Raw genomic sequence first — 57,671 nt, 5'->3', positions numbered from 1 at the left:
CGAAGAGCAGCTCCCACCTGGCCGGACCCGCGGATGTCATGAGGCTCCTCTCGTCGGGATCGATGCCCACAGGATGCCCGGGTAGACAGACCCGGCACCAGTCCGCTTCAATATCCACCACCAGAACACATCACCCGCTATCAACTGGCATCACCGGGACCGATTCGAGACGATAGCGGAGGGACGAAGGAGACCTCGATGTCCGGCAGCACCCCTCACGACCGGCTCTCACGACCAGGTGGGCTCGGCCGGCTCGCCGTCCTCACGGCCGCGGCCGCGGGCGTGGGCGCCGCCCTGGTGCTGCGCACGGCCGCCGTCGTCCCGCGGACGTCCACCGCCGCCGTCGGCCTCACCGTCGACCGCTGGGTCGAGCTCGCCGTCCTCGTCGCCGGGCTGCTCGCCGCCGCCTGGCTCGCCCTGAGCAGCGCGGTCGCCCTGGCCTGCGTCGCCGCGTCTCTGCTGGGCCGCCGCTGGCGTGCCGGCGAGGCCGCCGTCGAGCGGCTCGCACCCGCGGCCGTCCGCCGCCTCGTCCGGACCGCCGTCGGCGTCGGCGTCGGCGCAGGGCTCACGCTCGCCCCGACCGCGGCCCTCGCCGCCGACGTCCAGCCCACCGGCCCGACCCCCGAGGCCTCGTCGGTCGCCCTCGACCTCGGCTGGCGGTCCACCGCCGCGGAGGGCGAGGCACCGGCCGACGCACCGACCGACGCACCGACCGACGAGGCCGTCGAACGCCCGGCGGAGATGCCGGCGCCGGCGGCGGCTCCTGAGGAGGACGTGCTCGTCGAGGAGGTCGCTGCCGCCCCGGTCGCGCACCATGCCGCCCAGGATGCCGCCCAGGATGCCGACGACCACGCGGACGACGACGAGCCGGTCCGCGTGGTGCTCCGCGGCGACACCCTGTGGGGCATCGCGACCGAGGCGCTGGGCGGCTCCCCCACCGACGCGGAGATCCTCCGCGAGGTGACGCGGTGGCACACCGAGAACCGCGACGTCATCGGCGCCGACCCCGACCACCTCCTGCCCGGCCAGATCCTGCACGCCCCGGCCTGACGACCCGACGTCCCACGACTCCCGCACCATCCACCGGAGGGCACCATGACCGCGACGACGACTGCGCCGACCACGCCGGCGACGGAGGCTTCCCCGGAGCAGGGCACCCCCGCCCCCGGCACGGCGCCGGAGGGCACGACGGCGACGCCCGGCACCGGACCGGGCACCGAGGCGGACCGGCACGATGTCGCCGCGGCGCAGGACGACGGCGCCCCCACCCGGCGGGCGCTGCGGGTGTCGGCCCCGCCGCGACCGGCCGGCCCGGCGGGCTATCCCGAGGCGAGCACCCGGCCGGCGCCGCGGACGCGGCGGGTGCGGGTCGGCGCCCCGGGCGTACGACGCGACCCTGACGACGACCAGGACCTCACGGCGAGGCCGCTGCGGGAGGCCGCGCCCGCGCCGCTGCCCGACCCGACGGCGCAGTGCTGCACGGTCGTGCGCGCCGCGGTCGAGGTCCTGCGCGGGGAGCGGCCGGCGGCGCAGCTCGCCCGTTGGGTCACGCCGCAGGTGCGCGACCAGCTGGCCGAGCGCGCCCGGATCGGCCTGGCCCACGCCCCGCTGCGGGACGCGGCGCACCACCGGCCCGTCCAGGTGCGGCGCGTCCGGCTGGTCCGCCTGGGTGACGACGTGGCCGAGGCGACCGTCGTCCTGGACGACGACGGGCGGGTGCGTGCCGCGGCCGTCCGGCTGGAGGCGCGCCGGGGCGCCTGGCGCGTCGCCGTCCTCGAGATCGGCTGACCGGCGCGGACGGGAGAACGCCGGAGCCCCGGCCCGCGGGTGCGGGTCGGGGCTCCGGCGTCGTGGCGTCGCTCAGGGAGCCGTCGTCACTCCTCGTTGACGCCGTGGCAGACCTTGTACTTCTTCCCGGAGCCGCAGGGGCACTGGGCGTTGCGCGGCGTGCCGGGGAAGGTCCGGCCGTCGCTGGTGGCCGCCGTGGCCTCCCCGTGCAGCTCGCGGCGCGAGCGGCGCGTGGGAGCGCCCGTCGTCGTGGTCGAGCCGTCCTCGCTCGGCGACGAGTAGGACAGGCGCTGCGGCGCCGGGGCGTCGAGCCCCTTGGCCAGGAGCACGGGCTCCTCCGCCGCCGCGGGAGCAGGCTCCGCCGCGGCCGGCTCGGGCTCGGCCGGGGCCGCGGGCTCGGCGACCGGGGCGGCCTCGGCGGCCGGCGCCGTCCCGCCCGCCACGACCTGGCCCGCGTCGGACTGCGCCGCCGCCGCAGCGCTGGCCGCGGAGATCACCGGGGCGCCGGGAGCACCCTGGGCGCCGGGCTGCTGCACCTGCACGTCGAGGTTGAACAGGAACCCGACCGACTCCTCCTTGATGGACTCCGTCATCGCCTGGAACAGCTGGAAGCCCTCGCGCTGGTACTCGATCAGGGGGTCGCGCTGCGCCATCGCGCGCAGGCCGATGCCCTCCTTGAGGTAGTCCATCTCGTAGAGGTGCTCGCGCCACTTGCGGTCGAGCACCGAGAGCACGACGCGGCGCTCGAGCTGGCGCATCGCGGGCCCGCCGAGGGACTCCTCGCGCGCCTCGTACGCCACGCGGGCGTCCGAGAGCAGCTCCTCGAGGATCAGCTCGTGCGTCAGCCGGCCGACGCCGCCCGCCTCCTCGACGACGTCCTCCGGCGTGATCGACACCGGGTACACCGACTTGAGCGCGGTCCACAGCGCGTCCAGGTCCCAGGCCTCGGGGTTGCCCTCGGCGGTCGCGCCGTCCACGTACGCGGTGACGACGTCCGTGAGGAAGTGCTGCACCTGGTCCTCGAGGTCCTCGCCCTCGAGCACCCGCTTGCGCTCCGCGTAGATGACCGAGCGCTGTCGCGACAGGACGTCGTCGTACTTGAGGACGTTCTTGCGGATCTCGAAGTTGCGGGCCTCGACCTGCGACTGCGCGCTCTGGATGCCGCGCGTGACCATCTTCGACTCGAGCGGCATGTCGTCGGGGAAGCCGGCGCGGTCCATCATCGAGGACGCGAGCCCCGAGTTGAACAGGCGCATGAGGTCGTCCTGCATGGACAGGTAGAACCGCGACTCGCCCGGGTCGCCCTGACGGCCGGAACGACCGCGCAGCTGGTTGTCGATGCGGCGCGACTCGTGCCGCTCCGTGCCGAGCACGTAGAGCCCACCGAGCTCGGTGACCTCCTCGTGCTCCGAGGCCACCGCCTGCTTGGCCTTCTCGAGCACGTCCGGCCAGGCCGCCTCGTAGGCCTCCGGGTCCTCCCCGGCGTCGAGACCGCGCTGGGCCATCTCGGAGACGGCGAGGAACTCGGCGTTGCCGCCGAGCATGATGTCGGTGCCGCGGCCGGCCATGTTGGTGGCGACGGTGACGGCGCCCTTGCGACCGGCCTGCGCGACGACGGACGCCTCGCGCTCGTGCTCCTTGGCGTTCAGGACGCTGTGCGGCACGCCCGCCCGCTTGAGCAGGCCCGACAGCAGCTCGGACTTCTCGACGCTCGTGGTGCCGACCAGCACCGGCTGGCCCTTCGCGTGGCGCTCGACGATGTCCTCGACGACGGCGTTGAACTTGCCGTCCTCGTTCTTGTAGACGAGGTCCGCCTGGTCCATGCGGATCATGGGCCGGTTGGTGGGGATCGGCACGACGCCCAGCTTGTAGGTGCCCTGGAACTCGGCGGCCTCGGTCTCGGCCGTACCGGTCATGCCGGACAGCTTGTCGTAGAGGCGGAAGTAGTTCTGCAGCGTGATCGTGGCGAGCGTCTGGTTCTCCGCCTTGATCTGCACGCCCTCCTTGGCCTCGATGGCCTGGTGCATGCCCTCGTTGTAGCGGCGCCCGGCGAGGATGCGGCCGGTGTGCTCGTCGACGATCATGACCTCGCCGTTGAGCACGACGTAGTCCTTGTCGCGCTTGAACAGCTCCTTCGCCTTGATGGCGTTGTTGAGGAAGCCGATCAGCGGGGTGTTCAGCGACTCGTAGAGGTTGTCGATGCCGAGGTAGTCCTCGATCTTCTCGATGCCGGGCTCGAGCACGCCGACGGTCTTCTTCTTCTCGTCGACCTCGTAGTCCTTCTCGACCTCGAGGCGGCGCACGACCTTCGCGAACTCGGTGTACCAGCGGTTCGCGTCCCCGGAGGCGGGGCCGGAGATGATGAGCGGCGTGCGGGCCTCGTCGATGAGGATCGAGTCCACCTCGTCGACGATGGCGAAGTGGTGGCCGCGCTGCACCAGGTCGTCGGGCGACCAGGCCATGTTGTCGCGGAGGTAGTCGAAGCCGAACTCGTTGTTGGTGCCGTAGGTGATGTCGGCCGCGTACTGCCTGCGGCGCTCCTCCGGCGTCTGACCCGAGACGATGACGCCCGTCGTCATGCCGAGGAAGCGGTAGACGCGGCCCATGAGGTCGCCCTGGTACTTCGCGAGGAAGTCGTTGGTCGTGACGACGTGCACGCCCTTGCCCTCGAGGGCGTTGAGGTAGGCGGCGGTCGTGGCGACGAGCGTCTTGCCCTCACCGGTCTTCATCTCGGCGATGTTGCCGAGGTGCAGGGCGGCGCCGCCCATGAGCTGCACGTCGAAGTGCCGCTGGCCGAGGGTGCGGCGCGCGGCCTCGCGCACCGCGGCGAACGCCTCGGGGAGCAGCTCGTCGAGCGTGGTGCCGTGCTCGAGGCGCTCCTTGAAGCGGTCGGTCTCCTCGTGCAGCTCGGCGTCGCTCAGCTCCTCGAAGCTGGGCTCGAGCCGGTTGACCTGCTGGGCCAGGCTGTTGAGCTTCTTGACAATCCGGCCCTCGCCAAGACGGAGGACCTTCTCGAGGATCGCAGGCACGCAGTACTCCAGGGTCGGTGGCGCCCCGGGGATGGCCGGGACCGTGCGGCGCGACGACGGGCGACGAGGGGCGGTCGGGATCGCACGCCCGCGCCGTCGCCTGGGTCACACCCGTGCCATCCTAGGCCGATCGCCTGGGAGTCCGGCACGGGTTCGCGACGGACGAAACCGCTCCGGCGCCGTGAGCGGGCGTTTGGCCCCGACTCGCCGCGTGCACAGGGCCAGGAGCCCGGTCACAGCGTCTCGTGGTCGCGGCCCTGGCCGGGGGCGAGATCGGCGGCGGCGCGGTCGGCGAGCTCGGCGCCCGCCGCGCCGTACAGGTGGAAGACGGCGTCCGCGCCGTGCCGGCGCAGCTCGGCGGCGTCCTCGTCGTAGCGGGCGATCGCCGCCACCCGGCCGGCGAAGCCCACCGCGCGCAGCCGGGCCAGGGCGATGAGGTTCGCCTTGTGGAACGGCATCGCGAGCACGGCGAGACGCACCTGGCCGGCCCGCTTGACCCGGGCCCAGAACTCGGAGTCCGTGGCGTCCGCGGGGACGACGGCGATCCCTTCGTCGCGGAGCGCCGCGACCCGCGTGCGGTCGTGCTCGACCCCCATGACCGACAGGCCGTGCACGTCGCGCAGCCGCCGGTACGTGGCGGAGCCCACCCGCCCCAGGCCGAGGACGACGGCGTCGGCCCGGCCGATGTCGACGGGCCGGTCGTCGGGGTGCAGCTTGTCGACGTCCCGGCGCGGCAGGAGCCCGGTGAGCCGGGCGGCGAGCTCCACCCCGCGCCGGTTGACGATCGCCGAGACGACGAAGCTCGCCGCGACCGCCAGGGACACGATCACCGTCCACTCCTCGTCGAGAAGGCCCGCCGTCGCGCCGAACGCGACGACGATGATGCCGAACTCCGAGAAGTTGCCGAGGGCGAGCCCGGCGAGGAACGAGGTGCGGCGACGCAGCCGCATCAGCCACAGCAGCACGGCGTAGCCGGCCGCCTGGAGGGGCAGGAGCAGGAGCAGGAGGCCGGCGAGCGCCAGGTCGACCGGGGCGGGCATCCCGTGCAGCCCGATCTGCAGGAAGAACGCGACGAGAGCGAGGTCCTTGACCGTGAGCAGGGAGCGGGAGAGCTCGGTGGCCCGCGGGTGCCCGGCGAGCAGCGCACCCATGACGAGCGCTCCCAGGTCGCCCGACAGCCCGACCGCATCGAACAGCCAGAAGCCGGGCACGAGGGCGACGAACGCGCCGAACAGCGCCTGCAGCTCGCCGTGCCCGGCCCGGTCCCAGACCCGGCGCAGCACCCAGGCGCCGGGGATCAGGCCGACGACGGCGAGCGCCCACGGGCTGGGCGGCTCCCCCGTCGAGACGGCGAGGAACGCCACCGCGACGACGTCCTGGACCACGAGCACGCCGACGGCGATGCGCCCGTACAGCGCCGTCGTGTCGGAACGGTCCTCGAGCACCTTGACGACGAAGACCGTCGAGGAGAACGACAGCGCCAGCCCGACGAGCGCCAGGGAGCCGAGCGACTCGTCGGCGAGCAGCCGGATCCCGGCGACGGCGAGCAGGCCGAGGAACCCGACCGCGACGGCGACGCTCAGCACCAGGTGCGCCACGGTCGTGAGCCAGATCTCCGGGCGCAGCAGCGAGCGGACGTCGAGCTTCAGCCCGATCGCGAACAGCAGGAGCGCCACGCCCAGCTCGGCGACGGTCTCCAGGCCGGGCAGCTCCGGGGCTCCGGCCGCCCCGAGCGCGAACCCGGCGGCGAGGAAGCCGACCAGCGGCGGCAGCCGCAGGAGCGTCGCCGCCAGACCGCCCACCAGCGCCGCGGCGAGGTACAGCACGGCCGTGGCCATCTGCGCTCCTGACCTTCTCCGGTCCCGACCGACGCGGGTTCCCCGACGTCGTGGCGCCGATCCTACGAGCGCAGGGTGCCCGGCGCCCTATGCCGCGCGCACGGCCCCGGCCAGCGCGGGTGCGAGCTCGCCCACCGGCGCGACCGCCGTCGTCCCGAGCCCGAGCCAGCCCGCGAGCACGGCCAGCTCGGCGCCCAGCGCCGCCGCGGTGTCGGGGCCGGCGTGAGCGGTGGGGTGCACCGCCTGGACGCGCAGGACGCCCGCCTGCCGGTCGGCCTTGAGGTCGACGAACGCCGTGATCGCGTCGCCCTCGAGGAACGGCAGCACGTAGTACCCGAGCACCCGCTGCGGAGCGGGCACGTAGATCTCGATCCGGTAGAACACGTCGAAGAGCGCCTCGAGCCGCCGCCGCTCCCACACGAGCGGGTCGAACGGGCTGAGCAGGGTGCGCGCCTGTGCCCGGCGAGGCACGCGCGCGTCCCGGTGCCGGTAGGTGGGCTCGTCCCAGCCGCGCACCTCGACCGGCACGAGGACGCCGTCCTCGACCAGCTCGTCCCGGGCCCGGCGCACGGCCGGGCCGCGCAGGCGGAAGTAGTCGGCGAAGCAGCGGACCGTGCCCACGCCGTGAGCCCGCGCGCCGAGCTCCAGCAGCCGCCGCACCGCCTCGTCCGCAGGCACCGGTCCCGCCGCGCGGACCGCGGGCGGCAGCACGCGCTCCGGCAGGTCGTAGCAGCGCTCGAACGCGGTGTTGCGTCGCGCGGCCATCACCTCGCCGGTGAAGAACAGGAACTCGAGGCACCGCTTGGCCATCGTCCAGTTCCAGCCCCACTCCTCGCGGGAGCGCGGGCCGGACCGCCCCGTGGCGACCAGCTCGTCGTGGATCTCGCGGGCTGTCACCGGCCCCCGCTCGGCGACCAGCTGCCGCACCAGGTCCATCTCGGCGGCGTGGGCCAGCGGCGCCCCGGCGATGGTGCCCCAGGCCTCGTCGAGATAGTTGCGCCGCCGCCACTCGAGCAGCGGGTACGTCGTGGCCGGCACGAACGAGGCCACGTGCGCCCACGTCTCCACGATCCTGCGCGGCGCACGCCCCGCCGCCCGGTCCAGCAGCCCGACGTCGTACGGCCCGAGCCGCGAGTACAGCGGCATCAGGTGCGCCCGCGCCAGCACGTTCACGGAGTCGATCTGCAGCAGGTTCAGCTGCTCCACGGTCGCCATCGCCCGGCGCATCGTCACGCCGCCGTCGCCGCCGGGAGCAGCACCGGCCTGCCCGGGCCGGGCGCGGTGCAGCCCCTGGGCCCCGAGGGCGACGCGACGGGCCTGCGCGAGCGAGAGGGAGTCCACCCCACCATCCTGCCGACGGCCACCGACAGGGGCGAGGACGAGCCCTGGGGTTTCGACAGGCTCAACCAGCGAGGAGGGTTCCGACAGGCTCGACCACCGGGGGCCGCGAGCGGACAGACGAGAGCCGGTCGAGGCCTTCGTCGCGGGGACGTATCCCTCCCGAAGTGGAGGGCGCCCTGGCGCCCGTGAACGCGTCCCCGCGACGAAGGCCTCGACCGGCTCGCCCGCACCGTGGTCCCGACAAGCTCGACCGACGGACGGGTTCAGATCACGTCAGCTCGGTCACCGGCTCCACGCCACCGACGGTCGAGTCCAGCTCGATGACGCCGTACGTCCACCCCCGGCGGCGGTACACCGCGGACGGACGGGCCGTCTCCTTCGAGATGAAGAGGAAGAAGTCGTGCCCCACCATCTCCATCTGGTAGACGGCGTCGTCGACGGTCATCGGCTCTGCGTGGTGCAGCTTGCGCCGGATCACCACCGGGGAGTCGCCGAGCTGCTCCTCGACGGCGTCACCGGGCTCGGCGAGCGCGACGGGTGCGGTCGGCTGAGCCGCGGTCTCGGTGGCCGCGACCTCGTCGTAGGGGCGGACGTCCACGGACGGGAGGACGCCGTTGGCACGGCGGCGGTGGTCCTTGCGGCGGTCGCGCGATCGGCGCAACCGTTCGGTGAGCTTGTCCAACGCGATGTCGAGGGCACCGAACCGGTCGTCCGCCGCGGCCTCCGCGCGGATCACGGGCCCCTTGTCGTGCACGGTGAGCTCGACCCGCTCTCGGACCTCGGAGAGCCGCGGGTTGTTCTCGCGCGTCACTTCCACGTCCACCCGGCGAGCGGCCGGTGCGAGCTGGGTGACCTTGCTCAGCTTGTCCTCCACGTGCCGGCGGAACCTGTCCGCCACCTCCGTGTGCCTGCCGACGACGACGATCTCCATCGTGTTGCTCCACTTCGTCGTGAGGCCGCCCACTGCTCGAGCGACCCGAGTTGTCTGTCTGGGCACCCCGTCCGGGGCACCGTGCTCGGCACCACCTCCCGGGTCGCCGGACGTCCGTCCGGACCGCTCGTGGGTCGCACGGGCGAGCGTCCCGGACCGAGGTCTCGGGGGCGGTTCGCCCGCGTGGGACCCTCAGGCTAACCCCCTCCCGTGCGCCAGGTACACCGGGGGCGCGAGGAGGTTCCTCACGTCTTTCGTGACGGCCCCCGGAGGTGGGGTCGCGGCCAGCACGAGGGCCCCGAGGACGTCCGCCCCGACGTCCTCGAGGGCGCGTTCCGCGGCTGCGAGCGTGGAGCCGGTGGTGACCACGTCGTCGACGAGCAGGACGGCGGGACGGGCCCCGCCGGCGCGGGCGAGCGCCCGGTCGCGCGTGGCCACGGACCCGGTGAGGTTGCGCGCGCGGGCGCGAGCGCCGAGCCCTACCTGGTCGCGCCCGCGGCCGCGCCGGGTCAGCGCCGGGACGACCGTCGCGGCGAGCCCGGCGTCGCGCAGCCCGTCCGCGGCGGCACGGGCGAGGACGCGCACGTGGTCGCGTCCGCGGGCGCGCCGGGACGCCGCCGTGGAGGGTGCGCCGACGACGAGCAGGGGCCGCCCGGCGACGGCGCGCGCCGCGGTCGCGGCGACGGCGCGTGCCGCGGTCCGCACCGGGGGTCCGACGAGCCGGTCGAGGTCGGTGCGTCCACGGTCCTTCCAGGCCACGACGACCTCCCGCACCGGCCCGCCGTATGCCGCGAGCGCCCAGACCGGCAGCACGGGGACGCCGTCGAGCCGGTCCAGGCGCGGGGCCGCCGCCTCGACGCGGGCCGGCGGCCCGACGAGCAGCGCCTCGCAGGTGGGGCACCAGGGCACGTCGAGCGCGCCGCAGCCGGGGCACGACACCGGCACGACGAGGCGGCCGAGCTCGCGGAGCCACCGCACGGGCGGCGCGGTCGTCGTCGGGGGCATGTCTGCAGCGTGCCGCGCCTGCGGGACGCGGCGGGCGTGCTCGCCGCGTCCCGGGGACGACGGCGGCCTGGGGGCAGCGTCGGGCCGTCGTCGCCGCGCGGCGGTGTCGGTGTCGGTGTCGGTGTCGGTGTCGGTGTCGGCGTCGTCGGCCGGGCCGTCAGCCCGGGTAGGCGACCAGGTCGACGTCGTCGGACACCATCGACCACAGCGCGGAGCTCTGCCGCGAGTACAGGGTGCCGCCGCTGTCGATGGCGAGCATGGCCCCCGTACCGACGGACGCCGTCACGGAGCGCGGCTCCGGGACGCCGGGCTGCGCCCGGGACAGCCCGCCCTGGCCTGAGAGCCCACCGACGCCGGTGAGGAAGACCGCGTCGTCGCCGTCGGCCTCCTGGCCGATCAGGGCGAGCGCCGCCTCGTCCTGCCACACCGCCTGCGTCACCTGGCGCACGGAGGCGCCGACCTGCACGGGCGCCGAGAGTCCGGTCGGGACGTTCTCGGCGTCGCGGACCACGCCTGCCACGTGCACCAGACGACCGCTGGGGCCGGAGCTGACGATCGCGACGCGGGCGCCCTCCGGCGACACGTGCACCGACCGGATGGTCCGCGACGACAGCCAGTCGACGTCCAGCGTCCGCACCGCGCCCGACGGCATCGCCACGAGGAGGTCCGCGCCCTGCGCGCTCCACACGGCGCTGAACCGGTCGACGGAGGGCGGCGCGAGCTTCGCGCCGGACAGCAGCACGTCGGGCGCGTCGTCGCCGGTGACGCGGACGATGCGCTCCGCGCCGTCGCGCACCACGACCGGCTCGTCGCCGGGGCCGGCGGCGAGGGCCGTCGGGTCGAGGCCGTCGAGCGCGACGGGCTCGTCCGGCTCGCGCAGCTCCCGCCCGACGACACGCACGAGCGTGCCGTCGGAGACGGCGAGCGCCTCCCCCGACGTCCGGGGCGTGGAGATCGAGTCGGCCGCGCGGGTCGTGAGCGGCGTGTTCTGGTCGGAGAGGACGACGGTGCGCCCTTCGCCCTCGGCGAGCGACGCCTGCAGCTGCGCGGTCGCGAGCGCCCGCTGGTCGGCGCTGGCCTGCGAGATCGTGGACGTGAGGCTCACGTCGATGGTGCCGTCGTCGGTCACCGTCACCGCGTCGATGGCGAGCGACGTGCCCTCGGGGATGACCGTCGTCGTCGAGTCCTGCAACCACTCGGGCGGGCCGGCGAGGATCTCGCTGGTCGCGTCGGTGCGCCAGGTCTGGCGCGGGAACCACCGCATGTCGGGCACCCACCAGGCGAGGTCGGGCGTCGGGAAGTAGAGGGTCGTCGGGTGGAACGCCTGGCCGAAGAACGCGGCCGGGAGCATGAGACCGTCCTCGAGCTGGGAGATGCGCCACTCCCCGCCCGCACCGCGCGACAGACCGAAGGACACCACGAACTCGTTGGTCCGCGCCTCTTCGGTGTACATCCCGCGGTCGTCGAGCGTCGCGACCACGCGCACGGTCGCGTCGACGGTCGTCTCCGTCGCGTCCGCGGGGACGTCGGCGAGGTCCAGCTCGGGGTCCTCCTCCAGCACGAGCACGCGCGCGTACCGGTCCCAGCCCTCCCACGCCTCGTCCGTGACGTACTCCTGCGCGACGGCGAACGACGAGCTCGACGTGGGGCCGAGCTGCGCCACGCTGAGGAAGCCCTGCACCACCTGGTCCGGGCTGGCGCCGGCCGCCGGTCCGGACGCGATGTAGCCGATCTCGCTGATGTTCTCCAGCTCGGTGTCGCCGTCGCGCACCGGCCCGTTCGTGGGGATGCGCGCGCACGCGACGGTCACCGCGAGCACGGTCAGGACGGTGACGAGGGCGGCGGGCAGGCCGCCGGCCCGGCGGCGCGGGCGGCGCACCTGCCCGGGGGCGCGGGACGTCGTCATCGGACCTCCTCCTCGGCGTCCGGCCGGCCGGACGGGACGGGTGCGTGGGCGATGTCCACGCCGTCGGCGTCCACGACCCCGAGCTCGGGGATGGCGGTGGGGGTGGGGCCGGTCGGCGGGTTCACGACCGGCAGCTGACCGGTGGGCGGGGCCGTGACCCCGGTCGACGGGCCCTCGAGCGGCAGGGGCGAGCCCTGCAGGCGGATCCCGGCGCGCCGCGGCAGCGTGAGCCGGAAGCTCGCGCCCTCCCCGAGCCGCCCCCACGCCTCGAGGCGGCCCGCGTGCAGGCGCGCGTCCTCGAGGGAGATCGCGAGGCCCAGCCCGGTGCCTCCGGTGGTGCGGGCGCGGGCGGGGTCCGCGCGCCAGAAGCGGTGGAAGACGCGGTCGATGTCCTCGGGCGCGAGCCCCACGCCGTGGTCGCGCACGACGACGGCGACCGCGTCGGCGTCGACCCCGACGGTGACCTCGACCGGCTTGCCCTCGGCGTGCTCGACGGCGTTCACCACGAGGTTGCGCACGATCCGCTCGACGCGCCGCGGGTCGACGTCCGCCGTCGCGGGCTCGTCGGGGAGCGTCACCGAGAGGAAGACGTGCTTGGACTCGGCGAGCGGCATCGAGGTGTCCGCCACGGCCGCGACGACGTCGCGCAGGTCGCGCTGCTCGACGTCGAGCACGGCCGCGCCGGCGTCGAACCGGCTGATCTCGAGCAGGTCGGTGAGCAGGATCTCGAAGCGGTCGAGCTGCGTGTACAGCAGCTCGGCGGAGCGGCGGGCGGCGGGGTCGAGCTCGTCGCGGGAGGCGTGGATGACCTCGCCCGCCATCCGGATCGTCGTCAGCGGCGTGCGCAGCTCGTGCGAGACGTCGGAGACGAAGCGGCGCTGCGCGGCGGAGAGCTCCTCCATGCGCGCGATCTGGTCCTCGAGGTTCCCGGCCATCTCGTTGAACGTGCGGGTGAGGGTGGCCATCTCGTCCTGGCCCTTGGCGTCCGGGAGCCGCTCGTCCAGGTGGCCGTCGGCGAGCCGCGACGCGACCGTAGCGGCGCGGCGCACGGGCGCGACGGTCTGCCGGGTCACGACCCACGTGAGCGCGCCGAGCAGCGCGAGGATCGCGAGCGCGCCGAGCGAGAGGGTGCGCTGCACGAACGACAGCGTCTCCTGCTCGGCCTGCAGGGAGTAGATCGCGTACAGCTCGTACGTGCCGATGGACGGCACCTCGACCGTCGTCCCGACGATCACGCCCGGCTCCGGCACCTCGGTGTCGGTGAACTCGGCGGGGATCTGCACGGACTGCAGCACCTGGCCGTCCGACGCGCGGGTCGCCTCGCGCAGGTCCTCGCCGATGATGGCCTTGAGCTCCGGCTGGGTGCCCGTGTCGGCGAGCCGCTGCGGCTGGTCGGGGGTGCTGAGGAGCAGGAAGTCCTGCGCGCTGGACGCGCCCGCCGCGAGGGTGCGCACCATCTGCGTCAGGAGGAGCTGCACGTCGGAGGCCGACGTCGCGGGCGAGGTGTCGAAGGCGCTGCGGACCTGCTCGGTCATCGAGGCGTTCTCGCGCTCGATGCGGTCCACGCGCTGCTCGTACAGCCCGTCGCGGATCGAGACCGACAGGTAGAGGCCGAGCAGCGCGACCGCGACGACGCCGAGCGCGAGCGCCGAGGTCACGACCCGCAGCTGCAGGGACGACCGCCACCGCCGGACGAGGTACCGGGTCCGCGAGACCGTCCAGGCGCGCCACCGCCGCCACGTCCGGCGGACGCGGCGCGCGGCGGGCTCAGCGCGGGGCACCGGCCTTGTAGCCCACGCCGCGCACGGTCAGCACGACCGTCGGGTTCTCGGGGTCGCGCTCCACCTTGGAGCGCAGGCGCTGCACGTGCACGTTGACCAGGCGGGTGTCGGCGCTGTGCCGGTAGCCCCAGACCTTCTCGAGCAGCACCTCGCGCGTGAACACCTGCCAGGGCTTGCGGGCCAGCGCCACGAGCAGGTCGAACTCCAGCGGGGTGAGGCTGATGCGCTCGCCGTCGCGCACCACGTTGTGGCCGGTGACGTCGATCTCGACGTCGCCGATGCGCAGCCGCTCGGGGCCGGGGTCGTCGTTGCGGCGCAGCCGGGTGCGGATGCGGGCGACGAGCTCCTTGGGCTTGAACGGCTTCGTCACGTAGTCGTCGGCGCCGGACTCGAGGCCGAGCACGACGTCGACCGTGTCGGTCTTGGCGGTGAGCATGATGATCGGGACGCCGGACTCGGCGCGGATCTCGCGGGCGACCTCGATGCCGTCCTTGCCGGGCAGCATGAGGTCGAGCAGGACGAGGTCGGGCTGCTCGTCGCGGAAGGCGACGAGGGCTCCGTCGCCGTCGGCGCAGAACGTCGGCTCGAACCCCTCGGACTTCAGGACGATACCGATCATCTCGGACAGCGCAGTGTCGTCGTCGACCACCAGGACACGGGACTTCATGCACCCATTCTGCCAGGCACGGCGCAAGGTCCGGTGGAAAGCCGCATGAGCGAGCGGGCGCGCCGTACTAGGGTCGGGGCGACCGGCGTCACACCCGGTCCTCCAGCACTCCACCAGCACAGCCCCGACAGTCCCGTCCGCCGACGCCGCGTCGGCACGACCCGACCGCCCTGCAGCCCGGGAGGCCGCGATGAGCACGCCCGACCAGCCCCAGCCGCCCTCCGGCTGGGGCGACGCCCCCGAGCCGCCCCGCTACGGCCAGCGCGCGCCCGAGGGCGCCCCGCAGCCGCCCGCCTACGGGCAGGGCGGGCAGCAGTACGGGCAGGGCCAGTACGGCCAGCAGTACGGGCAGGGCCAGTACGGGCAGCAGTACGGGCAGGCTCAGTACGGGCAGCAGTACGGCCCGCGGCCGCCGAGCGCCCCGGCGGCGACGAAGCCCGGCATCGTGCCGCTGCGCCCGCTGTCGCTCGGCGAGATCTACGACGGCGCGTTCACCGCGATCCGCCACAACCCGAAGGTGATGCTCGGCGCCGCCACGCTCGTGATCCTCGTGGCGACCGTCCTCGGCGTGCTGATCGCGCAGCTCATCGTGCCGACGTTCTCGTCGTCGTTCTCGTCGCTGACCGAGGCCGACCCGGAGCTCGCCGAGCTCGGGTTCGACAACCTCGTCGCGCAGTCCCTCGCGTCGTCCCTCGGCATGAGCGTGACCCTGCTGCTCGCCCAGCCCGTGGTGGAGGGCATCCTCACCGTCTCGGTGAGCCAGTCGGTCATCGGCCGCAAGCTGAGCCTCGGCGAGGTCTGGGAGCGGCTGCGCGGGCGCGTCGGCCGCCTCATCGGCTGGGCCCTGCTGCGCTCGCTCGCCGGCGCCGTCGGGACGTTCGTCTGGTTCTTCGTCCTGGTCCTGCTCGTCGCCCTCGTGAGCGAGCAGTCCACCGGGGCCGCCATCGGCCTCGGGCTCCTGCTCGGCGCCGGGTTCGTCGTCCTCCTCGTGTGGCTGGGGGTGCGGCTCGGGCTCGTCGCGCCCGCGCTGGCGCTGGAGGGTCAGGGCCTGGGGAGCACGATCGCGCGCGCCTGGCGGCTGACGCGCGGGTCCTTCTGGCGCCTGTTCGGCATCTACCTGCTCGCGATGATCATCGTGAGCGCCGCCGCGTACATCATCACGATCCCCCTCAGCTTCGTCGCCGGCATGATCGGCGGCACCGGCGGGAGCACGGAGGCGTTCACCACGGCCACGGTCGTCGCGACCGTGCTGTCGTCGGTCATCTCGGCCGCGATCACCACGATCTTCGTGGCCTCGGTCGTCGCGCTGCTCTACATCGACGTGCGGATGCGCCGCGAGGGCCTGGACGTGCAGCTCGCCGCCGCGGCGCAGGCGTCCGACGGCGGGCGGCCGGGTGGCGAGCCCGGCGCCCGGCCCGGTCCGCCGCCCGGCATGCTCGCGTGAGCGGCGCGTCGGCGGTGGTGCACGGGGTCGTGACGACCCTGGTGGCCCACGTGCCCGCCGGCGTGCCCGTGGACCCCGACCGGGAGACGGCGCACCGCTGGCTCCTGGAGGAGCTGTCGCGACCTGAGTACTCCACGGAGCCGTCGCTCCTGGAGCGCCTGCTCACCTGGCTCGGCGACCTGTTCGACGGCCTGACCCTCGGCGAGGGGCGGTTCCCGCTCGCGTTCGTGGTCGTCGTGGTCCTGGTGCTCGTCGCCGCGCTCGCCTGGTGGGTGGCCGGTCCCGTGCGCCTCGCGCGCCGCCGGCGCCGCTCCGTCGTCGTGCTCGACGGCGACGAGCGCACCGCGGCCGAGCTGCGGGCGTCCGCCGACGCCGCGGCGGCCCGCGGCGACTGGTCCGGGGCCGTGCTGGACCGCTTCCGCGCGCTCGTGCGCTCCCTGGAGGAGCGCGTGGTGCTGGACGACCGCCCGGGCCGGACGGCGCAGGAGGCCGCGCACGACGCCGCCGCCCGGCTGCCCGCCGTCGCCGCCGAGCTGCACGACGCGGCCCGTCTGTTCGACGACGTCTGTTACGGCACGCTCCCCGCCGGACCGGACGACGACCGGCGCCTGCGCGACCTCGACGAGCGGGTGCGCGGGCTGCGGCCCGAGCCCCTCGCGGTCGCCGCGCCCGGCGGGGTGGGGGCGCCGTGACGGCTCCGACGCAGACCACGCCGGGCCCGACCCAGCGCCGGTCCCAGGGCACGGTCCAGGGCACGGTCCAGGCCGCGACGGCGGGTGCCGGCTCGCCGGACGCCGTGCTCTCGCCGGTCGTGACGGGTGACGGCACCACCGGCCGCGGCCGCACCGCCGACCGCTGGCGCCGGGCCCGCTGGACGCTGCTGGTGCTCGGGGTGCTCGCGCTCGTGGTGGCCGTGCTCGCCGTGCAGCGCCCGGTCACCTCCGCCACCCCGTACGCCCCCGACAACGCGCAGCCGAACGGCGCCCGCGCCGTCGCGCAAGTGCTGGGGCGGCAAGGGGTCGAGGTCCGCCACGTCACCCGCGTCGCGGACGCCGTCGCGGCGGCCGGCGCGGGCACCACGCTGCTCGTGACGCCCGGGAGCCTGCTGCTGCCCGAGCAGGTCGATGCCCTGGCGGGCGTCGACGCGGACCTGGTGCTGCTCGGCGCCGACGACGAGCTGGTGCGCGCGGCCACCGACGGCTCCGTGAGCCGCACGCCCGGGGTCGCAGCCCCGGCATTCGCCGTCGAGCCGTCGTGCGACCTGCCGCTCGCCACGCGCGCCGGCGCGCTGGCTCTCGCGCCGGGCCTGCGGGCCGAGCCCGGGTCCACCGACGTGACGCTGTGCTGGCCGGTCGACGGGTCGGCGGCGCTGGCGCGCGTCGAGCTGCCCGGGTCCGCGGGCGGACGGTTCGTGACCGCTGTCGACGACCCGTCCTTCGTCACCAACGGCACCGTGCTGGACGACGGCGACGCGGCACTCGCGCTCGGCCTGCTCGGCGCGCAGGAGACGCTCGTGTGGCTGGTGCCCGACCCGCTCGACACGAGCTCGACCGGCGAGGCCGGCGCGCCGTCCGCCGGCGCCGGGATCCTGCCGCCCTGGGCGGGCGTCGTCGGTCTCTGGGCGCTGCTGGTCGTGCTCGTCGCCGCCGTGTGGCGGGGGCGCCGGCTGGGCCCGCTGGTCGCGGAGGAGCTGCCCGTCGTGGTGCGCGCCGCCGAGACCACCCGCGGCCGCGGCCGCCTCTACCGGCGGGCCAGGTCCCGTGGCCACGCCGCCGCGGGTCTGCGCGCCGCCACCGCCGAGACCGTCGCGCGCCGCCTGGGCGTGCCCCGGTCCGCCGACGCCACGGCGCTCACCGACGCCGTCGCCCGCGCCAGCGGCCGGTCCGACCACGACGTGGCCGACCTCCTGTACGGCCCACCACCCCACGACGACGACGCGCTCACCGAGCTCGCGCGTCGGCTCGACACCCTGGAGAGCGAGGTCCACCGATCGTGACGACCCCCGACGAGAACCCGCAGGGCACACCGCCCGCGGCCCCTGTCGAGACCACTGCGTCGACCACCACGTCGACCACCGCGTCGACCCCCACCCCGGGCGACCCCGCGCCCCCGCAGGCGCCCCCGGCCCCGGAGCCCGCCGCCGGCTCCCCCTCTCGCGAGCTGCGCGGCGCGCTCGCCGGGGTGCGCAGCGAGGTCGGCAAGGCGGTCGTGGGCCAGGACTCCGCGGTGACGAGCCTGCTCATCGCGCTGCTCTGCTCCGGCCACGTGCTGCTCGAGGGCGTGCCCGGGGTCGCGAAGACGCTGCTGGTGCGGGCGCTCGGCGCGTCGCTCGACCTGTCGACGAAGCGCGTGCAGTTCACGCCCGACCTCATGCCCGGCGACGTCACCGGCTCCCTGGTCTACGACGCGCGCACGGCCGAGTTCTCGTTCCGCGAGGGGCCGGTCTTCACGAACCTGCTGCTCGCGGACGAGATCAACCGCACGCCCCCGAAGACGCAGGCGTCCCTGCTCGAGGCGATGGAGGAGCGGCAGGTGTCCGTCGACGGCACGCCGCGCCCCCTGCCGGACCCGTTCGTCGTCATCGCCACGCAGAACCCGGTGGAGCACGAGGGCACGTACCCGCTGCCGGAGGCGCAGCTCGACCGCTTCCTGCTCAAGGTGGTGCTCCCCGTCCCGGAGCGCGAGCAGGAGATCGAGGTCCTGGCCCGGCACGCCGCCGGGTTCGACCCGCGCGACCTGGGCGCCGCGGGCGTCCGGGCGGTCGCGGGCACCGAGCAGCTCGCCGCCGCGCGCGCCGAGGTGCGGCAGGTCCAGGTGGCGCCCGAGGTGCTCGGCTACGCCGTGGACCTGTGCCGCGCCACCCGCCGCTCCCCCTCGCTCTCGCTCGGCGTATCGCCGCGTGGCGCGACCGCGCTGCTCGCGACGTCGCGCGCCTGGGCCTGGCTGTCCGGGCGCTCGTACGTGACGCCCGACGACGTGAAGGCGCTCGCGCACCCGACGCTGCGGCACCGCGTCCAGCTGCGGCCCGAGGCGGAGCTCGAGGGCGTCACGGCCGAGAGCGTGCTGACGACCGTGCTCGCGACCGTCCCCGTCCCGCGCTGACCGGCACCCGGACATGGCGCTGACGTGGCGCGCCGTCGTGCTGGCGGCGCTCGGGGTGATCCCGGTGGTCCTGTTCCCCGTGCCGGGGACGGTCGTGGTGTGGGGGCTGGTCGTGGCGGCCGTGTGCGCCGTCGACGTCGCCCTCGCCGCGTCCCCGCGCGCGGTCGCGCTCCAGCGCCGGACGCCCCGCTCGGTGCGGCTGGGCACCACGGCCCGCTCGGAGCTGGTGGTCACCAACACCGCACGGCGCCGGCTGCGCGCCGTCGTGCGCGACGCCTGGCCGCCGTCGCTCGTGCCGGACGCGAGCGTGCGCACGGACGGCGCGGGGGCCGGCGAGCCGCTGGTGGCCCGCTCCGCACGGCACGACGTCGACCTGCCGCCCGGCGAGTCCGCGCGCGTGCGCACCCCGCTGCGGCCGACCCGGCGCGGCGACCGCGTCGCCGGGCCCGTGACGGTCCGTTCGTACGGGCCACTGCGCGTCGCCGCCCGCCAGGCGTCGATCCCGGTGCCGGCCCGGCTGCGCGTGCTCCCCGAGTTCGCCAGCCGGAGGCACCTGCCGTCGCGGCTCGCGCGGCTGCGCGAGATGGACGGGCGGGCCGCCGTGCAGGTGCGTGGCGAGGGCACCGAGTTCGACTCGCTGCGCGAGTACGTGGTGGGCGACGACGTGCGCTCGATCGACTGGCGCGCCACCGCCCGTCGCGGCGACGTCGTCGTACGCACGTGGCGGCCCGAGCGCGACCGGCGCGTGGTGATCGTGCTCGACACCGGCCGCACGTCCGCCGCGCGGATCGGCACCGCCGCCGCGAGCGACACCGAGCAGGCGCCCGAGGGCGCCGCCGACGCGCCGTCGTCGCTCGGCGGCACCCGGCTGGAGGCCGGCATCGAGGCTGCCCTGCTGCTCGGTGCGCTCGCCGACCGCGCCGGCGACCGCGTCCAGGTGCTGGCGTACGACCGGGCGCTGCGCGCGCGGGTCGCGGGCGCGTCGGGCCCGCGGCTGCTGCCCGCGCTGGCGGAGTCCCTGTCGACCGTCGAGCCCGCCCTGCTGGAGACCGACTGGCCCGGCCTCGTCGGGCAGGTGCGCCAGCGGGTCTCGCAGCGCTCGCTCGTCGTGCTGCTGACGTCGCTCGACCCGGCGGCCGTCGAGACGGGTCTGCTGCCGGTGATCGACCGGCTCTCCGGCACCCACCAGGTGGTCGTCGCCGCCGTCGCCGACGCGGACGCCGCCCGGCTGCGCTCCGACCGGTCGTCCGTAGCCGCGGTCTACGACGCCGCCGCGGCCGCGCGCGCCGACCTCGAGCGTGCCGCCGTCCAGGCCGTGCTGCGCCAGCACGGCGCCGAGGTCGTCGAGGCGCTCCCGGACGACCTCGCGCCCCGGCTCGCCGACACCTACCTCGCGCTCAAGGCCGCCGGCCGGCTCTGACCCGACCGGTGCCGGGCGGGCGGCCGTCAGCCGACCGTGGGCACGACCTCGCCGGCGCGGTCGGCGTCCAGGTCGCCGGTGAGCCCGGCCGCCGTGGCACGGCGGCCCAGCACGACGACGTAGACCCAGAAACCCGCGAGCGCGATCGCGCCGATGACGATCTTGAGCCACCAGGGCAACGTCGAGCCCGTCACGTACCCCTCGATCAGCCCGGACACCGCGAGCGCGCCCGCGAGCCCGATCGCGACGGTGACGAGCGCACGACCCTCCTGCGCCAGCGCGACGGTGCGCGGCCGCGGGCCGGGCGACACGGCCGTCCAGAAGAGCTTGAGGCCCGCGGCGCCGGCGACGAACACCGCGGTGAGCTCGAGCAGCCCGTGCGGCGCGATGAGCTGCAGGAAGACGTCCAGCTCGTCGTAGGCCGCCATCATGCCGCCGGTGGCGCCCACCCCCACCGCGTTCTGGACCAGCACGAAGGCCGGCCAGACCCCGGTGATGCCGAGGCCCACGCACTGCGCGGCGATCCACGCGTTGTTCGTCCAGACCATGGCGGCGAAGGACGCCCCCGGGTCGTAGTACGACGCGAACGCCTCGTTCACGTACGCCTCGCGCTCGGCGGGCGTGCCCATCTGCGCCAGCACGTCCGGGTCCGTGGCGACGCGGTACCCGGCGACCACGGCGAGCGCGAGGCACACCACGACGACGCCGAGCGTCCACCAGCGCACCCGGTACAGCGCCGCGGGCACCGTCACCGCCACGAACCGGACGACGTCGGCCCAGGCCGGCTCGTGCGTGCCCGTGACGCGCACCCGGGCGCGGCTCAGGAGGTCCGAGAGCCGGGTGACGAGCACGGGGTCGGGCGCGGCCGACCGCACCGTGGACAGATGCGTCGCGACCGCCTGGTAGAGCCGCACCAGCTCGTCGGCCTCCGCGCCGTCGAGCCGCCGCTTGCGGGTGAGGACGCGCAGGCGCTCCCACTGCGGGCTGTGCACGGCGGTGAAGGCGTCGAGGTCCACGGCCGCTAGCCTTCCACACGGGAGACGTCGCACGAGCGGGGGATGCACATGTCAGTCGGGATCCACGACGGGATCGTCATCGGCGAGGGCGTGGTGCTCGACGCGCGGCCGGCGTCGTTCGTCAGCCGCGCGCTCGCGGCGCTGCTCGACCTCGCGGCGCTCGCGATCGTCGGGATCGCGCTGCTGATCGTGGTCGCCCTGCAGGACGTGTCGATCGACGAGCAGTGGGCCCGGGTGGCCGGCGTCGTGGTGGCGGTGCTCGTGATGGTCGTGGTGCCGACGACGGTCGAGACGCTGAGCCGTGGCCGCTCGCTGGGCAAGCTGATCACCGGCCTGCGCGTGGTGCGCGACGACGGCGGCCCGGTGCGCTTCCGCCATGCCTTCGTGCGGGCGCTGGTGGGCATCGGCGAGCTGTGGCTGACGGTCGGCAGCGTGGCGCTGGTCGCGTCGCTGTCCAACTCCCGCGGCAAGCGGCTCGGCGACCTGCTGGCCGGCACCTACGTCATCCGCGTGCGGGGCGGGCGCGCCCGCACCGTCCCGCTCGCCATGCCGCCGGAGCTGGCCGCCTGGGCCCGCACGGCCGACATCCGGCGGCTGCCCGACGGGCTCGCCCTCGCGGCCCGGCAGCTCCTCGACCGCGCGCCCCGCCTCGCGCCGGCGTCGCGCGCGGGCCTCGCCGACGACCTCGCCGGGCGCGTCGAGCCGTTCGTCGCCCCCGGTCCGCCGCCCGGTACGCCGCCCGAGGCGTTCCTGCACGCCGTCCTGCACGAGCGCCGCGAGCGGGAGCTGGAGCGCGGGACGGCCGAGCAGGAGCGGGCCGAGGCCCGCGCCGCCACCCTGCACCGCCTGCCCTACGCCGTCCCCGACCCGCCCCGCTGACCCCGCCCGCTCACGGCGTCCCGGCGGCGGTCCTCGAAGCGGCCGAAGACGCGCACCAGGCCGAGCAGCACCAGCAGGTACGCCGCGAACCACACCGGGCGGGACGCCCACCAGTCCGCGCCCCACGCGACCGGCAGCTCCTGCCCGAGCCCGAGGAGCGCGACCCCGACGACGGCGAACATCGCGGTGAGGTGCCACAGGTAGACGGTCATCGACCGGCGGGCCAGCGCGCCGACGGCCCGCGCGCCCGCCCCGGTCGCGGCGCGCCGCACGAGCGCGGCGCGGAACAGGAGCACCAGGCAGACCTGCGCGACGGCGTGCGCGACGACGGGCGCCGTGGGCGGGCCGAGGTTGGAGATCTCGTCCCCTGGCATCCCGACGAGGCTGAGCGGGTACGGCCCCGCCGCCACGAGCACGACCGTCGCGGCGACGGCCGCGAGGGCGCCGGCGGCCAGGGCCAGCCGGACACCGCGACGGGTCAGCGGTCCGGCGGCCGGGTCGGGCACCGGCCGGCGCGGGGCGCTGCGCTCGGCGGCGTAGGCGATCCCGGCCAGGAACGGCGCGGCCCACGCGAGCAGCACGTTGGCCCAGGCCAGCCCACCGGTGAGCTCGCCGGGGAGCCCGAACCGCAGCGCGTCGAGGGTCAGCGGCAGCGCCACGGCGACGACGAGGGCGCCCCACCGCCAGCGCTGCCAGGCCGCGCGGAGCAGAGGGGTGAGCGCCATGAGCACCACCCACACCCCGAGGAACCACAGCAGCTGCGGCGCCATCCGCGCCATCCGCCACACCGCGTCGTCGGGCACCCCGACGGCGAGGAGCGCGGCGACCGCGAGCGCCCACGCGCCGACGAACGCCCCGACGGGCCGGGCCGTCGCCCGCAGCCGGGCGAGGACGGTCCCGCCCCAGCCGCGACCCCCGACGGTCGTGGCGGAGCGCTGGTACCCGGCGGAGGCGCCGGCCGCGAAGAACAGCAGGGCCAAGGGCTGCAGCCAGGTGACGAGCCAGCCGGCGCCGTGGCCGAGCGCGTTGCCGACGAGGAGCGTCCGCCCGTCCCACGTGGCCTCCGCCATCAGCCAGTGCAGCAGCACCACCCCGAGGGTGCCGAGCGCCCGGACGACGTCGACGAACGGGTCCCGCGCCCGCCGCGGCCGTGCCGCCGGGGCGACAGGACGGGGTCGTGCGAGCGGTGCGGTCGGGACCGGTGGTGCGGGGGCGTCGAGGACGGCCACGATGGCTCCTGAGGCTGGGCGACGAGGACCCTTCCAGCCTCGTGACCTGCGACGTCGTCCGACATGGGCCTGGCCCCCTCGCCGCCCGCCGTCTCCCCCGTGCCGGTCCGGGGGACATCCCCCGTCGACCTGTCAGGAGGCGCGCCGGACATACCACGCGCAGGCTCTGACAGGTCGGGGGTCAGGCGTCGACGCCCAGGTAGCGCAGGACGGCGCGCACGCGCCGGTGGTCGGCGGAGTCCTGCGGCAGGTCGAGCTTGGTGAAGATGGCGGCCACGTTCTTCTCCACCGCCCCGTACGACAGGTACAGCTGCTCGGCGATGGCGCCGTTGGAGCGGCCCTGCGCCATGAGCTCCAGGACCTCCTTCTCGCGCGGCGTCAGGCGGCCGACGCCGTCCTCCGGCGAGCGGTGCGCGCCCATGAGCTGCCGCACCACCTCCGGGTCGAGCACCGTCTCCCCCGCCGCGACCCGGCCGAGGGCGGCGACGAAGTCCCCGACGTCGGCGACGCGGTCCTTCAGCAGGTAGCCGACGCCGCGCGGGTCGCCCTCGAGCAGCCGGGACGCGTAGCGCGTCTCGACCCACTGGGAGAACACCAGCACCGGCAGGCCGGGGTGCGCGGCGCGCAGCGCCTCGGCCGCGCGCAGCCCCTCGTCGGTGTGCGACGGCGGCATGCGGATGTCGGCGACGAGCACGTCGGGCAGCGCATCGGCGGCTGCAAGGGTCGTGACCTCGCGGACGAGGGCGTCGCCGTCCGGCACCGCCGCGACGACGTCGTGCCCACGGCGCGACAGGAGGGCGACGAGCCCGTCGCGCAGGATGGCGGAGTCCTCCGCGACCACGACGCGCAGCGGGCTCGGGCCGGTCGGCGCGCCGGGCGTCATCGGCGGGACCCGGGGGCGGGCAGCGGGATCGTCACGGTGATCACCGTAGGCCCTCCCGCCGGGCTGACCACCCGGAGCGTCCCGTCGACCCCCGACAACCGGTCCGTGAGCCCCGCGAGGCCGCTGCCCCTGCCGGAGGCGTCGGGCGCGCGCACCGCCGCGCCGCCCACGCCGTCGTCGTGCACGCGCAGCACGAGCGCACGCACGGCCGCCCCGGTCGCGGCGTCCGCGATCGGCTCCACGCCCGCCACGACGTCGACCCCGGTCGCCCGGGCGTGCTTCGTCGCGTTGGCGACCAGCTCCGCGACCGCGAAGTAGGAGATGGCGGTGACGCTGGGCGGGAGGTCCGCGCCGTCCAGCCCGACGGCGTGCACCCGCACCGGCAGCGCGGCCCGCGCGGCGAGCGTCTCGAGGGCGACGGCGAGGCCGGCGTCCAGCGCGGGCGGACGGATGCCGCGGGCGAGCTCGCGCAGCTCGGCGAGCGTGTCCTTCGTGCTCGAGTGGGCGGTCTCCAGGACGGCGGCGAGCTCCGCCGTGTCGACGCCGTCGGTGCCGTCGCGCAGCAGCTCGCGCGCCTCGCCGATCTGCATGGCGACGGCGACGAGGTGCGCCTGGGTGCCGTCGTGCAGGTCGCGCTCGATGCGGCGCAGGCGCTCGTCGGCGTCCTCGACGGTGACGGCGCGGGCCCGCTCGGCGTACGCCACGCGCAGGCTGGCGCGCGTGGGGCTGAGCAGGCCCTCCGCCAGGAGCCGGAAGAGGCCGACGAACATCGACTGCACCTGCGGCCACAGGTACAGCAGGATCACGCCGACCGCGACGAGCAGGAGCTGGCGGGCCGGGGTGTCGACGAACCAGTCCGTGCCGAAGGAGGCGCCGCGGTGCATCGTGCCGTCGCCCGCCTGCTGCAGCGGCAGCCAGCGCGACCAGAACCAGTGGGTCATCCCGCCGAGCGCCACGGCGAGGAACACCGTGCTCACGACGAACGACGCGATCGCCAGCGGGAACGTCACCGCCATGTACAGCAGCGCCCGCCACGCGGTCGCGTCGCCGAGCATCCCGCCCAGGCGCCGCCAGAAGCCCTTGCGCGGGGTGCGGGGCGCCGGCTCGGCGATCTCGACGCCCAGGTAGCGGACCGCCATCCGGCGGTACGTCGAGCCCCAGCCGCGCGCGCCGAGCAGCACGCCGCCGGCGACGAACAGGCCCACGACGGTGACCGCCACCCCCGCCATGAACGAGACGGTGAAGATCGCGTACGTGAACGCGAACGGCGCCAGCAGCAGGGAGAGCCACAGGAAGCCGTAGGCACGCCAGGTCCGGCCGTCGAACGGGGCGAGGAGGAACGGCGGCGCCCCGTCCGTCGTCGCCCGCGGGGACGCCGCCGGACGCTCTGCGGGCTGCGTGGACGACGGCGAGGTCGGCGGGTTCGCGGGCGGCGGCACCGGGCCGTCGGTGGACGTCATGCTGGTCATGCTTCCAGGCTGCCGCCCCGGTCGCCGAGCCGACATCCGGCGTGCCACCCTGCGCACGGGGGCTGTCCCCCGTGCGCAGGGCGACGGGCCGTCAGTAGCGGTAGTGCTCCGGCTTGTACGGGCCCTCCACCGGCACGCCGAGGTACTCGGCCTGCTCCTTGCTCAGCTCGGTGAGCCGCACGCCGAGGGCGTCGAGGTGCAGGCGCGCGACCTTCTCGTCGAGCACCTTGGGCAGGCGGTACACCTGGCGCTCGTACTGCCGCTCCTCGGCCGGGCGGGCCATGTCGGCGAACAGCTCCAGCTGGCCGATCACCTGGTTGGCGAACGAGTTCGACATGACGAACGACGGGTGCCCGGTCGCGTTGCCCAGGTTGAGCAGGCGCCCCTCGGACAGCACGATGATCGACCGCTCGGCGCGGCCGTCGCCGGCCGGCAGCGTCCACTCGTGCACCTGCGGCTTGATCTCCGTCTTGACGACGCCCGGGACGGCCGCGAGACCGGCCATGTCGATCTCGTTGTCGAAGTGCCCGATGTTGCCGACGACGGCCTTGTCCTTGAGCCCGAGCATGTGCTCGACGCGCACCACGTCCTTGTTGCCCGTGGTGGTGATGACGAAGTCGGCCTCGCCGATCGCGTCCTCCAGGCGCGCCACCTGGAAGCCGTCCATCGCGGCCTGCAAGGCGCAGATCGGGTCCACCTCGGACACGATGACGCGGGCCCCCTGGCCGCGGAACGCCTCCGCCGCGCCCTTGCCGACGTCGCCGTAGCCGCACACGAACGCGACCTTGCCGCCGATGAGGATGTCGGTGGCGCGGTTGATGCCGTCCGGCAGCGAGTGGCGGATGCCGTACTTGTTGTCGAACTTCGACTTGGTGACCGAGTCGTTGACGTTGATCGCCGGGAAGATCAGCTCCCCCGCCTCGGCGAGGTGGTAGAGCCGGTGCACGCCCGTCGTCGTCTCCTCGGTGACGCCGCCGATGCTCTGCGCGACCGTCGTCCAGCGCAGCGGGTCGGAGTCGAGCGCCCGGCGCAGCACGCCGCGCACGACGTTCATCTCGTGCGTGTGGTCCGGCTCGCCCGGCAGCGTGTCGGGCGGCACCACGCCGGCGCGCTCGTACTGCAGGCCCAGGTGCACCAGCATCGTGGCGTCGCCGCCGTCGTCGAGGATGAGGTTGGGGCCGCCCTGGCCGTTCTCCGCGCCGGGCCACACGAGGATCTGCTCGGTGCAGTCCCAGTACTCCTCGAGGCTCTCGCCCTTCCACGCGAAGACCGGGACGCCCTGCGGGTCCTCGGGGGTCCCGTGCGGGCCGACGACGATCGCCGCGGCCGCCTCGTCCTGCGTGCTGAAGATGTTGCAGCTGGCCCAGCGCACCTCGGCGCCGAGCGCGACGAGCGTCTCGATGAGGACGGCGGTCTGGACCGTCATGTGCAGGGAGCCGGCGATGCGGGCACCCGCCAGCGGCTGCGACTCGCCGTACTCGGCGCGCAGCGCCATGAGGCCGGGCATCTCGTGCTCGGCGAGCCGGATCTGGTGCCGGCCGGCCTCCGCCAGCGCGAGCGAGCGCACCTTGTAGCGGCCGGGAGCCTCGTCGAAGCCCGTCGTGCCGGGTGCCTCAGCGGTCGTGGACATGGTCGCCCTCCTGGGGTCTGCGGTATGAGCCGTGTGCGCTGGGGGCTCCCGTCTGCGCGTGGCCTGCCGTCGGCCGTCGACGGAGCGGGCCAGCACCCAGGGTAGACCGCGGGCCGTCCCGGACGCAGCGAGGCCGGCACCCGCGGGGGTGCCGGCCCCGTCCGGAGCGGTCGTGGTGCGACGACGGCCTCGGTCAGCCGTTCTTCGACGCGCGGTAGCCCGCCTTGCGCGCGGCGGACTCGGTGGTGAAGCACTTCTCCGGGGTGGTCTGCTTGTAGTACCGCCCGCCGGGGACGTGGTAGATCCCCGACTGGTTGCCCTTGATCGGCGCCCAGCTCGGGCAGTCGTACTTGCTGACGGGCGACGTCTGCGACGGCTTCTTGCCCTGCTTGACGACGAGCGTCTGCGTCCTGGTCTTGGCCTTCGTCGCCGACCAGACCTTCGTGTGCGCCGAGGTCAGCCGGTAGGTCCTGTAGGTGACCCGCGTCGTCACCTTGTAGGTGCCGGCCTTCAGCCGCACGGACTTCTTGTTCTTGGCGATCGTCTTGCCGGACTTCTTCACCGTGAGCGTCTTGGACTTCACCGAGACCTTGCCCTGGGCGACGACGATCGGCTTGACCGTCGCCTTCTTCGCGTAGGGCGCGGTCTTGGTGCCGATCTTCTTGATCGTCACGGACGTGGCGGTCGCCGCCGATGCCGACGGCGCGGACAGGGCCGCGGGGACGACGGCGAGCGGGGCCGCCAGCAGCGTCACGGCGGTGACGAGGGCGACGAGACGGCCATGGCGGCGCGCAGGCAGGGTTGACTTCACAGAGTTCTCCAGGTCGGGGGCCCCGTTCCCGGGGCGGGGGTCCGCGATTCGACCCGCGGACGCGCCCCCTCCCCAGGCGGTGCGCCGGCGTCGCCGGACAAGTATCCCCGAGGACGCCGGCGAACCGGTCCCACCGTGGCCGACTTCACCCGCCCGGGCGGTCACCGGGTCAGGACCTGCAGCTCCCCCACCGTGATCGTCGTCGCCGGCGACGTGAAGTCGTCGGTGAGCTGCCCGGACTGGTCACCACCCGTCCAGTCCGCGACCCAGTAGGTCGTGGCGGTCACCTGGTACTCGCCCTGCCGCGTGTACGTGTGCCCGCAGTCGGGCGACTCCTTCTTGCCGTAGGAGTCCTGGTAGGGCGTCCCGGGTCCGTCGCACGTCACGGTGGTGCCGTCGCCCATGTCCCACACGACGCGGTCGACCCGGGCGTCCAGACTGACCGTCAGGCCCTGGTCCGTGGCCGACGTCTCGCGCGGCCCGACCTGGTTCGCCGTCGGGCTCCGCGCCCACATCCACGTGGGCATGCCGACCAGGCCGACCCGTCCCGGTCCGTCCTCGGGCACGATGCCGATGTCGATCGCCGTGAGGGGCAACGCGGCGAACGCCCGCCGGGCTATCGCGGCCGGGTCGGCCGGCGGCGCACCCGGCGGGTTCTCCTGCCAGCCGTCGGTCGTCGTGAGGCACGCCGCGGGGCCGGTGCCGCCGGGAATGGCCACCTCGTTGCACCACTCCTCCGACGGCGAGCAGGTCACGATGTAGCCCTCGTCGTTGCCGTCCCACACCGGGTCGCTCGTGGGCGGCTGCGGGCTCACGAGCTTCTCGTAGCACAGGCGGGAGGCGTTCCAGGTGCCGGCGTCGGTCCTGCAGTCGACGACGTACTCGGGCAGCCCGTACCCTCCGGGCACCTTGCACTGCCGCTCGCTGCCGCTGCCCCCGCCGCCGGGGCCGTCGGGCGGGTCCCCGGGATCGGCCGGGACCTCGTCGTCGCACCCCATGCTGATCCCGCCCGGCGACCTGCAGTCCGACGGCGCGGCCTGCGCCGGGAGCCCGGCCCCCGCCACGGCGCCCCAGGCCAGCACGAACGCGAGCGCGAGCGTCACGACCCGCCGGAGGGTCAGCACGACCGCTCCATCTGCCCGGTGGAGTCCGTCACCCGCCACGCCCCGTCCTTGCCCTGGTGCTCGAGCTCGTACACGTTGACGTACCGCTCGGCGGTGTCGTTCGGCAACGGGACCTCGGTGCCGTCCTTCTCGTGCATGCGCAGCCCCGACGTGTCCAGGCAGGTGGTGAACTCGATCTTCTCGTACCCGGCGTCCCGCGCGGTGTAGCCCGTCACCTCCGAGTCGACCATCTCGGCCGCACCCGTGGTGTACCAGCCCTTCTCCGCCATGTCCCGGTACCAGGGGGCGTAGGCCTCCGCCAGCTCACCGCCCCAGTAGTCCATGGTCAGCCGGGTCCACCCTCCGTACCCGTCGTTCGCCACCTCGGCCTCCAGCGCGCGGAAGTCGTCGAGCACGCCCGTGGCGTCGTCGATCGCCTTCTGCTCGGCCTGCTCCTCCGGGTCGAGGCCGGGGCCGGCGCTCGCGGAGGCCTGCAGCTCGGCGAGGGTCGCCGCACCGGCGTCGTCGTCGGTGCAGGCCGACACGCTCCCGGCGACCGTCAGGGCGAGCAGGACGACGCCTGCCGTTCCGGTCCTTCTCATCCGTGCGCTCTCCTCGTCGATGATGCGGCGCGGTGGGCAATGAAGGGGACAGTGGTCAACCTAGCGCCGGTGCCCGCGCCCCGGGCAAGCGTTCCGAACGCCGAGACGCCCACCCGGTGCGGACCGGGCGGGCGTCTCGGGTCGATCGGTGATGTCGATCGGTGATGTCGATCGGTGCTGCGGAGGTCAGCCCTCGAACGCCGGGACGACGTCCGGGTTCTCCTCGAGCCACGCCTCGACGCCGGCCTGCGGGTCGTCGGCGTTGTCCTGGGCCACGGCCTTCTCCAGCGAGGAGTACTGCTCGTCGTCCAGCTTGATCTTGCCGAGCCACTCGGCGACCTCGGGCTGCTCGTCGCCGAACCCTGCGGTGGCCTGGAACTGCAGGTTGTTCTCGATGTCGAACGCGCCCTTGGGGTCCTCGAGCTGCTTCAGCGGGTAGACCGCGTTCGGCCAGAACGGGGTCCACATCGTGACGAGGATGTCCTCCTTGCTCTTGATCGCGTCGTCGAGGGCCGCGAGCATCGCCGGCGTGCCGGACGGCTTGAGCGTGTAGCCCGCGTCCTCCAGCCCGTAGGCCTCGATGACCTCCTCGGTGTCGTCCATCACGCCGGCGCTCGCCTCGATGCCCGTGATCGTGCCGCCGAACTTGTCGACGTTGTCGGCCAGGTCCTCGATGGAGTCCACGTCGGTGTACTCGGGCACGCCGAGGTACGTCGTCCCGCCGTCGTAGAAGTCGCCGAGGTTCTCGAGCTTGCCCTCGTACTTCTCCATGTAGCTCTCGTGGAGGCCCGACCAGGCGGACGGGTACATGTCGACGTCGCCGTCGGCGACCGCCGTGTACAGCACGCCGACGTCGTTCAGCTCCTCGAGCTCGACGTCGTAGCCGGCGGCCGTGAGCTGGTGCTCGAGGAGGTTCGCCATGGTGAGCCCGTCGGGCCAGCCTGGGACGTAGCCGAGGGTCACCTCCTTGTCGCCGCCCTCGCTGCCGCCGTCGTCGCTGCTGCAGGCGGCCAGCGTCAGGCCGAGGGTGGCGACCGCCGCGAGGGCGGTGCCGCGCCGGAGGCGAGGGCTCATGCGGTGGGTGCTCATGGTTGTACTTCCTTTCCTGTCGACGCCGCGCGCCGACGTTCGAAGAGTGCGGTCCCGTGCGTCGGGACCGGACACGCTCAGGCGGCGGGCGCGACGCGCCGGCGACGGCGCAGCACGGCGAGGAGCGACCGGCTGTTCTGCTGCCCGATCGCGCCGGTGAGACGGTCCAGGTAGATGGCGATGATGACGACCGACAGGCCGCCCTCGAAGCCCAGGGCGACGTCGAGCTGCGAGATCGCGCCGACGACCTCCTGGCCGAGACCCCCGGCCCCGACGAGGCCGGCGACGACCGCCATCGACAGCGCGAGCATGATGACCTGGTTGACGCCGGCCATGATCGTCGGCAGGCCCAGCGGCAGCTGGATGCCTCGCAGGATCTGGCCGCTCGTGCCGCCGAAGGACTCGCCGGCCTCGACGGTCTCGCGGTCCACCTGGCGGATCGCCAGCTCGGTGAGGCGCACGCCGGGGGGCAGGGCGAAGACGATGGTCGCGCAGACGCCGGGCGCCACGCCGATGCCGAAGAAGATCACGACCGGCACCAGGTAGACGAAGGCCGGCATGGTCTGCATGAAGTCCAGGATCGGCCGGACCACCGTGCTGAACCCGCTGCTGCGGGCCGCGAGGATACCGAGCGGGACGGCGATGATCAGGGCGATCAGCGCGGCGACGAGGACCAGCGCGAGGGTCTCCATCGCGGGCTCCCACATCTCCATGCTCACGATGAGGAGCATGCCGACGACGGTGAACGCCGCGAACGCCCACGAGCGGACGAGCAGCGCGAGCAGCGCGAACACGACGACGACCACGAGCGGCGTCGGCGCGAGGAGCAGGTCGGAGATCCCGTCGACGAGGGTCGACAGGCCCGTGCTGATGCCGTCGAGCAGCGGCTCGAGGTTCTCCTTGATCCAGTCGACGCCGTCCGCGACGTAGTCGCCCAGGTGCAGGTTGGGGATGGTCATCGGTTCGCTCCCGCGGGGTCGAGGACGGTGTCGCCGTCGCCGCCCGGGGCAGCGGCAGGGGCGGCGGGCTCGTCGCCCGTCGCGCCGTTCTCGCCGTCGGGCATCGACAGCGCGCTCAGCAGCGTCACGCGGGGGATCACGCCCAGGAGCCGGCCGTTCTCGTCGACGACGGCCAGCGGCGCACGGCTCGACGCGGCGTCGCCGAGGATCTCGATGAGCGGGGTGTCGGGGGTCACGCGGATGGCGCCCTCGTCGCTCAGCGGGAGCTTGTCGGCGCCCTGCTTGACGGCGTTCGCGACGTCGTCCTCCCAGACGACGCCCTCGAGGCGACGGTTGCGGCCCGTGACGATCAGCGCGGGGACCTGGTGCTCGCGCAGCAGCTTGTGCGCGGCCTTGGGCCCGGACTCGACGCCGATGACCGCGGCGGGGCGCTCCATCACCGCGGACGCGGTGAGCACGCGGCTGCGGTCGACGTCCGCGACGAACTGCGCGACGTAGTCGTTGGCCGGCTCGTTGAGGATCTGCTCGGCGGTGCCGACCTGCACGATGCGGCCGTCGCGCATCATGGCGATGCGGTCGCCGAGGCGCATGGCCTCGTTGAGGTCGTGGGTGATGAACAGGATGGTCTTGCCGAGCTCGGACTGGAGCTCCAGCAGCTGGTCCTGCATCTCCTTGCGGATCAGCGGGTCCAGGGCGCTGAACGCCTCGTCCATGAGCAGGACGTCGGTGCCCGCGGCGAGCGCGCGGGCCAGGCCGACGCGCTGGCGCATGCCGCCGGACAGCTCGGACGGCAGCGAGCCGCCCCAGCCGGCCAGGCCGACCATGCCCAGGGCCTCCTCGGCGCGCTGCTCGCGCTCGGCCTTGTTCACGCCCCGCAGCTGAAGCGGGTAGGCGGCGTTCTCGCCGACGGTGCGGTGCGGCAGCAGCGCGAAGTGCTGGAACACCATGCTCACCTTGGTGCGGCGGACCTCGCGGAGGCCGGCCTTGGACAGGTGCGTGACGTCCTGCCCGTCGATGCTGATGGATCCGGCGGTGGGCTCGAGGAGCCCGTTCACCGTGCGGATCAGGGTGGACTTGCCGGATCCCGACAGTCCCATGACGACGAAGATCTCGCCGGGCTCGACGTCGAACGTGGCGTCGATGACCGCGGCGGTGAGACCTTCCTTGCGCAGCTTGGCGCGATCGGCGCCCTCTTCCAACATGCGGACGCCGCGCTGCGGGCGGCGTCCGAAGATCTTCGTCAAACCATTTGCCTGGATGGCTGACACAACTCTCCCGGGGTCGGGGACATGGCCTGCCCGGCGCGACGGCGACGCTCGTCTGCCGGGCGGTGGCGGCGTCGTCACGGCTTCGTACGCCGGCACGACGCGGCCACACACTGTTCACGACGTTAGGCCATCTCCGGCACGGCTCTGTACGCGGCCCTGGCAAAACCCCCGTGATCTTTATCATGCTGTGACCAACAGGGCAGATTAGGCACGGATCCACCCCGGTGTCATCTGGAACTGTCCAGCGCCCCGGGCATCCACCCGGGGCCGGTCGCTACGGTGACCTGGTGCCCTCGCTCCTCGGACCGCTCCGTCGTGACCGCGACCGCCTCCATCTCGCCCTCATGCTCGCCCTGACGTTCTCCACCGGGATCGCCGACGCCGTCGGCTATCTCGGCCTCGACCGGGTGTTCACCGGCAACATGACGGGCAACGTCGTCATCCTCGGGATGGCGCTGGCCGGCGGCGACGACCTGCCCGTGGTCGGCCCGCTGCTCGCGCTGGGCACGTTCATGGCCGGCGCGGCGGTCGCGGGCGTGGCGCTGCGCCCGGTGCAGGTCGGGTGGACGGCCCGCACCACGGGGATGTTCGCGACCGTCGGGGCGCTGCTCGCCGCGATCACGGTGCTGCTCGCCGTGTCGGGCGACGACCTGCCGCACGCCGTGCAACTCGTCGTGACCGGGCTGCTGGCCCTCGCGATGGGCACGCAGGCGGCGACGGCGCGTCATCTGTCGGTCAAGGACGTCACCACGGTCGTCGTGACGTCGACCATCACCGGCCTGGCCGCCGACTCCCGGCTCGCCGGCGGCCACGGCACCCACTCCGGGCGGCGCGTCGCCGCGATCGCCCTCATCTGCGCCGGCGCGGCCGCCGGCGCCCTGCTGCTGCAGGCCCACCTGGCGTGGGGCGTGGGCGTGAGCGCGGTGCTCACGCTCCTCGTCGCCGCCGTCGGACACACCACGGAGGATCCTCGATGACGTTCACTCCCCCGCCTCCCCACCCCACGCGCCCGGACCTGCGCGGCACGTTCGGGATGGCCGCCTCCACGCACTGGCTGGCGAGCGCGAGCGCCCAGTCGGTGCTGGAGCGGGGCGGCACCGCCTTCGACGCCGCCGTCGCGGGGGCGTTCGTGCTGCACGTCGTCGAGCCGCACCTCAACGGCCCCGGCGGGGACATGACGGCGATCCTCGCGACCGCGGACGCCCCCGGGCGCCCCCGGGTGCTGATGGGGCAGGGCCCGGCGCCGGCCGCGGCGACGATCGCGCACTACCGCGACGTCGAGGGCCTGGACCTCGTGCCCGGCTCGGGCGCGCTGGCGGCCGCCGTGCCGGGCGCCGTCGACGCGTGGCTCCTGCTGCTGCGCGACCACGGCACGTGGACCGTGGCGGACGCCCTCGCCCCCGCCATCGGGTACGCCCGCGACGGCCACCCGGTGCTGGCCGCGGTGTGCCGCACGGTCGAGGGCGTCGCGGAGCTGTTCCGCACGTCCTGGCCCACGTCCGCGGAACGCTGGCTGCCGCGCGGGCGCGCGCCGGAGCCCGGCGAGCTCGTCACCAACCCCGAGCTGGCCGCGGTCCTCGAGCGCCTCGTGGCCGCGGAGACCGACGCCGCCGACCGCGGCGCCGACCGGGCCGGCGCGGTCGACGCCGCACGCGCCACGTGGAAGGCCGTCGTCGGCGAGGCGGTCGAGGAGTTCGTGCGCACGCCGCACCGGCACGCCGACGGCCGCGACCACGCGGGCGTGCTCACCGCGGCGGACGTCGCCGGGTTCGAGGCGTCGTTCGAGGACGCCGTGACGGTCGACTTCCGCGGGCACACGGTGGCCAAGACCGGCGCCTGGGGGCAGGGCCCCGCGCTGCTGGAGGCGCTGCGCATCCTCGACGGCTTCGACGACGCGCGCCTCGACCCGTCGACCGAGCTCGGCGCGCACACCGTGCTCGAGGCGCTGAAGCTCGCGCTCGCCGACCGCGACACCTGGTTCGGCGACCTGGACGCCGCAGAGGGCGACGCCGTGCCGCTCGACGTCCTGCTGTCCGCCGAGTACGCGGCCGCCCGCCGCGCGCTGATCGGCGACCGCGCGTCCCACGAGGTGCGTCCCGGCTCCGTGCCCGGCCGTGACACCCCGGCGGCGCCGCCCCTGCGCACGTCGTACGCCACGGACGTCCCCGCGGCCGCCCTGCCCGGGGCCCCGGCCGGCGGCCCCGCCGCCGGCGTCGGCGAGCCGACCGTCGTGGTCGGGGCGACCGCGCCCCTGAACGGCGACGGCCTCGAGACCGATGCCACGGGCGCGACCCGCGGCGACACCTGCCACCTCGACGTCGTGGACCGATGGGGCAACATGATCAGCGCGACGCCGTCGGGCGGCTGGCTGCAGTCCTCCCCCGCGGTGCCGGGACTCGGGTTCGCCCTGGGCACCCGGCTCCAGATGACGTGGCTGGACGAGGCGTCGCCGTCCGCCCTGACGCCCGGCCGCCGGCCGCGCACCACCCTCACCCCGACGCTCGTGCTGCGTGACGGGTCGCCCGTGCTCGCGTGCGGGTCGCCGGGCGGCGACCAGCAGGACCAGTGGCAGCTCGCGTTCCTGCTGCGCGTCCTGGTGGGCGGGTACACGCCCCAGGAGGCGATCGACGCCCCCGCCCTGCACACGACGTCCGCGCCCGGCTCGTTCTGGCCGCGCACCTGGACGCCCGGCGGCGCCGTCGTCGAGGACAGGCTCGGCGCCACCGTCCTCGCCGGGCTGGTCGAGCGCGGCCACGAGCTCACGCTCGCCGGCGACTGGGCGCTCGGGCGGCTCAGCGCCGTCACGCGCGACCCCGCCACCGGCGTGCTCGGCGCGGCCGCCAACCCCCGCGGGGCGCAGGGCTACGCGGCAGGCCGCTGACCCGGGACAGGGACGAGGGCGCGGTCCGTGCAGCACGGACCGCGCCCTCGCCTGCGGACGGCGTCAGACGCCGTCGACCCACTGGATGTAGTCCTCATACCCTGACGAGTCGGTCAGGCGCCACGTCCCACCGCTGACCGCACCGGACGGGACGAGGGCATAGGCCGTGAACGACGTGCAACCGCCGTTGTACAGCTCCGACGTCCCCCAGATGTCGTCGTCGAAGAACTCGTCGCCCTCGTCGTAGACGACGCCGTTGCTGCCCACGTACTCGATGCCGAGGTCGAGCCACGGCAGCGCGCTGCCGTCCCCGTAGTAGCAGACGGCCATCGGCGCCTGCACGAGCTTCGACGAGCCCGCCCATGTCGTCGAAGCGCTCGAACCGATGATCGCGGACCAGTCCAGCGTCGAGAACGCCACGTTCGGCCTGTACGGGTCGCTGCGCGTGGAGTCGACCCAGAGCCACGCCGACTTGCTCGTGGCCGTGCCGGCGACGTTCTTCACGACGGCCCGGACGCGCGACCCGTCGCGGAAGGATCGGGTCGAGAGCTTCAGGGTCGCCGAGGTCTTCCCCGACAGGTCGGTCCACTTCTTGCCGTCCGACGACGTCTGCCACTGGTACCTCAGACGGCCGCCGGTGGCCTTGACCGTGAACGTCGCGGTCTTCCCTGACGTCACCCACTGCTGCGCCGGGTTCCCGGTCACCCGGGGCTTGCTGACGCCCACGGGCCAGGCCACCTTGGCGGTGGCGGCGCTGGTCCGGGACGACGTCGCGTAGCCCCGGCGGACGCCGGAGACGGTCACGGTGATCGTCTTGCCGTGCTGGGCGGACGTGAGCGTGAACGACGACCTGGTGGCGCCCTTGATGGCGGTGCCGTCGGCCTTCCACTGGTACTTCCACGACGTCGGCGCGGGGCTCCAGGTGCCCTTGCTGCTCACCTTGAGCGTGGAGCCGACCCGGACGGTCCCGGAGACCTGGGGCGCGGAGGTCCTGGAGTAGACGCGCAGCACGCTCGCGCCGGAGCTCGTCACCGTGCGCGTGGCGTAGCCGCTGCGGCTGCCCGTGACGCTGACGGTGAGCGTCCTGCCGGCGTACCTCGACGGGATCGTGTACGTGGAGCGCGTGGCGCCCGGGATGGTCCGGCCGCTGATCTTCCACTGGTAGCGGTAGGTCGTCGCCCCGGGCTTCCACGTCCCGCGCGACACGGAGACGGTGCTGCCCCCCTTGACGGTGCCCTTGACGGTCGGCCTCGGCGCCGACAGCACCCCCGGCGCGACCTTCGTGCCGGCGCTCGTCCTCGTCACGGTGGTGTACCCGGACTTCGTGCCGGTCACCCTGACGGTCAGGGTCCTGCCCTTCAGCGACGACGACGGCGTGTACGTCGACGCCGTCGCGCCCGAGATCTTCGTGCCGGACGCGTACCACTGGTAGCTCAGCGTGGTCTTCGAGGTCCAGGTGCCCGGCTTGGCCGTGACCTTCGAGCCCACCCGGACGGTGCCGCTGATCGTCGGGGTCCCCGTGGACAGGCCGGCCGCGACGACGGCGGCCGTCCGCTCCGACGTCAGCGTCCGGGACGCGTAGCCGTCCGCGGCGCCCGACACCGTGACCGCGATCGTCCTGCCCAGGTCGGCGGCGGTCAGGGTGTAGGTCGGCGTCGTGGCCCCGCTGACGGGGTCGTGCCCACGCCACCACTGGTACGTGAGGGTGGCCGCCGGCTCCCAGGCCCCGGCGTCCGCCGTGAGGGTCTGCCCGAACGCCGCCGTCCCGCTGATCGTCGGGGCCCGGGCCACGAGCTCGCCCTCGGCCACCGCGCCGTCTGCCGCGACCACGACCGAGGCCGACGCCGCGCCGTCGACGGCGCCCTCGGGGGCGGTGCCGGTCACCTCGACGCTGACCGGGTCGCCGACCGTCGCCGGCGCGAGCGTCAGCGTGGGCTCCGCGCCCTGTGCGACCAGCTCGTCACCGGCGAACCAGCGGTAGGTGAACGCGAGCTCGACGCCGGCCGGCGCCCACAGGTCCGGCCGCGGGTCGATCACGACGTCCTCGCCGACCTGCAGCGTGCCGTCGACGACGAGCTGGTCCGCCGCCGGGGCGACGACGTCCGTCAGGGCCGCCGCCGGTGCGTCGGTGGCCTCCGTCGCGACGACGGCCGCCGAGGCCTGCGGTGCGACCAGGAGCGGCGCGACGATCAGCGACAGGGCCGTGACGAGCGCCGACGCGCGACCGCGACGTCGACGCGGCGCCGGGTGGAGAGGTTCCACGGATCCTCCGAGGATCGGCGGCCGAGGCAACGGCCGCGAGACGAAGCACGGCCGTCGTGGCCACGACCGCTCGGGGCCGGTCGCCTCGTCGCGCGGGCGCGGTCCGGCGGTGCTGCACGCCAGTATGGGGACCCGCGGGGGCGCCGATCGCGTATCGGCCCAGGTCAGCGCATTTTTCACCCGGCCCCACCGGGTGAATCCCCCGGGCAACGGCCGAGGCGGCCCGCAGCAGGCTGCGGGCCGCCCTCGGCTCCCTTCGTGTTCCGTCGTGATCCGTCGTGATCGATCAGCCGAGCGTCACCGCGTCGAGCGCGTCGACCATCCCGTCGCCGAAGAACGAGTTCTCCTGCGGCGTCCCGACGCACGCCGGCCCGACGGCCGTCGTCCCGCAGGGACGGTCGTCCGCCTGGTCGCGCACGGCCTGCTCGAGCTGGGCCGGCGTCCAGCCCGGGTGCGCGGACTTCATGAGCGCGAGCACGCCCGCGACGTGCGGCGACGCCATGGACGTGCCGCTCTTGGTGTCCCACGTGCCGTTCAGCTCGGTCGAGACGATGGCGCTGCCGGGCGCCGCGACGTCGATCTTGCCGAGGCCGCGGTTGGAGAAGGAGCTCAGCGCCCCCGTGCTGGTCACCGACGAGACCGTCACGACGCCGTCCGCCTCGGTGGGGATGTCCTCGCAGCCCGAGTTGATGGTGCGGGCCACGGGGGTGGAGTCGTTGGGGCTCGCGGTGTCGCGGGTGTTGTTCGCCAGGTCGGTGGACGAGTTGCCGGCCGCCGCGGCGTGCACGGCGCCCCGGTCGGTGGAGAAGTCGATCGCGCGGCGCACGGCCTCCTTCGCCGCCGCCTGGTCGGGCTGGTCGTCGCACCAGAACTCGAACGGGTCGATGTAGTAGGAGTTGTTGGTGACGTCCACGCCGTGCAGGCCCGCCCAGACGAAGCCGCAGACGGCGTACTCGGGGTAGATGAAGCCGTCGTCGTTGACGACCTTCACCGACGCCATCTTCACGCCCGGCGCGACGCCCACGATCCCGAGCCCGTTGTCGGCCGCCGCGATCGTCCCGGCCACGTGCGTGCCGTGGTCGGACGTCGTGGGCAGCCAGCCGGTGGCCGACGTGTCCGGGCGTCCCGCCGCCGTGCAGTTCACCGACGCCGCCGTGTCGACCTGCGTCGCGAGGTCGGGGTGCGTGACGTCGATGCCGGAGTCGAGGACACCCACCAGCACGTCCGGCGAGCCCGGGTTGATCTCGATCGCCTGGTCGGCCTTGATCATCGCCATGTCCCACTGGGTGGCCTCGCCCGGGTCCGGGACCGCCGTCGTGCCGGTGCCGTCCTCCGCGCCCGCGCCGGGCTTCTTGGTGACCTTCGACTTCCAGGGCCCGCCCTTGGCCCCCGGCACCTCGTCGGCGACGGCGGGCGTGCCCTCGCTCACCGGGACGGTGCGGGTGACCCCGACGGACTCGACGGCGTGCCCGCGCGCGAGACGGACGACGTCGGCGCGGAAGCCCGCTCGCGCCGCGTGCGCGACCACGACGCCGATCTCCGGCCACGACTGGACGACGACGCCGCCCGCCGCCTCGACGGCCCGCTCCGCGAGACGCGTCTGGCCGGGGTTCGCGTGCTTGGCGTTGACGACGTAGGAGAAGGTCTGGCCGTCGGGGGTGGCCACCGGGACCGGGGTGGACGGCGGTTCGGCCGCGGTGCCGGCGGCGACGGCGGCGCTGCCGGCGCCCGCGATCAGGAGGGCCGTGGCGGCGCCGACGGCGACCAGACGCGCGCGATGGGTGGTGCGCAGGCTCATGGTGTCCCCTTCGAGAGGTGCGGTCGCCTCGTTGCGACCGTCACCAGGTGACGTTAGAGCGCCCGGGCCCGTGGAGCCCGCCGAACGTGCCCCGGGTCGGCGTCGCGGGAGTTTCCTGACCTCCGGGTAACGCCCGGATGAACACTTTCCGATCATCAGGAGACAACGTTCAATTCGGGCCTTTGACGGCCTCCGGTGGCCCTAATCTCGAATCTCGTGACCAGCCCGGCACGCGCCTGGTGGTCATGCTCCCGCCGTGGACGTTCACGGCACCGCTGTCGTTCTTCTTGAGGAGGTCGTCGCATGACGGACGTTGTCGTGGTGGGCTCGGGGTTCTTCGGCCTGACCGTCGCCGAGAGGCTCGCCGAGCAGTACGGCGCGAACGTTCTCGTCATCGACAGGCGCCACCACGTCGGGGGCAACGCGTACAGCGCGCCGGAGCCCGAGACCGGTATCGAGGTCCACCAGTACGGCGCGCACCTTTTCCACACCTCGAACGAGCGGGTGTGGGAGTACGTGAACCGCTTTACGGCGTTCACCAGCTACGTGCACCGCGTGTACACCACGCACCGGGGCGAGGTGTTCCCGATGCCGATCAACCTGGGCACGATCAACCAGTTCTTCCGGTCGGCGCACGGCCCGGACGCGGCCCGGGAGCTCATCGCCGAGCAGGCGGGCGAGCTCTCCGGCAAGGACCCCGAGAACCTCGACGAGCAGGGCGTGTCGCTCATCGGCCGGCCCCTCTACGAGGCGTTCATCCGCGACTACACGGCCAAGCAGTGGCAGACCGACCCCACGGACCTCCCCGCGTCGATCATCAAGCGGCTCCCCGTGCGCTACACGTACGACAACCGCTACTTCAACGACACGTACGAGGGACTGCCGGTGGACGGCTACACCGCCTGGCTCGAGCGGCTGGCCGACCACCCGCGCATCGAGGTCCGGCTCGAGACCGACTTCTTCGACGAGGGGCAGCCGGTCAACAGGACCGCGACCGTCGGACAGCTGCCCGTCGTCTACACCGGCCCCGTCGACCGCTACTTCGAGTTCTCCGAGGGCGAGCTGTCGTGGCGCACCCTGGACTTCGAGCAGGAGGTGCTGCCCGTCGGCGACTTCCAGGGCGCCCCGGTCATGAACTACGCCGACCTGGACGTGCCGTACACGCGCATCCTCGAGTTCCGCCATTTCCACCCCGAACGTGACTATCAGCGCGAGAAGACCGTGATCGTGCGGGAATACTCCCGCTTCGCCGAACGCGGGGACGAGCCGTACTACCCGGTCAACACCTGGGCCGACCGCGATCGGCTGCAGTTGTACCGCAAGCTCATGGAAGGTGAGAAGGACGTGTTCTTCGGCGGTCGGCTGGGTACTTACCAATATCTCGACATGCACATGGCGATCGGTTCCGCCCTCTCCATGGTCGACAACAAGCTCGGCGCGGTGTTCGGGGGTGCGGCATGACTCTCGTGGAAGAGCTCGAGGCGGCCGCGGAGGCCGCGGTGTCACGCCGCGTCGTGCACCAGGTGGTGCTGCCGCCGGACGCCGATCCGGACACGCTCCCGCTGTACGTGGACTTCACGATGGCGCGTGCGGCCGAGGAGGCGCACCCGGACGTCGCCCCCGCCGAGGCAGGAGCCGAGGTCCTGGGTCGCCGGTCGCTGCGTCTCGACCACGGCCGCGAGGCGTCGTTCGGCACGTACTTCGGCGCGTTCCCCGCCGGGTACTGGCGGCGCTGGACCGACGTCGCCGAGGTGCGGCTCAGCATCCGGCTCTCGGGCGCCGCGACCGTCGCGGTGTACAAGTCGAACGCGCGGGGAAACCCGCAGCGGGTGCGACTGATCCACAGCGTGGACGGCGTCGTCGACGTCGACCTGACGCTCGCGTCCTTCGGCGACGGCGGCTGGTACTGGTTCGACCTGTACGCCTCCGACGGCGCCGTGACCCTCGAGGCCGCGGAATGGAGCGTCGACGGGGCGCACGCGCGCAAGCACGGCACGGCCTCCATCGCGATCACCACGTTCAACCGCCCCGACTACTGCGTCGCGCAGCTGCACGCGCTCGGCGCGGACGACGTCCTCAAGGACGTGGTCGACCGGATCTACGTGGTCGACCAGGGGACGAGGCTCGTCCAGGACCAGCCCGACTTCGCCGAGGCCGCGGCCCGGCTCGGCGGACGCCTGTCGCTCGTGCGGCAGGGCAATCTGGGGGGCTCGGGCGGGTTCTCGCGCGGCATGGCGGAGACGCTGCAGGCCGGCGAGTCCGACTACGTGCTGCTGCTCGACGACGACGTCGTCTCGGAGCCCGAGGGCATCGCCCGCGCGGTCGCCTTCGGCGACTTCGCCCGGACGCCCACGATCGTCGGCGGTCACATGTTCTCGATGTACGAGAAGTCGTGCCTGCACACCTTCGGCGAGCGGGTCAACCGCTACACGTTCTGGTGGGGCAAGATCGAGAACACCTTCGACCGTCACGACTTCTCGCTGCACCCCCTGCGCACGACGCCGTGGCTGCACCAGCGTGTGGACGTCGACTACAACGGCTGGTGGATGTCGCTGATCCCGGTCGAGGCCCTGCGCACGGTGGGCCTGTCGCTGCCCGTGTTCATCAAGTGGGACGACGCCGAGTACAGCCTGCGCGCCACCGACAAGGGCATCCCGACGGTCTCCCTGCCCGGGGCGGCGGTGTGGCACGTGCCGTGGGTCGACAAGGACGACGCGATCGACTGGCAGGCCTACTACCACCAGCGCAACCGGTGGCTCGCGGCCATGCTGCACTCGCCGTACCGCGGCGGTGGCGAGCTGCCGCGGGCGAGCTTCGTCGGCGACGTCAAGCACCTGCTGCAGCTGCAGTACTCGGCCGTCGAGCTGCGCCTGCGGGCCCTGGAGGACCTGCTCCGCGGTCCCGAGCACCTGCACGCGACGATCGGCTCCACGCTGCCCGAGGTGCGGGCGCTGCGGGCGCAGTTCCCCGATGCCGTGGTGGAGAAGGACCCGGGCGCCTTCCCGCTCACCAGGCGCCACCGCCCCTCCCGCAGGGGCAGGGTGCCGTCGGCTCCCGCGGGGAGGCCGGTCGCGGTCGCCTCGGCACTGACCGGCATGGCCAAGCAGCTGCGCTCGGTGCGCCCGGAGGCGCTCGACGTGCCCGAGGAGAGGGTCTCGACCTCCGCCGCCCGGTGGTGGCGCCTGTCGCACCTCGACTCCGCGGTCGTCACGTCGGCCGACGGCACCGGCGCCTCGATGTACGTCCGGGACCCGAAGAAGTTCCGCGCCTACCTGGTCCGCAGCCTGCGGCTGCACCGGCAGCTGCGCAGCCAGTGGGCGCCGCTGAGCCGGCGGTACCGGCAGGCCATGCCGTCGTTCACCTCGGTCGACGAGTGGCGCGCGACGTTCGACACCCACGGTGTCGACGAGAACGAGTGAAGACACGATGCCGGCACCACGCGGGCGTCACGAGCAGGCAGGGACACAGCGCATGACGGATCCGGCGAAGACGTACGACGTCGCCATCCTCGGATGGTGGTACGGCAAGAACTACGGTTCGATCCTGACCTACTACGGGCTGAACCGTGCCGTCGAGAATCTCGGCCGCTCGGTCCTCATGGTCCACGAGCCGCTCGGCTACAACGGCTACCGGGTGCACTGGCCCACGGACATCGTCTCCATGGAGTTCGCCCGGCGCGTCGGCTACGAGCACACCGACCAGGAGCACTACTCCGCGCTGCCGCGCCTGAACGACGTCGCCCGCACCTTCGTCGTCGGCAGCGACCAGCTGTGGAACCCGCTGATCGGGCGGGTGAACGACGACCTCTTCCTGGACTTCGTCGCGCCGGAGAACCACCGGGTGGCGTACGGCACGTCGTTCGGCAACCGCGGGACCGACAAGTTCAAGGTGCCGTTCGTCGCGAAGCACGCCGCGAACCTGCAGCAGTTCACCGCGATCTCGGTACGCGAGGAGTACGCGATCGACACCGCGCGGGACGTCTTCGGCGCGAAGGCGGCGCTCGTCGTCGACCCCGTGTTCCTGCTGCCGAAGGAGCACTACGACGGCCTCGCCGACAGGGCGACGGTGGCTCCCGAGGGCGAGTACCTCGCGGTCTTCTACCTCGACCCCAACCCGGAGAAGGTGTCCGTCGCCCGGGCGATCGCCGACAAGCTGGGCTTCGACAAGATCCTGGTGATCCCCAACCCCGACGAGGGGCGCGAGAAGGTGACGTCCCTGTTCGCGGACGAGCCGCGGGTCGAGGTCCTGGCCGAGGACGCCCCGGAGAACTTCCTGCGCGCCTACCGCGACGCCGGCTATGTCGTCACCGACAGCTACCACGGCTCGGCCTTCGCGGCGATCTTCGAGAAGCCCTTCTCGTCGATCTACAACACCAAGCGGGGCGCCGACCGGTTCAAGAACCTCATGGCGGCGATGGGATTCGACGACCAGCGTCGCGTCCTGGAGACCGACACTGCCGCGACGATCGCCGAGAACGAGTACGTCACCCGGGAGATCGACTTCACGAAGGCCCGCGAGTACATCGGGTCCGGCCGGGCCTCGTCGCTGGACTGGCTGAGCACCGCGCTGGACCCCGAGACCGGGGGCTCCGCGGCGATCCGCCCCTTCCAGCGGTTCGCCCTCGACAAGCCCGAGTTCGCGGCCAACAGCAAGGCCTGGCGCGTCTCGCACCGGGCGCGCGGCACTCGGCTGAAGGTCGCGCGGGACGGCGCGGCGGTCGGCCATCACGCCTGGACCGCCCTGCCGGAGCCGCTGACGCCGGGATCGGCGTACCAGCTGACGATCGACTGGACCCCTCGGACCGACGCGCCGGCCGTCAACCTCCACCTCCGCAACCCCGAGACGGGCCAGTTCCGCGCCGTCGGCAAGGTGAACGTCGAGCAGGGCTCGGGCACGGCGCGCCGCGACGCGGTCACGTTCACCGTCTCCGACCCGGGCTTCTCCGAGATCATGCTGGGCGGGCTGCACTTCACCGGCCGCAACGCGGGCGCGGAGGTGCGCGGTATCGAGGTGGTCGAGGTGCCCGCAGCGGTCGCCGCCGCGTCACGACGCACGTCCTCGGGCAGGCCGCCGGCCAAGGGGTTCGCGGGGCAGGCCAGGGCGCTGGCGCTGGCGGACTACGAACGCCAGGTGCGTTCGTACGATCGCGCCCGTTCGGCCGACAGGATCTCCGGCGCCCGGGCGCGGATGATCTTCCACGCGCACGCGATCGAGAAGGGTCTGAGCCGGAGCAACTTCCGCGCGGGCTTCGGCAAGATCGCCGTCCCGGGGCTCGCCAAGGAGATGAACTCCTGGCTGGCGTCCGGGTTCAGCATCGACGATCCCTACCTGCAGAGCTCCGCGGCCGTGATGAAGACCTACTTCGGGCGGCACGCGGAGCTGAAGACCGACGTCTCGGCCTTCCGCCAGCTCTTCTCCGGCGCGGCGCAGGACCTCATCGACGCGACGCGGCACCAGGAGGGCGGCGTGCTGCCCGCCGAGCAGACCCGCGAGATCCGCCTCGAGGCGGACGACCGGCGCGGCTTCCTCGACGTCGTCTACGGGCGGCGCAGCGTGCGCGAGTTCACCGACGAGCCCGTCGCCGACGGGGACGTCACCCGGGCCGTGCAGATCGCGATGCAGTCGCCCTCGGTGTGCAACCGCCAGGCCGCCCGCGTGCACCAGTTCCAGGACCCGGACGTCATCAGGTCGGTGCTGGACATCCAAGGGGGGTTCAACGGCTACGAGATGCCGCCCCGCCTGCTGCTGGTCACGGCGGACCTCGACGCCTTCCTCTTCGCCCCGGAGCGCAACCAGCCGTTCGTCGACGGCGGGCTGTTCATGATGTCGCTGCTCCTCGGCCTGACCGAGGTGGGCCTCGGCTCCTGCTCGCTCAACACCGCGATGGGGAGCGCGAAGGACGCCGCGATCCGCAAGATCATCGACGTCCCCGACAACGAGGTGTTCATCTCGTTCGTCGCGGTCGGCCACTACGACCAGCAGGTCCTGGTGCCGCGGTCGAAGCGGACCCACGTCCAGGACGTCCTCGTCCGGCACACCGACAGCTGAGCGGCCGCCCGCGTCGCGGCGCCGACCGGGCGGGGGGTGCCGGGATTGCCTCCCGTCGGCGCCTGTGGCATAACTCCGCCATGCCCTCCCCTCGTGCTGCTGTGGCCCGCGCGTTCGCCGGCCTGCCCCCGGTCGCGCGCCGCGACGCCGAGATCCGCCGCCTCTCCGGCGTGGTACGGAAGCGTGCGCGAGCGCTCCGCAAGCAACGCGAGCGCGTCGCCGACCTCCAGGCGGAGGTCGCCGGCCTGCGGGCTCAGGTCCGGCGTGAGCGCGAGAAGGCGGTGGCCCACGACACGACGTCGCGGGAGCGTCTCGCCGCGCTCAGGTCGGCGAAGCGCCGGATCTCGCGCGGCGCCGAGCCGACGTTCAGCGCGCTGCTGGCGCAGCAGCGGTCGCTGTACGGTCGGCTCCGGGACACCGGCGGCCACGCCCACCACCCGATGGCACGCACCGAGTACAAGCTGCACAACGTCGCGTTCGCCCGGAGCCACGGGGTCCCGACCGCCCCGGTCTTCCAGGCGTGGGGCACCATCGACGAGATCGACCTCGGCTCCCTTCCGGACGAGTTCGTCCTGAAGGCGGACGGTGGTGCCAGCGCGCGCGGCGTCTTCCCGATCCGCCGCACGGGAGGCTCCCTCGTCAGGATCGACACCGGCGAACGGGTCTCGTGCGACGACATCAAGGACCGGCTGCGCGCCTTCGGCGACCGCATTCGCGGACCGTACTTCGCCGAGGCGCTCCTGCCGTCCTCCGGCGAGTCGCCCGTCCCCGACGACATCAAGGTCTACACGTTCTACGGGCAGCCCGCGCAGGTCCTGCTCATGCGTCCTGCCGGTCCCCGCCGTCGTGACGCCGGACGCCGCTACATCGACCCGGTCACCGGCGCCGACCTCGGTGAGGTCCTCCCCGGGGTGACGTACCGACCGGACATCCCCGTCCCCGACCGCCTGCCGGAGATCCTCGCGGCGGCACGGCACCTCTCCCTGGCCACCGGGGCGGACTTCGGCCGGTTCGACTTCTACGACACTCCCCACGGCATCCGCTTCGGCGAGATCACTCCGGCCCCGGGCGACCCGCAGCAGTACCACCTCGACCACGACCTCGCACTGGGGTCCGCGTGGCTCGACGCCCGCGTACGGGTCCTCCAGGACGAGGCGGCCGGTCGGCCGCGCGGGCTCGTCTGGGGAGCGCATCCCTCCGCGTGGCTCTACCCCGCGGGCTCGGAGCCCGACGGCATGGAGAGCTGGCCGCGCACCGTCCCGGGCTGTGACCGGTGGTGCGTGCCGTCGTCGCCACGGGCGGTCGCGAGCCCGGTCTGAGGGGCTCCCCTCACGAGGAGGGCTTGGCCCGCAGGGCGGCCCGCAGGCCGTCGGTGACCTCGGGGGCGAGCGTGCGCGCGAACGTCGCGGTGAGGTGCCCGTGGTCGAAGTACGCGACGACGCCGCCGACCACGGGGTGGCAGACCTCGTCGTCGCACATGAGGTCGGTGACCTCGCGGACCGTGACCAGCCCGGAACCGTCGGCGCGCCCGGCCGCGGCGAGGGGGTCCGGCTCGAGCGCCTGCGACGGCGGCGCCCCGCAGTCGTCCCAGGAGACGGGCCCGGTGGCGAGGCAGTCGGGGACGCTGTCCGGCATCGCGGGGGTGTCCCGCAGCACGAGCACCGGGATGCCGGCGTCGGTGAACGTGGACAGCGTCGCGGCGTAGGCGTCCTGGGCGGCGTCCGCCTGCTCGCCCTCCGGGACGTCCGCCAGGAGCTGGTTGGTCCGCGCCGACATGACCACCAGGTCGTAGCCGCCCGAGACGACGGAGTCGACCGCCCACCGCGTCGTGTCGAGGCAGCCCTGCGCGTCCGCGGCGGCGTCGTACTCCAGGAGCTGCTCGACCGGGTAGCACGACGACTGCAGGTACGTGTCGACCTGCCAGTCCCCCGCGTCCTCCCCCGCCTCCAGGGCGGGGGCCCAGTGGCCCGCGTGCGAGTTGCCGAGCAGCGCGACCCGCACGGGGGCGTCGTCGGAGCCGTACGTGCAGCTGTGGCGGGTCGTGAACGGCGGGTCGTTCCAGCAGCCGTCGGCATAGACGGCCGGCTTGTCCTGCGCGGCCGCCTCCGGCGGCGTGAGCAGGCCCCGGACGTCGCAGGACGGGTCGCGCACGGCGCCCGCCCCCGCGCACGCACCGGCGTCCGCGACCCGCGCCGGGGCGGAGGCGACCGCCTCACGGGTGCGCTCGTCGGCGGCCGACGCCGCCGAGACGCCCCAGACCGCGGAGACGCCGACGCACACCGCGAGCAGCCCGAACGTCGCGGCGCGCCGACGCACCAGCACCGGCTGACGGCGCAGCGGGTCCTCGACCCACCGCTTGGTCAGGGCGGCCAGCACGAGCGACGCCACGACGACGGCCACCAGCTCGACACCGCCCAGCGCGCGGCCGAGCGCGTAGGGCACGACGACGATCAGCGGCCAGTGCCACAGGTACACGCTGTACGAGACGTCGCCCAGCCACTGCACCGGACGCAGCGCGAGCAGGCCGCCGGGCCCGCCGCGGGCGCCGTCGGCCGCCGCCGCGACCACGAGGGCCGTGCCCACCGTCGGCAGGGCGGCCGCGACGCCGGGGAACGGCGTCGTCCCGTCGAAGAGGACCACCGCCGCCACGACGGCGGCCAGCCCCGTCCACGCCGTCGCCGCCCTGACCGGTGCCGACCACCGCCACGGCCGCACGGTCACCGCCGCCGCGACGAGCCCGCCCAGCGCGAGCTCCCACAACCGGGTCGTCGTGACGAAGTACGCCGCGGCCGGGTCGGTCGCCGTCAGGTGCACCGACCAGGCGAGCGACACGACGACGACCAGCCCGACGACCGCCGTCGGCAGCCACGCCGCGAGCCCCCTGCCGCGCCGGCGCAGGCGTACCGCGAGCCACGCCGTCAGCCCCACCAGGACCGGCCACAGCACGTAGAACTGCTCCTCCACGGACAGCGACCAGTAGTGCTGCACCGGGGACGCCAGCTCCTCGGCGGCCAGGTAGTCCGTCGCCGACCGCGCCAGCGCCCAGTTCTCCACGTACAGCGCCGCGGCCGCGACCTCCCGCGCCACGCGGGCGTGCACCGTCGAGGGCAGCCACAGCAGCGTCGCCGCCAGCGTGGCCACCAGCACCACGGTCGCCGCGGGGATGAGGCGGCGCACCCGCCGCGCCCAGAACTCCAGCAGGTCACCCACCCCGCGCACCGGGCGGCGCAGCAGGTGCGACGTGATGAGGAAGCCCGAGATGACGAAGAAGACGTCCACCCCCACGTAGCCGCCCGTCACCGTGCCCGGCAGCAGGTGGTAGACCAGCACCGCGCTCACCGCCAGCGCGCGCAGGCCCTGCACGTCGGTGCGGACCTCGGTGCGCGTCGACGTGCCCGCCGTCGAGCCGGCGGGAACGGGCGGGGACAGGGTGGTCACGCAGCGCTCCAGGGTCGGGTCGGTCCCGACGTGGCAGCTCGAGACGTGGCGGCTCGACGGGCCGTCTCACGGTCTCGCGGGGACCGCCTCGGAGGATAGCCCGACGACCGGTGACAGGCGCGGTCGGGCCCGTCCGCGGGCGCGGCGGGGCCGGGCCTTCACGACACGTCCCGGACGTCTCCACGCCACGTCCCGTCCATGGTCTGGCCGACCACGAGCAGTTCGTCCGCTTGGCGATGTTTCCGGGCGGACCGGGCCGGACGGGTGGTACACGGCGCCCCCTCGAAGGCGGGTATCCTCTCCTTCGACCTTCAGCCGTTCAGACGGCGTTCACCGGAGCTCCGCTCTGCGGTCCCCCGGCTGACCCACACATCGCCGTGGCCTGGTCCCGTTCGAGGATGCTTCCTCCCGGGCTCGACCACAGATCGAAAGGACCTGGGCCCCATGCCTCTCGACCTTGCCGTGATCGGCCTTGGTTATGTCGGACTGCCGTTGGCGCGTGAGGCCGTGCGCGCCGGCCTGCAGGTGCGTGGTTTCGATGTGACGACGCCGGTCGTGGATGCCCTCAACGAGGGTCGTTCCCACGTGGACGACATCTCGGACGCGGACGTGGCCTCGATGGTCGAGGCGGGTTTCCGTGCGACTGCCGACGTGGAGGACATCCGTGGTGCGGCCGCCGTGGTGATCTGCGTGCCGACGCCGCTGGGCCAGGACGGTGGGCCCGACCTGGGTGCGGTGATCGCGGCGACCCGCACGGTGGCCGGTGTGCTCGAGCCGGGCATGGTCGTGGTGCTGGAGTCGACGACGTACCCGGGCACCACCGAGGAGGTCCTCAAGCCGATCCTCGAGGAGGGTGGCCTGCGGTGCGGTGAGGACTTCCACCTGGCGTTCTCGCCCGAGCGGATCGACCCGGGCAACCCGACGTACGGGATGAAGAACACGCCGAAGGTCGTGGGCGGGCTCACCCCGGAGGCGACCGAGCGTGCTGCGGCGCTGTACTCGCGGTTCGTGGACACGGTCGTGGTCGCCAAGGGCGCGCGCGAGGCCGAGACGGCGAAGCTGCTGGAGAACACCTACCGGCACATCAACATCGCGCTGGTGAACGAGATGGCGCGGTTCTGCCACGAGCTGGGCATCGACCTGTGGGACGTGATCCGGCTGGCCAAGACCAAGCCGTTCGGGTTCCAGGCGTTCTACCCGGGTCCCGGGGTGGGCGGGCACTGCATCCCGATCGACCCGAACTACCTGAGCCACAACGTGCGCTCGCGTCTGGGCTACCCGTTCCGGTTCGTCGAGCTGGCGCAGGAGATCAACGCGACCATGCCGTCCTACGTGGTGCGGCGTGCGCAGGACATCCTCAACGAGGACGCGAAGGCGATGCGTGGCTCGCGGGTGCTGGTGCTGGGCGTGACGTACAAGCCGGACATCGCCGACCAGCGTGAGTCGCCCGCGGTCGCGGTCGCCCGGGCGCTGGTGGCCCAGGGCGCGGAGCTGGTGTTCCACGACCCGCACGTGGCCCGGTGGCACGTCAACGGTGAGGTCCTGGACCGGGTCGAGGACCTCGACACGGCGATCCTCGAGGCCGACCTGGTCATCCTGGTGCAGAACCACAGCGCCTACGATGTCGATGTACTGGCAGAGAAGTCGGTGCGCTTCTTCGACACGAAGGGCGCGACGACGCACCCCGACGCCATCCGGCTCTGACCGGCGAGGGCCGGTCCGGACCGGCGCCGCACACCTGACGTCGAAGGAGCTCCATGCGCCCCCGAAGCCTCGCGGCCCTCTCGGCGATCGCCGTGGCAGCCGTGGTGGGCGTCGTCGCCGCCCTCCTGGGCAGCCTCGACGTCGCCCTGGCGGTCCTCGTCGTGCTGGTCGGCGGGGTCGCGGTGCTCGGTGTGCTGACCTACCGACGGGCCGGCGCGACGGCCGCCCGCGCGCACGCCGCCGACCGCCGGCTTCGGGAGCTCCGCGACGACCTGGCGCGCCAGCACCAGGCCACGTCGACGGCGACCGAGCAGATCCGTCGGCAGGTCGCGCGCACCGACAGGTCGGTCGCGCGGTGGCAGTCCGACCTCGAGGCGACGGTGCACGCCGGTGTCGCGCCACCGCTGGACAAGGTCTCGGCCAGGCTCGACGGCCTGGACTCCGACCTCCGGCACCTGCGGAGACGCGTCGAGACCGTCCGGAACCTCGTCAACGCCGCGCGGCCCGGGCCCCTGCTCACCCAGATGCAGGCGCTCGGGCAGCTCCGGGCCAAGTTCGACGTCTCCGGTCCCCTGCCGGACGTCGGGGGGTGGGCCCTCGATCCCACCGCGCTCCTCTGGCTCGTCGACGAGATCGAGCGTCGGCGTCCGGAGCACGTCGTCGAGTGCGGGAGCGGCACCTCCACCTTCTGGATCGCCATGGCCCTGCGCCAGAACGGCCGAGGGCGGGTCACCGCGCTCGACCACCTGGACGAGTTCGCCGGGCGGACCCGATCCACCCTGGAGCGGCACGGCCTGTCCGAGGTGGCCGAGGTCCGTCATGCACCGCTGGTCACGACGCCGACCCCTCGCGGCGAGTTCCCGTGGTACGACGTCGACCCCGCGACCCTCGGGCCGATCGACCTGCTCGTCGTCGACGGGCCGCCCGAGGCGACCGGTCCGCTCGCCCGGTACCCCGCGCTCCCCGTCCTGCACGGGGCGCTGCTCCCCGACTCTCACGTCCTGGTCGACGACGTGCACCGCGAGGACGAGAGGCAGGCGATCGAGCACTGGCTCGACGAGCTGCCGCGCCTCCGCCGCGCCGGCTACAAGAACGATGTCTCCGAGGTGCTGACCTATGAGTAACCTCGACTGCCCGCCCGTCCCCTGCACGAAAGCCTCCGTATGACCGTCGACTCGCGCGCCGTCCCGGACGTCGCGGCCTCCGCCGCGACCTCCGCTGCTCCGCGCGCCACGCGCTTCCGCCCCGACGTGGAAGGACTCCGCGCGATCGCGATCGGCAGCGTGCTGCTCTATCACGCCGGGATCGTCTTCATCCCCGGCGGCTTCATCGGCGTGGACGTCTTCTTCGTCATCTCCGGGTTCCTCATCACCGGCCAGCTCGTGCGCGAGCTGGAGCGGAGCGGGCGCGTGTCCATGATCCGCTTCTACGCCCGTCGAGCACGACGCCTCCTGCCGGCCGCCGCGCTCGTCCTGGCCGTCACCGCCGCCCTGGTGTTCTTCGTGGGCAGCATCGTCGACCGTCGGGTCTTCGGCGGCGACATCGTCGCCGCGGCCGCCTACGTGGAGAACTGGCGCCTCGCCGGTCGCGCCGTCGACTACCTGGCGGAGGGTGTCAGCGTCTCGCCGGTGCAGCACTTCTGGTCGCTGTCCGTCGAGGAGCAGTTCTACATCGTCTGGCCGCTGCTGCTCGTCGTCGTCGCCTTCCTGGCGCGACGGTTCCACTGGCCCGCGCGGATCGTGATGGCCGCCGGCCTGTGCCTGATCGTGGTCCCGTCGTTCGTCTGGTCGATCGTGATGTCCACCGCGAGCCCGGCGAACGCGTTCTTCGTGACCACGACCCGACTGTGGGAGCTCGGGATCGGCGGCCTCGTGGCCGTCGGCGTCGCGATCTGGCCCCGCGTGCCGCGCGTGGTCGCGCTGATCCTCGGCTGGGGCGGCATCGCCGCCATCCTCGCCGGTGCGCTGCTCCTCGACGAGACCGCCGTCTGGCCGGGCTCCCTGGCCCTCGTCCCGGTCCTCGGCACCGCGGCCGTGATCATCGCGGGGGCGAGCAGCTCGGCCCCCGGGTTCCTCGGCAACAAGCTCATGGTGTGGCTCGGCGGGCTCTCGTACTCGCTGTATCTGTGGCACTGGCCGCTGCTCATCGCCGCGACCTGGGTGTGGGGCGAGCTCGGCCAGAAGCGCGGGCTGCTCATCGTGGTGCTTGCCGTCATCCCCGCGTGGCTGTCGTACAAGCTCGTCGAGAACCCCATGCGGCGGATCGCCCAGGAGCGCTGGTCCCCCCGGATGACGCTCTCCGTGGGTCTCAACCTCACCGCCCTCACCGTGATCGCCGGGCTCCTCCTCACGAGCAGCACCCCCTCGAGCGCCCCCGCGAACGCCAGCGTCGAGGGCAAGGGCGCGCAGAGCCTCGAGATGAAGGACGGCGAGGCCACGGGGATCCCCAACCCCGACTCGGTCGAGAGCTTCACCCCGCTCCCCCAGGACGCCGCGGCCGACAAGCCGGACGCGTACGACCGCGGCTGCCAGGTGGACCAGAAGGTGGCGGTGCCGAAGCCCTGCGCCTACGGCGACCGGGAGGGCGACACGCACCTCATGCTCCTCGGCGACTCCAAGGCCCTCCAGTGGATCGACGCGCTCGACCCGATCGCCAAGGACCACGGGTGGAAGCTCGACGTCGCCACCAAGAGCGCCTGCGGCTTCTCGAGCGCGCAGATCAACGACGGGCAGGGCGACCCCTACGTGAGCTGCACGCAGTACAACGAGGCGCTGCTCCAGATGGTGCTCGACGAGAAGCCCGACGCCATCATGGTCTCGCAGACCACGAGCTACTCCTACGACAGCTCGGGCGAGCGGACGCAGGAGGCGATGGTCGACTCGCTCGAGTCCACCTGGAAGACGATCGAGGACGCCGGGATCGACGTGATCGCCATCGCGGACAACCCCGATCCGGTCGACCTCCCCGCGGGCGACGGCGAGGTCTACAAGTGCGTCGCCGAGTACATGGACTCCCTGTCCAGCTGTGCCTTCTCCAAGGAGGCCGGCCTCGACAAGAGCGGCACCCCGGCGATGCTCGCGGCGGCCGACCTCCTGCCGTCGGTCGACGTCGTCAGCATGAACGACCTGGTCTGCACCGACGTCTGCCCTCCGGTGATCGGTGACGTCCTCGCCTACCGCCAGGGTTCGCACCTCTCGCGCACGTACGTGAAGTCCGCGACCCCGATCCTGGACAGCCGTCTGACCCCCGTGATCGAGGAGGCCCGCGCGTCGTGAGCGCCACGGCGTTCGTCACCCACCCCGACGTCGCGCTCGCCGCCGCGCGGCACGCCGAGGGCCTCGGCGGCACAGGTGGTCGGGTCACGTCCTTGGCGCTCGACATGCAGGCCGTCACCGCACGCGAGATCGTCGCGCGGATGATCGCCCCGGACGCCGACTACGCCACGGTCGTCGCGGCGGCCCTCGAGCCCTCGTCGTCCGACCTCCTCGACGCGAGGACCACGCGGACCGCAGAGCTGCTCTGCTCGCTCGCCCGGATGGTCGGGCACCAGCAGGGGGCCGAGGACGACGTGCCGCACGCGCTCGCGCTCTTCGCCGCCGCGCGGCGGTGCGCCCCCGTCGGCCGCTGGTCCGTCCCCGACCGCCGTGCGTTCGCCCAGCTCCTGTGGGCCCACGGCGACCGCGACCGCCTCCGGCGCGACGCCGCCCTGCTGAGGTCGCTCGAGCCCGGGACGCGAGCGTTCCTCAAGCTCGACCTCGAGGGGATGGACCACGGCGTCGGGTCGGACTCGTGGCTCGACACCCTCAACGCGTGCCTGCGGACCTACGGGGTCGCCCCCGTGGGACTGGCGCCACGGGGCGCCACCCCCTTCGACCGCCTGCAGCCCGGAACGACCCGGACCGCGGGCCCGGGCCCGTTGATCACCGTGGTGATGCCGGCCTACCGGCCCGGACCGGAGTCCGTCACGGCGGTGCGGTCCGTCGTGCAGCAGACGTGGCAGGACTGGGAGCTGCTCGTCGTCGACGACGCCTCCGGAGACGAGTTCGAGGACGTCTTCGCGCAGCTCGAGGGTCTCGACCCGCGGGTGCGGGTGCTGCGTCAACCCGTCAACAGGGGCACCTACGCGGCGCGCAACTGCGCGCTGGAGGAGGCGCGCGGGGACTTCGTCACCTTCCAGGACACCGACGACTGGTCGCATCCCGAACGGCTCGAGCGGCAGGTCCGCCCCCTTCTCGAGGGCCCGACCCTCGTGCGGACGCTCAGCCTCTCGCTGCGGTGCGGCGACGACCTCGTCTTCCAGCACCTGGGCAACAGCCCGGTCCACGCCAACGCGTCGTCCCACCTGTTCCGCCGGTCGGTCCTCGACACGGTCGGCCGTTTCGACTGGGTCCGCAAGAGTGCCGACACCGAGTTCGACCGGCGGCTGGAGGCCGTGTTCCCCGGCCGCCGGCTGGAGCTGCGCGAGCCCCTGGCCGTCGTGCGCCTCCAGGCGGACTCGCTCTCCCGCAACGACGTCCGGCCCGGCTGGATGCATCCGTCCCGCATGGAGTACCGCGCCGCGATGATCCACTGGCACCGGCAGATCGAGGCCGGTGCCAGCCCTCGGATCCCCGCTGACGTGACGCAGCGCCCGTTGACCGCCCCTCGACCGTTCCTGCGCGACATCGGGCTCCCCGAGCAGCCGATCGACGTCGCCTTCGTCGCCGACTGGACGATGGACGGCGCCACCCAGCGGTCCGCGGTCGCCGAGATGGAGGCGCTCGCGCGCGCCGGGCTGCGTGTCGGTCTCCTCCACGTGCGCAGCGCGTTCAGCGACGCGCCTCGCCGAGCCCCGCTGTCCCTGACCGTGCGTGGTGCGCTCGCCGACCGCACGCTCACGTTCGCGTCGCTCGAGGAGTCCGACCACATCCCCACGATCGTCGTGCGTCAGCCCGACGTGCTCGAGTTCCCCACGTCTCGCCCCGTGTCGCTGACCACGGACCGTGTCGTGATCGTCTCGGACGCGGGAGGCGGCGCCCGCGAGGGCTCCGGCGTGCGCTGGGTCGCCGAGGACTGCGACCGGAACGCCGAGGCGCTCTTCCAGGTCGCCCCGGAGTGGATCACCCCGGACGACCTCCCGCGCGTCCTCGACGTGCCGTCGGGACCCGGCAGGCAGCCCCGGCGCTTCCGGAGCGACCGGCCCGTCGTCGGCTGGGTCTTCGGCGGCGAGGAGCCGACGACGACCGACGGGGCCGAGCGTCTGCGGCGTGTCTTCCCGGTCGACGGCTCGGTCGACGTCCGGCTCGTCGGCTGTCGCCGCGTCCTGGACGGCGCCCTCGGCGGGATCCCCACCGACTGGCTCGTCTACGAGACGGGCGAGGTCGCCGCCCGCCAGTTCCTGCACCAGCTCGACGTCGTCGTCGCCTTCCCCCGGTCGGCGACGACCGGAGCGGTGCGCACGGTGGAGGAGGCGCTGGCCGAAGGGTGCGTGGCCGTCGTCGCGCCGGAGCTCGCGCCGTTCTTCGGCGACGCCGTGCTGACCTGCGCACCGGACGAGGTGGCCGGCCTCGTCGGTCGGCTGCGGGCGGACGAGGCCGCCTTCCGCGACCGGTCACGGCGCGGATGGCAGTGGGCGCACGACCGGTTCGACGGTTCCGGGCAGCGGTTCGTCGAGGCCCTGGGCGCCGCGGCCCCCTCCTCCGGCCTGACCGCCCCCTCGTAGGTCAGCGGACGCCGTCGTGCCCTCGCTCGGCGGCCTCCAGGCGGGCGGCGCCGACGTCGGCGACGATGCGCCGCGCCATCGCGTCGGCGTGCTCGGCGTGCGCGGCAGCGGCCCGGTCGCTCGCCTCCTGTGCCGTCAGGACGAGGTCTGCCTTGGCCGCCAGCCGGTCGGTGCCCTCGTCGATCCGCCTGGCCAGCGTGCGGCCCACGCTGTGGACCAGCCCCGCCCCGAGGACGGCGGCCACGCCGAGCGCGGCCCCGCCCAGCTCGGTGCCGGAGGTCGCGAAGCCGACGGCGGCGACCACCCCGGCGAGCGCGGTGAGAGACGTGAGGACGTTGGTCCTCGACAGCTGGGGCACGATTGCTCCTCGAACTCGGTCGACAGGGAAGATGGGGGGTGCGGCCCGCCGTGGTCACCGCGGCCGCGCGGGGATCCGTTCCTCGATCGCCGCCACGGTCCGGGCGCAGTTCTGCCGGTCCCGCCGCGGGAACGCCGCCTCGATGCGTGCCGTGTAGAACGGATCGGGCAGGCAGTCGCGCTCGAGCAGGCTCTCGACGGCGTCGAGCGTGTCGTCGAGGGTCCGCACGACCGGGCCGAACCCGTCCCGGTCGTAGTCGAACCACGTGGGCGAGGAGTGCTTGCTCTCGAA

At 73.8% G+C, this 57,671-nt stretch carries 43 protein-coding genes (2 of these 43 cut by a window edge); 18 read left to right on the top strand and 25 right to left on the bottom strand.

Features of this window, described 5'->3' with window-relative positions:
• Window positions 1-40, bottom strand: partial view of a hypothetical protein gene (locus tag ACFQ8E_RS02610; RefSeq protein ID WP_430548999.1) — the 5' end (the start) only. 509 nt of this gene lie to the left of the window's left edge; only the first 40 of its 549 coding nucleotides appear in the window; the start codon lies at window positions 38-40; the stop codon falls past the left edge of the window.
• A gap of 158 nt (window positions 41-198) precedes the next feature.
• Here ACFQ8E_RS02610 and ACFQ8E_RS02605 point away from each other — a divergent pair, with 158 nt between their 5' ends.
• Together ACFQ8E_RS02605 and ACFQ8E_RS02600 are read left to right on the top strand one after the other, a co-directional pair.
• Complete coding sequence (locus tag ACFQ8E_RS02605; RefSeq protein ID WP_430548998.1) at window positions 199-1,050, top strand: hypothetical protein; 852 nt, start codon at window positions 199-201, stop codon at window positions 1,048-1,050.
• Window positions 1,051-1,095: 45 nt separating this feature from the next.
• Complete coding sequence (locus tag ACFQ8E_RS02600; RefSeq protein WP_430548997.1) at window positions 1,096-1,788, top strand: Rv3235 family protein; 693 nt, start codon at window positions 1,096-1,098, stop codon at window positions 1,786-1,788.
• An 86-nt stretch (window positions 1,789-1,874) separates the two neighbouring features.
• On the opposite strand, the gene secA is transcribed toward ACFQ8E_RS02600, so the two are convergent.
• From secA to mtrA, 8 genes are all read right to left on the bottom strand, one after another.
• A complete protein-coding gene (gene secA / locus ACFQ8E_RS02595) occupies window positions 1,875-4,817 on the bottom strand; it encodes a preprotein translocase subunit SecA (protein ID WP_430548996.1) in 2,943 nt (980 codons plus the stop codon).
• Window positions 4,818-5,050: 233 nt separating this feature from the next.
• Window positions 5,051-6,655 (bottom strand): cation:proton antiporter, encoded by a 1,605-nt coding sequence (locus tag ACFQ8E_RS02590; RefSeq protein WP_430548995.1) that lies wholly within the window; start codon window positions 6,653-6,655, stop codon window positions 5,051-5,053.
• A gap of 87 nt (window positions 6,656-6,742) precedes the next feature.
• On the bottom strand, window positions 6,743-7,996 hold the full coding sequence (locus tag ACFQ8E_RS02585; RefSeq protein WP_430548994.1) for a winged helix-turn-helix domain-containing protein: 1,254 nt from the start codon (window positions 7,994-7,996) through the stop codon (window positions 6,743-6,745).
• Window positions 7,997-8,264: 268 nt separating this feature from the next.
• Window positions 8,265-8,927 (bottom strand): ribosome hibernation-promoting factor, HPF/YfiA family, encoded by a 663-nt coding sequence (gene hpf, locus ACFQ8E_RS02580; protein WP_430548993.1) that lies wholly within the window; start codon window positions 8,925-8,927, stop codon window positions 8,265-8,267.
• Window positions 8,928-9,119: 192 nt separating this feature from the next.
• Complete coding sequence (locus ACFQ8E_RS02575) at window positions 9,120-9,932, bottom strand: ComF family protein (protein WP_430548992.1); 813 nt, start codon at window positions 9,930-9,932, stop codon at window positions 9,120-9,122.
• A gap of 157 nt (window positions 9,933-10,089) precedes the next feature.
• On the bottom strand, window positions 10,090-11,838 hold the full coding sequence (locus tag ACFQ8E_RS02570) for an LpqB family beta-propeller domain-containing protein (protein WP_430548991.1): 1,749 nt from the start codon (window positions 11,836-11,838) through the stop codon (window positions 10,090-10,092).
• Window positions 11,835-13,619 carry an MtrAB system histidine kinase MtrB gene (mtrB, locus tag ACFQ8E_RS02565; RefSeq protein ID WP_430548990.1) on the bottom strand — a complete coding sequence of 595 codons (1,785 nt, stop codon included), beginning with the start codon at window positions 13,617-13,619 and terminating at the stop codon, window positions 11,835-11,837. Before mtrB ends, ACFQ8E_RS02570 begins: the two co-directional genes overlap by 4 nt.
• Window positions 13,606-14,286 carry an MtrAB system response regulator MtrA gene (mtrA, locus tag ACFQ8E_RS02560; protein ID WP_429735004.1) on the bottom strand — a complete coding sequence of 227 codons (681 nt, stop codon included), beginning with the start codon at window positions 14,284-14,286 and terminating at the stop codon, window positions 13,606-13,608. The genes mtrB and mtrA overlap by 14 nt, the downstream gene beginning before the upstream one ends.
• Before the next feature lie 190 nt (window positions 14,287-14,476).
• Here mtrA and ACFQ8E_RS02555 point away from each other — a divergent pair, with 190 nt between their 5' ends.
• The 5 genes from ACFQ8E_RS02555 to ACFQ8E_RS02535 all read left to right on the top strand — a co-directional run bounded on the left by ACFQ8E_RS02555 (window position 14,477) and on the right by ACFQ8E_RS02535 (window position 20,252).
• Window positions 14,477-15,730: a glycerophosphoryl diester phosphodiesterase membrane domain-containing protein gene (locus tag ACFQ8E_RS02555; protein WP_430548989.1), complete on the top strand. Its 1,254-nt coding sequence runs from the start codon at window positions 14,477-14,479 to the stop codon at window positions 15,728-15,730.
• The gene (locus tag ACFQ8E_RS02550; RefSeq protein ID WP_430548988.1) at window positions 15,727-16,422 is read left to right on the top strand and encodes a DUF4129 domain-containing protein; all 696 of its coding nucleotides are present in this window, start codon (window positions 15,727-15,729) and stop codon (window positions 16,420-16,422) included. The genes ACFQ8E_RS02555 and ACFQ8E_RS02550 overlap by 4 nt, the downstream gene beginning before the upstream one ends.
• On the top strand, window positions 16,419-17,726 hold the full coding sequence (locus ACFQ8E_RS02545; RefSeq protein ID WP_430548987.1) for a DUF4350 domain-containing protein: 1,308 nt from the start codon (window positions 16,419-16,421) through the stop codon (window positions 17,724-17,726). Before ACFQ8E_RS02550 ends, ACFQ8E_RS02545 begins: the two co-directional genes overlap by 4 nt.
• 164 nt (window positions 17,727-17,890) lie before the next feature.
• The gene (locus ACFQ8E_RS02540; RefSeq protein WP_430549039.1) at window positions 17,891-18,832 is read left to right on the top strand and encodes an AAA family ATPase; all 942 of its coding nucleotides are present in this window, start codon (window positions 17,891-17,893) and stop codon (window positions 18,830-18,832) included.
• Window positions 18,833-18,845: 13 nt separating this feature from the next.
• The gene (locus ACFQ8E_RS02535) at window positions 18,846-20,252 is read left to right on the top strand and encodes a DUF58 domain-containing protein (protein ID WP_430548986.1); all 1,407 of its coding nucleotides are present in this window, start codon (window positions 18,846-18,848) and stop codon (window positions 20,250-20,252) included.
• 26 nt (window positions 20,253-20,278) lie between these two features.
• On the opposite strand, the gene ACFQ8E_RS02530 is transcribed toward ACFQ8E_RS02535, so the two are convergent.
• Entirely contained in the window at window positions 20,279-21,268 is a 990-nt protein-coding gene (locus ACFQ8E_RS02530) for a stage II sporulation protein M (RefSeq protein ID WP_430548985.1), read from the bottom strand.
• A 42-nt stretch (window positions 21,269-21,310) separates the two neighbouring features.
• Here ACFQ8E_RS02530 and ACFQ8E_RS02525 point away from each other — a divergent pair, with 42 nt between their 5' ends.
• Window positions 21,311-22,147, top strand: coding sequence for an RDD family protein (locus ACFQ8E_RS02525; protein WP_430548984.1), 837 nt, complete (start codon window positions 21,311-21,313; stop codon window positions 22,145-22,147).
• Here ACFQ8E_RS02525 and ACFQ8E_RS02520 read toward each other — a convergent pair.
• The 10 genes from ACFQ8E_RS02520 to ACFQ8E_RS02475 form a co-directional block, all read right to left on the bottom strand.
• Window positions 22,120-23,376: an acyltransferase family protein gene (locus ACFQ8E_RS02520; RefSeq protein ID WP_430548983.1), complete on the bottom strand. Its 1,257-nt coding sequence runs from the start codon at window positions 23,374-23,376 to the stop codon at window positions 22,120-22,122. The genes ACFQ8E_RS02525 and ACFQ8E_RS02520 overlap by 28 nt on opposite strands.
• A 181-nt stretch (window positions 23,377-23,557) precedes the next feature.
• Complete coding sequence (locus tag ACFQ8E_RS02515) at window positions 23,558-24,226, bottom strand: response regulator transcription factor (protein ID WP_430549038.1); 669 nt, start codon at window positions 24,224-24,226, stop codon at window positions 23,558-23,560.
• Between the two features lie 29 nt (window positions 24,227-24,255).
• A complete protein-coding gene (locus ACFQ8E_RS02510; RefSeq protein ID WP_430548982.1) occupies window positions 24,256-25,728 on the bottom strand; it encodes a sensor histidine kinase in 1,473 nt (490 codons plus the stop codon).
• 91 nt (window positions 25,729-25,819) lie between these two features.
• A complete protein-coding gene (gene ahcY, locus ACFQ8E_RS02505; RefSeq protein ID WP_430548981.1) occupies window positions 25,820-27,358 on the bottom strand; it encodes an adenosylhomocysteinase in 1,539 nt (512 codons plus the stop codon).
• A 193-nt stretch (window positions 27,359-27,551) separates the two neighbouring features.
• Window positions 27,552-28,169, bottom strand: coding sequence for a hypothetical protein (locus ACFQ8E_RS02500; RefSeq protein WP_430548980.1), 618 nt, complete (start codon window positions 28,167-28,169; stop codon window positions 27,552-27,554).
• A 161-nt stretch (window positions 28,170-28,330) separates the two neighbouring features.
• Window positions 28,331-29,293: a hypothetical protein gene (locus tag ACFQ8E_RS02495; protein ID WP_430548979.1), complete on the bottom strand. Its 963-nt coding sequence runs from the start codon at window positions 29,291-29,293 to the stop codon at window positions 28,331-28,333.
• The gene (locus ACFQ8E_RS02490) at window positions 29,287-29,874 is read right to left on the bottom strand and encodes a hypothetical protein (RefSeq protein WP_430548978.1); all 588 of its coding nucleotides are present in this window, start codon (window positions 29,872-29,874) and stop codon (window positions 29,287-29,289) included. Before ACFQ8E_RS02490 ends, ACFQ8E_RS02495 begins: the two co-directional genes overlap by 7 nt.
• 186 nt (window positions 29,875-30,060) lie before the next feature.
• On the bottom strand, window positions 30,061-30,963 hold the full coding sequence (locus ACFQ8E_RS02485; protein ID WP_430548977.1) for a glycine betaine ABC transporter substrate-binding protein: 903 nt from the start codon (window positions 30,961-30,963) through the stop codon (window positions 30,061-30,063).
• A gap of 77 nt (window positions 30,964-31,040) precedes the next feature.
• Window positions 31,041-31,922, bottom strand: coding sequence for an ABC transporter permease (locus tag ACFQ8E_RS02480; RefSeq protein WP_430548976.1), 882 nt, complete (start codon window positions 31,920-31,922; stop codon window positions 31,041-31,043).
• The gene (locus tag ACFQ8E_RS02475; protein WP_430548975.1) at window positions 31,919-33,190 is read right to left on the bottom strand and encodes a glycine betaine/L-proline ABC transporter ATP-binding protein; all 1,272 of its coding nucleotides are present in this window, start codon (window positions 33,188-33,190) and stop codon (window positions 31,919-31,921) included. Before ACFQ8E_RS02475 ends, ACFQ8E_RS02480 begins: the two co-directional genes overlap by 4 nt.
• A 287-nt stretch (window positions 33,191-33,477) precedes the next feature.
• On the opposite strand from ACFQ8E_RS02475, the gene ACFQ8E_RS02470 reads away from it, so the two are divergent.
• Both ACFQ8E_RS02470 and ACFQ8E_RS02465 read left to right on the top strand, forming a co-directional pair.
• Window positions 33,478-34,167, top strand: coding sequence for a DUF1275 family protein (locus ACFQ8E_RS02470; RefSeq protein ID WP_430548974.1), 690 nt, complete (start codon window positions 33,478-33,480; stop codon window positions 34,165-34,167).
• Window positions 34,164-36,071, top strand: a complete 1,908-nt coding sequence (locus tag ACFQ8E_RS02465) for a gamma-glutamyltransferase family protein (protein ID WP_430548973.1) — start codon at window positions 34,164-34,166, stop codon at window positions 36,069-36,071. Before ACFQ8E_RS02470 ends, ACFQ8E_RS02465 begins: the two co-directional genes overlap by 4 nt.
• A gap of 63 nt (window positions 36,072-36,134) precedes the next feature.
• Here ACFQ8E_RS02465 and ACFQ8E_RS02460 read toward each other — a convergent pair whose 3' ends face one another.
• Both ACFQ8E_RS02460 and ACFQ8E_RS02455 read right to left on the bottom strand, forming a co-directional pair.
• On the bottom strand, window positions 36,135-38,333 hold the full coding sequence (locus ACFQ8E_RS02460) for a hypothetical protein (RefSeq protein WP_430548972.1): 2,199 nt from the start codon (window positions 38,331-38,333) through the stop codon (window positions 36,135-36,137).
• Between the two features lie 286 nt (window positions 38,334-38,619).
• Window positions 38,620-40,131: a S8 family serine peptidase gene (locus ACFQ8E_RS02455; RefSeq protein WP_430548971.1), complete on the bottom strand. Its 1,512-nt coding sequence runs from the start codon at window positions 40,129-40,131 to the stop codon at window positions 38,620-38,622.
• 303 nt (window positions 40,132-40,434) lie between these two features.
• On the opposite strand from ACFQ8E_RS02455, the gene glf reads away from it, so the two are divergent.
• The 4 genes from glf (at window position 40,435) to ACFQ8E_RS02435 (ending at window position 47,498) form a co-directional block, all read left to right on the top strand.
• Window positions 40,435-41,592 carry a UDP-galactopyranose mutase gene (gene glf, locus ACFQ8E_RS02450; RefSeq protein ID WP_430548970.1) on the top strand — a complete coding sequence of 386 codons (1,158 nt, stop codon included), beginning with the start codon at window positions 40,435-40,437 and terminating at the stop codon, window positions 41,590-41,592.
• On the top strand, window positions 41,589-43,550 hold the full coding sequence (locus ACFQ8E_RS02445) for a glycosyltransferase (protein WP_430548969.1): 1,962 nt from the start codon (window positions 41,589-41,591) through the stop codon (window positions 43,548-43,550). Before glf ends, ACFQ8E_RS02445 begins: the two co-directional genes overlap by 4 nt.
• 52 nt (window positions 43,551-43,602) lie before the next feature.
• Window positions 43,603-46,179, top strand: coding sequence for a polysaccharide pyruvyl transferase family protein (locus ACFQ8E_RS02440; RefSeq protein ID WP_430548968.1), 2,577 nt, complete (start codon window positions 43,603-43,605; stop codon window positions 46,177-46,179).
• 80 nt (window positions 46,180-46,259) lie between these two features.
• Window positions 46,260-47,498, top strand: coding sequence for an ATP-grasp fold amidoligase family protein (locus ACFQ8E_RS02435; protein ID WP_430548967.1), 1,239 nt, complete (start codon window positions 46,260-46,262; stop codon window positions 47,496-47,498).
• Window positions 47,499-47,508: 10 nt separating this feature from the next.
• Here the strand turns inward: ACFQ8E_RS02435 and ACFQ8E_RS02430 are convergent, their stop codons facing one another.
• Complete coding sequence (locus ACFQ8E_RS02430; protein WP_430548966.1) at window positions 47,509-49,617, bottom strand: acyltransferase family protein; 2,109 nt, start codon at window positions 49,615-49,617, stop codon at window positions 47,509-47,511.
• A gap of 444 nt (window positions 49,618-50,061) precedes the next feature.
• Between ACFQ8E_RS02430 and ACFQ8E_RS02425 the strand changes: the two genes are divergently transcribed.
• Genes ACFQ8E_RS02425 through ACFQ8E_RS02410 form a run of 4 tightly spaced genes read left to right on the top strand, consistent with a single transcriptional unit; the run spans window position 50,062 to window position 57,022 of the window.
• Complete coding sequence (locus ACFQ8E_RS02425) at window positions 50,062-51,321, top strand: nucleotide sugar dehydrogenase (RefSeq protein WP_430548965.1); 1,260 nt, start codon at window positions 50,062-50,064, stop codon at window positions 51,319-51,321.
• Window positions 51,322-51,374: 53 nt separating this feature from the next.
• Entirely contained in the window at window positions 51,375-52,445 is a 1,071-nt protein-coding gene (locus ACFQ8E_RS02420) for a class I SAM-dependent methyltransferase (protein WP_430548964.1), read from the top strand.
• 39 nt (window positions 52,446-52,484) lie between these two features.
• Window positions 52,485-54,596, top strand: coding sequence for an acyltransferase family protein (locus ACFQ8E_RS02415; protein ID WP_430548963.1), 2,112 nt, complete (start codon window positions 52,485-52,487; stop codon window positions 54,594-54,596).
• A complete protein-coding gene (locus ACFQ8E_RS02410; protein WP_430548962.1) occupies window positions 54,593-57,022 on the top strand; it encodes a glycosyltransferase family 2 protein in 2,430 nt (809 codons plus the stop codon). Before ACFQ8E_RS02415 ends, ACFQ8E_RS02410 begins: the two co-directional genes overlap by 4 nt.
• A gap of 1 nt (window position 57,023) precedes the next feature.
• Here the strand turns inward: ACFQ8E_RS02410 and ACFQ8E_RS02405 are convergent, their stop codons facing one another.
• Together ACFQ8E_RS02405 and ACFQ8E_RS02400 are read right to left on the bottom strand one after the other, a co-directional pair.
• Complete coding sequence (locus ACFQ8E_RS02405) at window positions 57,024-57,380, bottom strand: hypothetical protein (protein WP_430548961.1); 357 nt, start codon at window positions 57,378-57,380, stop codon at window positions 57,024-57,026.
• Between the two features lie 54 nt (window positions 57,381-57,434).
• A protein-coding gene (locus ACFQ8E_RS02400) for a CDP-glycerol glycerophosphotransferase family protein (protein WP_430548960.1) crosses the window boundary here: on the bottom strand, window positions 57,435-57,671 show its 3' portion. 1,977 nt of this gene lie beyond the right edge of the window; only the last 237 of its 2,214 coding nucleotides appear in the window; the start codon falls outside the window, past its right edge; the stop codon is at window positions 57,435-57,437.

This window comes from Isoptericola sp. NPDC056573 (assembly GCF_042793335.1).
In the GTDB taxonomy this organism is placed as follows: domain Bacteria; phylum Actinomycetota; class Actinomycetes; order Actinomycetales; family Cellulomonadaceae; genus Isoptericola.
The sequence above is the reverse complement of the archived record's forward strand: the minus strand, read 5'-3'. Positions and strand labels throughout refer to the sequence as shown.

What these genes read in the sequence shown, in the direction of transcription:
- ACFQ8E_RS02605 (WP_430548998.1), top strand. Translation starts at nt 199, where the DNA reads ATGTCCGGCAGCACCCCTCACGACCGGCTCTCACGACCAGGTGGGCTC.
- ACFQ8E_RS02600 (WP_430548997.1), top strand. Translation starts at nt 1,096, where the DNA reads ATGACCGCGACGACGACTGCGCCGACCACGCCGGCGACGGAGGCTTCC.
- ACFQ8E_RS02590 (WP_430548995.1), bottom strand. Translation starts at nt 6,655, where the DNA reads ATGGCCACGGCCGTGCTGTACCTCGCCGCGGCGCTGGTGGGCGGTCTG.
- hpf (WP_430548993.1), bottom strand. Translation starts at nt 8,927, where the DNA reads ATGGAGATCGTCGTCGTCGGCAGGCACACGGAGGTGGCGGACAGGTTC.
- ACFQ8E_RS02575 (WP_430548992.1), bottom strand. Translation starts at nt 9,932, where the DNA reads ATGCCCCCGACGACGACCGCGCCGCCCGTGCGGTGGCTCCGCGAGCTC.
- ACFQ8E_RS02570 (WP_430548991.1), bottom strand. Translation starts at nt 11,838, where the DNA reads ATGACGACGTCCCGCGCCCCCGGGCAGGTGCGCCGCCCGCGCCGCCGG.
- mtrA (WP_429735004.1), bottom strand. Translation starts at nt 14,286, where the DNA reads ATGAAGTCCCGTGTCCTGGTGGTCGACGACGACACTGCGCTGTCCGAG.
- ACFQ8E_RS02555 (WP_430548989.1), top strand. Translation starts at nt 14,477, where the DNA reads ATGAGCACGCCCGACCAGCCCCAGCCGCCCTCCGGCTGGGGCGACGCC.
- ACFQ8E_RS02535 (WP_430548986.1), top strand. Translation starts at nt 18,846, where the DNA reads ATGGCGCTGACGTGGCGCGCCGTCGTGCTGGCGGCGCTCGGGGTGATC.
- ACFQ8E_RS02525 (WP_430548984.1), top strand. Translation starts at nt 21,311, where the DNA reads ATGCACATGTCAGTCGGGATCCACGACGGGATCGTCATCGGCGAGGGC.
- ACFQ8E_RS02510 (WP_430548982.1), bottom strand. Translation starts at nt 25,728, where the DNA reads ATGACCAGCATGACGTCCACCGACGGCCCGGTGCCGCCGCCCGCGAAC.
- ahcY (WP_430548981.1), bottom strand. Translation starts at nt 27,358, where the DNA reads ATGTCCACGACCGCTGAGGCACCCGGCACGACGGGCTTCGACGAGGCT.
- ACFQ8E_RS02490 (WP_430548978.1), bottom strand. Translation starts at nt 29,874, where the DNA reads ATGAGAAGGACCGGAACGGCAGGCGTCGTCCTGCTCGCCCTGACGGTC.
- ACFQ8E_RS02485 (WP_430548977.1), bottom strand. Translation starts at nt 30,963, where the DNA reads ATGAGCACCCACCGCATGAGCCCTCGCCTCCGGCGCGGCACCGCCCTC.
- ACFQ8E_RS02480 (WP_430548976.1), bottom strand. Translation starts at nt 31,922, where the DNA reads ATGACCATCCCCAACCTGCACCTGGGCGACTACGTCGCGGACGGCGTC.
- ACFQ8E_RS02465 (WP_430548973.1), top strand. Translation starts at nt 34,164, where the DNA reads ATGACGTTCACTCCCCCGCCTCCCCACCCCACGCGCCCGGACCTGCGC.
- ACFQ8E_RS02455 (WP_430548971.1), bottom strand. Translation starts at nt 40,131, where the DNA reads ATGAGCCTGCGCACCACCCATCGCGCGCGTCTGGTCGCCGTCGGCGCC.
- glf (WP_430548970.1), top strand. Translation starts at nt 40,435, where the DNA reads ATGACGGACGTTGTCGTGGTGGGCTCGGGGTTCTTCGGCCTGACCGTC.
- ACFQ8E_RS02445 (WP_430548969.1), top strand. Translation starts at nt 41,589, where the DNA reads ATGACTCTCGTGGAAGAGCTCGAGGCGGCCGCGGAGGCCGCGGTGTCA.
- ACFQ8E_RS02440 (WP_430548968.1), top strand. Translation starts at nt 43,603, where the DNA reads ATGACGGATCCGGCGAAGACGTACGACGTCGCCATCCTCGGATGGTGG.
- ACFQ8E_RS02435 (WP_430548967.1), top strand. Translation starts at nt 46,260, where the DNA reads ATGCCCTCCCCTCGTGCTGCTGTGGCCCGCGCGTTCGCCGGCCTGCCC.
- ACFQ8E_RS02425 (WP_430548965.1), top strand. Translation starts at nt 50,062, where the DNA reads ATGCCTCTCGACCTTGCCGTGATCGGCCTTGGTTATGTCGGACTGCCG.
- ACFQ8E_RS02420 (WP_430548964.1), top strand. Translation starts at nt 51,375, where the DNA reads ATGCGCCCCCGAAGCCTCGCGGCCCTCTCGGCGATCGCCGTGGCAGCC.
- ACFQ8E_RS02415 (WP_430548963.1), top strand. Translation starts at nt 52,485, where the DNA reads ATGACCGTCGACTCGCGCGCCGTCCCGGACGTCGCGGCCTCCGCCGCG.